General features: G+C 62.9%; 57 protein-coding genes, 2 tRNA genes and 1 pseudogene. 37 read left to right on the plus strand and 23 right to left on the minus strand.

Going from position 1 to position 54243, the window contains the following annotated elements:
* Positions 1-185: DUF4372 domain-containing protein (locus YUO_RS39360; protein WP_035725689.1), on the minus strand; the 185-nt coding region annotated here is incomplete at its 3' end.
* Positions 186-335: 150 nt separating this feature from the next.
* Here YUO_RS39360 and YUO_RS0100010 point away from each other — a divergent pair.
* The 4 genes from YUO_RS0100010 (at position 336) to YUO_RS0100025 (ending at position 4087) form a co-directional block, all read left to right on the plus strand.
* Positions 336-1214 carry an SDR family oxidoreductase gene (locus YUO_RS0100010; RefSeq protein ID WP_028345451.1) on the plus strand — a complete coding sequence of 293 codons (879 nt, stop codon included), beginning with the start codon at positions 336-338 and terminating at the stop codon, positions 1212-1214.
* A gap of 105 nt (positions 1215-1319) precedes the next feature.
* Positions 1320-2276 (plus strand): dihydrodipicolinate synthase family protein, encoded by a 957-nt coding sequence (locus tag YUO_RS0100015; RefSeq protein WP_028345452.1) that lies wholly within the window; start codon positions 1320-1322, stop codon positions 2274-2276.
* A 4-nt stretch (positions 2277-2280) separates the two neighbouring features.
* Positions 2281-3084: an NUDIX hydrolase gene (locus YUO_RS0100020; RefSeq protein WP_028345453.1), complete on the plus strand. Its 804-nt coding sequence runs from the start codon at positions 2281-2283 to the stop codon at positions 3082-3084.
* A gap of 85 nt (positions 3085-3169) precedes the next feature.
* Positions 3170-4087: a DMT family transporter gene (locus YUO_RS0100025; protein WP_028345454.1), complete on the plus strand. Its 918-nt coding sequence runs from the start codon at positions 3170-3172 to the stop codon at positions 4085-4087.
* A 7-nt stretch (positions 4088-4094) separates the two neighbouring features.
* Here YUO_RS0100025 and YUO_RS0100030 read toward each other — a convergent pair whose 3' ends face one another.
* Positions 4095-4517, minus strand: coding sequence for a nuclear transport factor 2 family protein (locus YUO_RS0100030; RefSeq protein WP_028345455.1), 423 nt, complete (start codon positions 4515-4517; stop codon positions 4095-4097).
* A gap of 76 nt (positions 4518-4593) precedes the next feature.
* Between YUO_RS0100030 and YUO_RS43540 the strand changes: the two genes are divergently transcribed.
* Together YUO_RS43540 and YUO_RS0100040 are read left to right on the plus strand one after the other, a co-directional pair.
* Positions 4594-5364 (plus strand): helix-turn-helix domain-containing protein, encoded by a 771-nt coding sequence (locus YUO_RS43540; RefSeq protein WP_028345456.1) that lies wholly within the window; start codon positions 4594-4596, stop codon positions 5362-5364.
* A 107-nt stretch (positions 5365-5471) separates the two neighbouring features.
* A complete protein-coding gene (locus YUO_RS0100040) occupies positions 5472-8150 on the plus strand; it encodes a PAS domain S-box protein (protein ID WP_028345457.1) in 2679 nt (892 codons plus the stop codon).
* Between the two features lie 15 nt (positions 8151-8165).
* On the opposite strand, the gene YUO_RS0100045 is transcribed toward YUO_RS0100040, so the two are convergent.
* Positions 8166-8516: a GrlR family regulatory protein gene (locus YUO_RS0100045; protein ID WP_028345458.1), complete on the minus strand. Its 351-nt coding sequence runs from the start codon at positions 8514-8516 to the stop codon at positions 8166-8168.
* 234 nt (positions 8517-8750) lie between these two features.
* On the opposite strand from YUO_RS0100045, the gene YUO_RS0100050 reads away from it, so the two are divergent.
* Complete coding sequence (locus YUO_RS0100050; RefSeq protein WP_083754493.1) at positions 8751-9200, plus strand: hypothetical protein; 450 nt, start codon at positions 8751-8753, stop codon at positions 9198-9200.
* A gap of 124 nt (positions 9201-9324) precedes the next feature.
* Here YUO_RS0100050 and YUO_RS0100055 read toward each other — a convergent pair whose 3' ends face one another.
* Positions 9325-9708: a VOC family protein gene (locus YUO_RS0100055; protein ID WP_028345460.1), complete on the minus strand. Its 384-nt coding sequence runs from the start codon at positions 9706-9708 to the stop codon at positions 9325-9327.
* Positions 9709-9853: 145 nt separating this feature from the next.
* On the opposite strand from YUO_RS0100055, the gene YUO_RS45845 reads away from it, so the two are divergent.
* The 3 genes from YUO_RS45845 (at position 9854) to YUO_RS0100070 (ending at position 11237) form a co-directional block, all read left to right on the plus strand.
* Entirely contained in the window at positions 9854-9991 is a 138-nt protein-coding gene (locus tag YUO_RS45845; RefSeq protein ID WP_156908426.1) for a hypothetical protein, read from the plus strand.
* A 9-nt stretch (positions 9992-10000) separates the two neighbouring features.
* Entirely contained in the window at positions 10001-10603 is a 603-nt protein-coding gene (locus YUO_RS46945; RefSeq protein ID WP_051379150.1) for a hypothetical protein, read from the plus strand.
* Between the two features lie 139 nt (positions 10604-10742).
* Positions 10743-11237, plus strand: coding sequence for a hypothetical protein (locus YUO_RS0100070; protein WP_028345461.1), 495 nt, complete (start codon positions 10743-10745; stop codon positions 11235-11237).
* 13 nt (positions 11238-11250) lie between these two features.
* Here YUO_RS0100070 and YUO_RS0100075 read toward each other — a convergent pair whose 3' ends face one another.
* Positions 11251-11625, minus strand: coding sequence for a hypothetical protein (locus YUO_RS0100075; protein WP_028345462.1), 375 nt, complete (start codon positions 11623-11625; stop codon positions 11251-11253).
* A 233-nt stretch (positions 11626-11858) separates the two neighbouring features.
* Between YUO_RS0100075 and YUO_RS45855 the strand changes: the two genes are divergently transcribed.
* From YUO_RS45855 to YUO_RS0100090, 3 genes are all read left to right on the plus strand, one after another.
* On the plus strand, positions 11859-12059 hold the full coding sequence (locus YUO_RS45855) for a hypothetical protein (protein ID WP_156908427.1): 201 nt from the start codon (positions 11859-11861) through the stop codon (positions 12057-12059).
* A gap of 531 nt (positions 12060-12590) precedes the next feature.
* Positions 12591-13547 (plus strand): alpha/beta hydrolase, encoded by a 957-nt coding sequence (locus YUO_RS0100085; protein ID WP_035725696.1) that lies wholly within the window; start codon positions 12591-12593, stop codon positions 13545-13547.
* Between the two features lie 306 nt (positions 13548-13853).
* A complete protein-coding gene (locus tag YUO_RS0100090) occupies positions 13854-14198 on the plus strand; it encodes a hypothetical protein (protein WP_028345464.1) in 345 nt (114 codons plus the stop codon).
* A gap of 834 nt (positions 14199-15032) precedes the next feature.
* On the opposite strand, the gene YUO_RS0100095 is transcribed toward YUO_RS0100090, so the two are convergent.
* The 4 genes from YUO_RS0100095 to YUO_RS39375 form a co-directional block, all read right to left on the minus strand.
* The gene (locus tag YUO_RS0100095; protein ID WP_028345465.1) at positions 15033-15536 is read right to left on the minus strand and encodes an SRPBCC family protein; all 504 of its coding nucleotides are present in this window, start codon (positions 15534-15536) and stop codon (positions 15033-15035) included.
* Positions 15520-15876 carry an ArsR/SmtB family transcription factor gene (locus tag YUO_RS0100100; RefSeq protein WP_028345466.1) on the minus strand — a complete coding sequence of 119 codons (357 nt, stop codon included), beginning with the start codon at positions 15874-15876 and terminating at the stop codon, positions 15520-15522. The genes YUO_RS0100095 and YUO_RS0100100 overlap by 17 nt, the downstream gene beginning before the upstream one ends.
* Positions 15877-16100: 224 nt before the next feature.
* A tRNA-Arg gene (locus YUO_RS0100105) sits at positions 16101-16177 on the minus strand.
* 47 nt (positions 16178-16224) lie between these two features.
* Positions 16225-16479, minus strand: coding sequence for a hypothetical protein (locus YUO_RS39375; protein WP_035725986.1), 255 nt, complete (start codon positions 16477-16479; stop codon positions 16225-16227).
* A gap of 331 nt (positions 16480-16810) precedes the next feature.
* Between YUO_RS39375 and YUO_RS0100115 the strand changes: the two genes are divergently transcribed.
* The 3 genes from YUO_RS0100115 to YUO_RS0100125 all read left to right on the plus strand — a co-directional run bounded on the left by YUO_RS0100115 (position 16811) and on the right by YUO_RS0100125 (position 20267).
* Positions 16811-17257: a hypothetical protein gene (locus tag YUO_RS0100115; protein ID WP_028345468.1), complete on the plus strand. Its 447-nt coding sequence runs from the start codon at positions 16811-16813 to the stop codon at positions 17255-17257.
* Positions 17258-17522: 265 nt separating this feature from the next.
* Positions 17523-18398, plus strand: a complete 876-nt coding sequence (locus YUO_RS0100120) for a DMT family transporter (protein WP_028345469.1) — start codon at positions 17523-17525, stop codon at positions 18396-18398.
* A gap of 132 nt (positions 18399-18530) precedes the next feature.
* Positions 18531-20267, plus strand: coding sequence for a methyl-accepting chemotaxis protein (locus YUO_RS0100125; RefSeq protein WP_028345470.1), 1737 nt, complete (start codon positions 18531-18533; stop codon positions 20265-20267).
* 294 nt (positions 20268-20561) lie between these two features.
* Here YUO_RS0100125 and YUO_RS0100130 read toward each other — a convergent pair whose 3' ends face one another.
* A complete protein-coding gene (locus YUO_RS0100130) occupies positions 20562-21221 on the minus strand; it encodes a peroxiredoxin (RefSeq protein WP_028345471.1) in 660 nt (219 codons plus the stop codon).
* Between the two features lie 460 nt (positions 21222-21681).
* Between YUO_RS0100130 and YUO_RS0100135 the strand changes: the two genes are divergently transcribed.
* Positions 21682-22242: a hypothetical protein gene (locus tag YUO_RS0100135; RefSeq protein WP_028345472.1), complete on the plus strand. Its 561-nt coding sequence runs from the start codon at positions 21682-21684 to the stop codon at positions 22240-22242.
* Between the two features lie 255 nt (positions 22243-22497).
* Positions 22498-22776: a hypothetical protein gene (locus YUO_RS39380; RefSeq protein ID WP_035725699.1), complete on the plus strand. Its 279-nt coding sequence runs from the start codon at positions 22498-22500 to the stop codon at positions 22774-22776.
* 67 nt (positions 22777-22843) lie between these two features.
* Here YUO_RS39380 and YUO_RS0100145 read toward each other — a convergent pair whose 3' ends face one another.
* Positions 22844-23203 (minus strand): hypothetical protein, encoded by a 360-nt coding sequence (locus tag YUO_RS0100145; RefSeq protein ID WP_028345473.1) that lies wholly within the window; start codon positions 23201-23203, stop codon positions 22844-22846.
* Positions 23204-23598: 395 nt separating this feature from the next.
* On the opposite strand from YUO_RS0100145, the gene YUO_RS0100150 reads away from it, so the two are divergent.
* From YUO_RS0100150 to YUO_RS0100175, 6 genes and pseudogenes are all read left to right on the plus strand, one after another.
* Positions 23599-24252 (plus strand): Crp/Fnr family transcriptional regulator, encoded by a 654-nt coding sequence (locus tag YUO_RS0100150; RefSeq protein ID WP_235782593.1) that lies wholly within the window; start codon positions 23599-23601, stop codon positions 24250-24252.
* A 174-nt stretch (positions 24253-24426) separates the two neighbouring features.
* Positions 24427-24525 (plus strand): annotated as a pseudogene (locus tag YUO_RS44400) (protease); the annotation flags it as partial.
* 29 nt (positions 24526-24554) lie between these two features.
* Positions 24555-25007, plus strand: a complete 453-nt coding sequence (locus YUO_RS0100160) for a PPC domain-containing DNA-binding protein (RefSeq protein WP_028345475.1) — start codon at positions 24555-24557, stop codon at positions 25005-25007.
* 74 nt (positions 25008-25081) lie between these two features.
* Positions 25082-25573, plus strand: a complete 492-nt coding sequence (locus YUO_RS0100165; RefSeq protein ID WP_028345476.1) for a YciE/YciF ferroxidase family protein — start codon at positions 25082-25084, stop codon at positions 25571-25573.
* A 325-nt stretch (positions 25574-25898) separates the two neighbouring features.
* A complete protein-coding gene (locus tag YUO_RS0100170) occupies positions 25899-26426 on the plus strand; it encodes a hypothetical protein (protein ID WP_028345477.1) in 528 nt (175 codons plus the stop codon).
* A gap of 152 nt (positions 26427-26578) precedes the next feature.
* Positions 26579-29239, plus strand: coding sequence for a bifunctional diguanylate cyclase/phosphodiesterase (locus YUO_RS0100175; protein WP_028345478.1), 2661 nt, complete (start codon positions 26579-26581; stop codon positions 29237-29239).
* 12 nt (positions 29240-29251) lie between these two features.
* Here the strand turns inward: YUO_RS0100175 and YUO_RS0100180 are convergent, their stop codons facing one another.
* Positions 29252-31705: a hybrid sensor histidine kinase/response regulator gene (locus YUO_RS0100180; RefSeq protein ID WP_028345479.1), complete on the minus strand. Its 2454-nt coding sequence runs from the start codon at positions 31703-31705 to the stop codon at positions 29252-29254.
* 56 nt (positions 31706-31761) lie between these two features.
* Positions 31762-32535, minus strand: coding sequence for a thermonuclease family protein (locus tag YUO_RS0100185; RefSeq protein WP_156908430.1), 774 nt, complete (start codon positions 32533-32535; stop codon positions 31762-31764).
* Positions 32536-32731: 196 nt separating this feature from the next.
* On the opposite strand from YUO_RS0100185, the gene YUO_RS0100190 reads away from it, so the two are divergent.
* From YUO_RS0100190 to YUO_RS0100205, 4 genes are all read left to right on the plus strand, one after another.
* Complete coding sequence (locus YUO_RS0100190; protein ID WP_028345481.1) at positions 32732-32941, plus strand: hypothetical protein; 210 nt, start codon at positions 32732-32734, stop codon at positions 32939-32941.
* Between the two features lie 138 nt (positions 32942-33079).
* On the plus strand, positions 33080-35095 hold the full coding sequence (locus tag YUO_RS0100195) for an acetyl-CoA carboxylase biotin carboxylase subunit (protein WP_028345482.1): 2016 nt from the start codon (positions 33080-33082) through the stop codon (positions 35093-35095).
* Between the two features lie 102 nt (positions 35096-35197).
* Complete coding sequence (locus YUO_RS0100200) at positions 35198-36067, plus strand: isocitrate lyase/PEP mutase family protein (RefSeq protein ID WP_028345483.1); 870 nt, start codon at positions 35198-35200, stop codon at positions 36065-36067.
* Entirely contained in the window at positions 36064-36363 is a 300-nt protein-coding gene (locus YUO_RS0100205) for an acylphosphatase (protein WP_028345484.1), read from the plus strand. Before YUO_RS0100200 ends, YUO_RS0100205 begins: the two co-directional genes overlap by 4 nt.
* A gap of 9 nt (positions 36364-36372) precedes the next feature.
* Here YUO_RS0100205 and YUO_RS0100210 read toward each other — a convergent pair whose 3' ends face one another.
* On the minus strand, positions 36373-38277 hold the full coding sequence (locus tag YUO_RS0100210; RefSeq protein WP_235782594.1) for a diguanylate cyclase domain-containing protein: 1905 nt from the start codon (positions 38275-38277) through the stop codon (positions 36373-36375).
* A gap of 271 nt (positions 38278-38548) precedes the next feature.
* On the opposite strand from YUO_RS0100210, the gene YUO_RS0100220 reads away from it, so the two are divergent.
* The 3 genes from YUO_RS0100220 to YUO_RS0100230 are packed head-to-tail and all read left to right on the plus strand — an operon-like array spanning position 38549 to position 41233.
* Complete coding sequence (locus YUO_RS0100220; protein WP_028345487.1) at positions 38549-39106, plus strand: GbsR/MarR family transcriptional regulator; 558 nt, start codon at positions 38549-38551, stop codon at positions 39104-39106.
* 28 nt (positions 39107-39134) lie between these two features.
* Positions 39135-39800, plus strand: a complete 666-nt coding sequence (locus YUO_RS0100225; RefSeq protein ID WP_028345488.1) for a DUF4166 domain-containing protein — start codon at positions 39135-39137, stop codon at positions 39798-39800.
* Positions 39797-41233 carry a TIGR01777 family oxidoreductase gene (locus tag YUO_RS0100230; protein ID WP_028345489.1) on the plus strand — a complete coding sequence of 479 codons (1437 nt, stop codon included), beginning with the start codon at positions 39797-39799 and terminating at the stop codon, positions 41231-41233. The genes YUO_RS0100225 and YUO_RS0100230 overlap by 4 nt, the downstream gene beginning before the upstream one ends.
* 27 nt (positions 41234-41260) lie before the next feature.
* Here the strand turns inward: YUO_RS0100230 and YUO_RS0100235 are convergent, their stop codons facing one another.
* Both YUO_RS0100235 and YUO_RS0100240 read right to left on the minus strand, forming a co-directional pair.
* Positions 41261-42778 carry a PAS domain-containing sensor histidine kinase gene (locus tag YUO_RS0100235; RefSeq protein WP_028345490.1) on the minus strand — a complete coding sequence of 506 codons (1518 nt, stop codon included), beginning with the start codon at positions 42776-42778 and terminating at the stop codon, positions 41261-41263.
* An 82-nt stretch (positions 42779-42860) separates the two neighbouring features.
* On the minus strand, positions 42861-43715 hold the full coding sequence (locus YUO_RS0100240) for a LysR family transcriptional regulator (protein ID WP_028345491.1): 855 nt from the start codon (positions 43713-43715) through the stop codon (positions 42861-42863).
* A gap of 115 nt (positions 43716-43830) precedes the next feature.
* Between YUO_RS0100240 and YUO_RS0100245 the strand changes: the two genes are divergently transcribed.
* Positions 43831-44259: a tautomerase family protein gene (locus tag YUO_RS0100245; protein ID WP_028345492.1), complete on the plus strand. Its 429-nt coding sequence runs from the start codon at positions 43831-43833 to the stop codon at positions 44257-44259.
* A 51-nt stretch (positions 44260-44310) separates the two neighbouring features.
* On the opposite strand, the gene YUO_RS39385 is transcribed toward YUO_RS0100245, so the two are convergent.
* The gene (locus YUO_RS39385) at positions 44311-44727 is read right to left on the minus strand and encodes a tautomerase family protein (protein ID WP_051379151.1); all 417 of its coding nucleotides are present in this window, start codon (positions 44725-44727) and stop codon (positions 44311-44313) included.
* 93 nt (positions 44728-44820) lie between these two features.
* On the opposite strand from YUO_RS39385, the gene YUO_RS0100255 reads away from it, so the two are divergent.
* Positions 44821-45714 carry a LysR family transcriptional regulator gene (locus tag YUO_RS0100255; RefSeq protein ID WP_083754417.1) on the plus strand — a complete coding sequence of 298 codons (894 nt, stop codon included), beginning with the start codon at positions 44821-44823 and terminating at the stop codon, positions 45712-45714.
* A gap of 85 nt (positions 45715-45799) precedes the next feature.
* Here YUO_RS0100255 and YUO_RS0100260 read toward each other — a convergent pair whose 3' ends face one another.
* Both YUO_RS0100260 and lipB read right to left on the minus strand, forming a co-directional pair.
* The gene (locus tag YUO_RS0100260) at positions 45800-46099 is read right to left on the minus strand and encodes a hypothetical protein (RefSeq protein ID WP_028345494.1); all 300 of its coding nucleotides are present in this window, start codon (positions 46097-46099) and stop codon (positions 45800-45802) included.
* Positions 46100-46205: 106 nt separating this feature from the next.
* Positions 46206-46934, minus strand: a complete 729-nt coding sequence (gene lipB, locus YUO_RS0100265; RefSeq protein ID WP_028345495.1) for a lipoyl(octanoyl) transferase LipB — start codon at positions 46932-46934, stop codon at positions 46206-46208.
* Positions 46935-46996: 62 nt separating this feature from the next.
* Here lipB and YUO_RS0100270 point away from each other — a divergent pair, with 62 nt between their 5' ends.
* Together YUO_RS0100270 and YUO_RS0100275 are read left to right on the plus strand one after the other, a co-directional pair.
* Positions 46997-47239, plus strand: coding sequence for a FliM/FliN family flagellar motor switch protein (locus YUO_RS0100270; protein ID WP_027583831.1), 243 nt, complete (start codon positions 46997-46999; stop codon positions 47237-47239).
* 97 nt (positions 47240-47336) lie between these two features.
* A tRNA-Leu gene (locus YUO_RS0100275) sits at positions 47337-47421 on the plus strand.
* A gap of 26 nt (positions 47422-47447) precedes the next feature.
* Here the strand turns inward: YUO_RS0100275 and YUO_RS0100280 are convergent.
* From YUO_RS0100280 to traA, 4 genes are all read right to left on the minus strand, one after another.
* Positions 47448-48956 carry a site-specific integrase gene (locus YUO_RS0100280; RefSeq protein ID WP_156908431.1) on the minus strand — a complete coding sequence of 503 codons (1509 nt, stop codon included), beginning with the start codon at positions 48954-48956 and terminating at the stop codon, positions 47448-47450.
* A gap of 72 nt (positions 48957-49028) precedes the next feature.
* Complete coding sequence (locus tag YUO_RS39390; protein ID WP_156908432.1) at positions 49029-49250, minus strand: hypothetical protein; 222 nt, start codon at positions 49248-49250, stop codon at positions 49029-49031.
* Positions 49251-49833: 583 nt separating this feature from the next.
* Positions 49834-50049 carry a helix-turn-helix transcriptional regulator gene (locus tag YUO_RS0100290; protein ID WP_028345497.1) on the minus strand — a complete coding sequence of 72 codons (216 nt, stop codon included), beginning with the start codon at positions 50047-50049 and terminating at the stop codon, positions 49834-49836.
* Between the two features lie 128 nt (positions 50050-50177).
* Entirely contained in the window at positions 50178-53129 is a 2952-nt protein-coding gene (traA, locus tag YUO_RS0100295; RefSeq protein WP_028345498.1) for a Ti-type conjugative transfer relaxase TraA, read from the minus strand.
* A gap of 171 nt (positions 53130-53300) precedes the next feature.
* Here traA and YUO_RS0100300 point away from each other — a divergent pair, with 171 nt between their 5' ends.
* Together YUO_RS0100300 and YUO_RS0100305 are read left to right on the plus strand one after the other, a co-directional pair.
* Positions 53301-53627: a conjugal transfer protein TraD gene (locus YUO_RS0100300; RefSeq protein WP_028345499.1), complete on the plus strand. Its 327-nt coding sequence runs from the start codon at positions 53301-53303 to the stop codon at positions 53625-53627.
* A 1-nt stretch (position 53628) separates the two neighbouring features.
* Positions 53629-53895 carry a conjugal transfer protein TraD gene (locus YUO_RS0100305; protein WP_028345500.1) on the plus strand — a complete coding sequence of 89 codons (267 nt, stop codon included), beginning with the start codon at positions 53629-53631 and terminating at the stop codon, positions 53893-53895.
* The last annotated feature ends 348 nt before the right edge of the window (positions 53896-54243 follow it).

Here is a 54243-nt window from a genome sequence, read left to right on the forward strand (position 1 = left end):
CCCGCCACCACCCCGCGCAGACTGTCGTTCCTGCTCAGCTGCGCGTAGATCAGCGCCACCAGATGATCCCAGCTCTTGAATGACTTGTCGTAGGCATCCCCGCCCAGACGATCCACAACTGTCTGAAACTGCCGCCGATTGATCGGTTCAAGGAGCCTTCCAAAAATGCTATCGCGAAATCGCATGCTCGGCCTTCTGTGTCTCGACAACCAGAAAAGGCCGATTTGCCTCGGTCTCGCCGAGCATGCACCGCGACATAGTGAATCATTCCCCGGACAGCCCTGCCGCAGGCGGGGCGAGGTAAGAAAAGAGCGGCGGTTAAGGGAGAACACACGATGGGATTGCTCGACGGCAAAGTTGCCATCATCACCGGTGCAGGCGGCGGGCTCGGTGAGGCCTACGCCAAACTGTTCGCGCGCGAGGGCGCAGCGGTCGTGGTCAACGACCTCGGTGGCCCTCGCGACGGCTCCGGCGCCGACGTCTCCATGGCGCAGAAGGTGGTCAACGCCATCAAGGAAGAGGGCGGCCGTGCCGTCGCCAATGGCGCCGACATCTCGACCATGGCCGGCGGGCAATCGGTGTTCGACGACGCCATCAAGAATTTCGGCCACGCCGATATCCTGGTCAACAATGCCGGCATCCTGCTCGACGAGACTTTTGCCAAGGCCAAGGAGGCCAACTGGGACAAGGTGATCAGGGTGCATCTCAAAGGCACGTTCTGTTGCACCCAGCCGGTGTTCAAATGGATGCGCGAGAACGGCGGCGGCGTCATCGTCAACACATCCTCGACGTCGGGCCTGATCGGCAATTTCGGCCAGACCAACTATGGCGCTGCCAAGGGCGGTATCTGGGGACTGTCGAACGTGCTGGCGATCGAAGGCCGCAAGTACAACATCCGGGTCTGGACCCTGGCCCCGGGGGCGCTGACCCGCATGACCGCAGACCTGCCGCGCTATAAGGAGAGCCCCGGCGCCGCGCTCGGCCCGGACGGCATCGCACCGGCCGTGCTATACATGGTCAGCGATTTGTCGGGCGACCAGACCGGCAAGGTGCTCGGCGTCTCCGGCCCGCGCGGCGTGCGGGAGATGCGGATGATGGAAATGGAAGGCTGGAAGCCCCCGTTCACGGGCTGGAAGGCCGAGGACATCGTGACCCATGCCAAGGAGATCTTCTTCTCCGAGGAGCAGATCAAGATGGGCGCACGAAGGTTCTAATGTTACCTGTCGTTCCGGGGCGCGCACGGCGCGAACCCGGAACCTCGAGAGTCCGGGTTCGATGCTGCGCATCGCCCCGGAATGACGAAAAGGATAGAGGCACGAATGACAAAGCTCACCGCCCAGGCCGCCGGCACCTTCGCAATCGCGCCGACTCCGTTCCACGACGACGGCCGGATCGACGAGAAATCGATCGATCGCCTGACCGACTTCTACGCCGAAGTCGGCTGCGACGGCGTCACCGTGCTCGGCATTTTGGGCGAGGCACCGAAACTCGATGCTGATGAGGCCGAGCAGGTGGCGATCCGCTTCGTCAAGCGCGCCAAGAACATGCAGATCATCGTCGGCGTCTCGGCGCCGGGTTTTGCCTCGATGCGCTCGCTGGCGAAAGCGTCGATGGATGCCGGCGCTGCCGGCGTGATGATCGCGCCGCCGCCGCATTTGCGCACCGACGATCAGATCACCGGCTATTTCAAGCAGGCGCAGGAAGCGATCGGCGACGAGATTCCCTGGGTGCTGCAGGACTATCCGCTGACGCTCAACGTCATCTTCACGCCCGCCGTGATCCGCAAAATCGTGATGGATTCGCCGTCCTGCGTGATGCTCAAGCACGAGGACTGGCCGGGCCTGGAGAAGATCTCCACGCTCCGAAACTTCCAAAAGGACGGCTCGCTGCGGCCGCTCTCGATTCTGGTCGGCAATGGCGGACTGTTCCTCGATTTCGAGATGGAGCGTGGCGCCGACGGCGCCATGACAGGCTACGCCTTCCCGGAACTCCTGATCGACGTCGTCAAGCTGTCGAAGGCCGGCAAGCGCGACGCCGCGCACGATCTGTTCGATGCGCACCTGCCGCTGATCCGCTACGAGCAGCAGCCCGGCGCGGGCCTGTCGGTGCGCAAATATGTGCTGCAGAAGCGCGGCATCATTTCTTCCAGCGCGCAGCGCAAGCCGGGTGCGGCGATTACGGCAACGGCAAAGGCCGAAGTCGATTATCTGTTGTCGCGGGTGGCGCGCGTCGACCGCCGCGCCGATCTGCAACCGCAGTCCAGCGCGGCGGGTTAGTCATATGGCCGAAGCCGTCGTCGCCCCGCGTCCTGCATCCACGATCCTGCTGCTGCGCGACAGTGCGGAGCGTAAGGAAATCGAGATCTTCATGATGGTTCGCCATTATGAGATCGATTTCAATTCCGGCGCGCTGGTGTTTCCGGGCGGCAGTGTCGACAAGGGCGACAAGGAGATCATCGCGCGGCCCGAGCTCTATTCGGGAGGCGAGGGGCTTGATGAAGCCACGCTGAGTTTCCGCATCGCCGCAATCCGCGAAACGTTTGAGGAAAGCGGCATCCTGCTGGCGCGGCCGAAGGGGGCGACGGCGCTGGTCGATGCCAAGCGTGCCAGCGAGATCGAGGCTATCAATCGCGCCGACCTCTGCGACAGCAAGATCACGTTCCTTAACGTGCTGGCCGACAACGGCATGGTGCTGGCCCTCGACGAGCTCGTGCCCTATGCCCACTGGATCACGCCGGAGGGCATGCCCAAGCGGTTCGACACCTGGTTCTTCCTCGCCGCCGCGCCACCGGAGCAGGTCGGCGCCCATGACGGCAGGGAATCCACCGACTCGATCTGGGTCTCGCCGCGCGAGGCGCTGGAGGGCGGCGAGAGCGGGCGCTTCAAGCTGCCGTTCCCGACCACCCGCAACCTGATCAAGCTCGGCAAGCAGGCCAGCGTGAAAGCTGCGCTCGACGACTCCAGAGGCAAATTGGTCGTCACCGTGACGCCGGTGATGACCAGGAACAATGGTGGCCGCCAGCTCCGCATTCCCCTCGAAGCCGGCTATGACGGCGACGTGTTCGAGGTCGGCTCGGTCGGCTAGCATAGTTCGACGGGTAACGAAGTATCTATGTATGTCCGCGCGGTAGACTCTGCTTCGAAGGCAATTGAGAACGGGCCGGCGAAGCATGGCAGAAGCACATCCGCGACTTGCGGGCACGGCGACCGAACTGGCACTGCTGCTGGCGTTGGCGACACTGTGGGGTGCCTCGTACACATTCATCAGGATCGGCGTGGCGACGATTCCGCCGATCACATTGATCGCGTGCCGCACGCTGATTGCCGGATTGTTGCTGCTGGCCATCATGCGCTGGCGCGGTGTGAGAATACCGGTTGATGCCGCGACCTGGCGACGCTTCCTGTTTCAGACCTGCCTCAACAGCGTCATCCCGTGGACGATGGTTGCCTGGGGAGCGCAGGCGTTGGACGCGGGGGTGGCAACCATCCTCAATTCCACCGCGCCGATATTCACGTTTTTCCTGACACTGGCCGTCACACGCCATGAGGCTGTGACGTCACGAAAGCTGCTCGGCGTCATCGCCGGGATGGCCGGCATTTGCCTGATCGTCGGCGTGCAGGCGCTCTCCGGCTTCGGCGAGGAGCTGGCCGCCCAGATCGTGATGGTACTTGCCGCCATCTGCTACGCTGGCGCGGCGATCCTCGGCCGGGGTTTTAAGGATCTCGATCCGATTGTGCCCGCGGCCGGATCGTTGCTGTGCGGCGCGGCGCTGCTGATTCCAGTGAGTCTGGTCGCGGAGCGGCCATGGACGCTGCAGCCGTCGACCAGCTCGATACTGGCGCTGGTCGCGCTCGCGGTGTTTTCCACGGCACTCGCCTTCGTGATCTATTTTCGCCTGATCCGAACCTTGGGCTCGGTCGGCACCACCGCGCAGGCCTATGTGCGGGTGCCGATCGGTGTCGCGGTGGGCGTGGTTTTTCTCGGCGAGCAGCCGAGTTCGACCGCCTGGATCGGCCTTGCCTGTGTCGTCGTCGGCGTCGCCGCGATGACGATCCCGGAGCGGAAGCGGTCCGCCGCGGCGGCGTGAATCGGCTTTACGCCAGGAAGGCGTCGACCAGCGCCTGGTCCTGGTCGTAGACCCAGCATTCGGAAAGCAGTCCGTCGCGCACGGTGTACACCAGCAAACGCTCGACCTCGGCCGTTCTGCTGTCGCGCTCAAAGCGCTCGCGGACTAGCAGCGCGCCGTGTTCGGGTCCGGCCATGACGTCGACAATGGCGAGCAGCTTACGACTGGTGCGCTTGGTGACCTCAGCCAGGACGGCGAGCGCGGCGACCTTGCCCCTGTGATCGCCGGAGAGCGGATTACGGCCGAAATAATGCAGCGTAAAGTCGCTATGATAACAGGCGGCAAGTGCTGCACGATCGCCGGCGAGCCACGCGCTCGCATAGCGGCCGAGGGCCTCTCGGTTGCGCTCAATCGCAGCTTTGGGCTCGATTTCAGAACGGCTATTTGCCATCGTTGTCCATCTCGTGGGTCGTTGTCATCCGCAATGATTGAACCGGCCGAACCTTTGGGGCTTTCAGGAACTGGCTATGGGCGAGACGGCGGCAGCGAAATTGATCGGATGGGGCGCCCGCGTGCTGTATCTGGGTCCGGCCTTCGGGCTGACGCCGCACCGGAACGCGACTGCCGTTCTTGCCGTCGGCCTCGACGGGCGGCTGGAAGTCGCTGACGATCCGAGCGATTGCACGACGCCGTATCGCGCAGCGCGCAGCGTGCTGATCATGCCCAACAGCCAGCACCATTTGCGCATCGAGCGGGGCCGGATGGCCTTCCTCTACGTCGATCCGTTCGGACGCGATCTCAGGGCGGTGATCACGCGGATGACGACAGTGACGCCGCGCGCAGCCTTCGATCTGCGGGAAGAGCCCGCTGTGATCGATATCCTGACGGGGTTGGCCGAAAACCGCATCGCGGCACCGGAGGGGCGCGCATCCCTTGGTGAGCTATTGGGTATCGGCGGGCAGGCTGAACCCAACGCGCGCATTGCCGGAGCACTGCGGCATATGCGGGACGAGCCGCACCGCGCACACCGGCTGACGAGCCTTGCTGCCCGCGCAGGCCTGTCGCCGTCACGCTTCCTGCATTTGTTCAAGGCAGAGACCGGGGTGCCGCTGCGGCGCTACCGCATCTGGAACCGGATGGGTGCCGCGGTCCGCGCCAGCGGCGAGGGTGCATCCCTGACGGAGGCCGCCCACGCGGCCGGCTTTGCGAGCTCGGCACATTTCTCCAGCGCATTTCGCGACATGTTCGGCATGATGCCCTCGGACCTGGCGAAGGCCCTGAAGCCGGGGGCGGGCTGATCCAGGTGATCCGGCCCATATACCGTCATTAACCACTCGGCGGCATGTTCCCTACGGCCCGAAATACATCGTATATTGCGCCCGATTGGAGCCCGGCCCCGACCCACATGACCGCTGAAACGCCGCCGAATTCGCCGCCGCGATCGTTCTCGCTTTCGATCGGCCAACTGACATTCGGCAGTTTCATGCTGGTGCTGGCGGTGATCATCATCACCTCGACCGCCAGCGTCGTCGCCATCCGCCACATCGATTCGACCTTTGCCGAGCTGCAGCGGCTGCAGAGCCTCGGCGATCTGGCCGAGGACATCGACCGCCGCATGAACGAGTTGCGGCTCGCTGCGCGGGATTTCGTCACCGACCCCGGCAACCAGTCGCTCCAGGTCGGCGAGGCGGCCACCGCGCTGAGCGAGGTCCTGAAGAAAACGCGGCTGGAACTCGCGCCCGAGCAGCAGGACATGATCGACGGCGTAGCCGAGCGGCTGTCGACCTACCGCGGCGGCATCGAACGGATTTCAACGCTGATCAACCGCCGCGCCGAAATGATCGTCGCCTTGCCGGCCCTGCGCGAGCAATTCGATACTGCGATCGCCGAGGCATCTGATCCGCATTTGGCAACGGCCCTGGCTCAGGCCCAGAGCCGCATCGCCTCGGCACTGCTGGCGCATAACCCCTCCGCTGCCGAACAGGCGGCGCAAAGCATGCGCTCGATGACGATCGCGGACCCGAAGCTGCGCGCGATCGTCGACGATTACGCGCTGGCGATCGCCAACATATCGACCCGCGAAGGGCAGATCTCCGACATCGACAAGGAGGTGTTGGGCGTGGAGGGGCGGCTCATCCAGCGCGTGACGGAATTGTTGCGTGACGTCAGCGATCGGCGGGGACGTGTTCTCTCTCGCGATTTTGCCAGGACGCTGGCCGAAGCAAAGTGGCAGAGCATCGTCCTCGGCACCGCCGGTGTCCTGATCGGGCTGTTTGCCTCGCTGCTGGTGGTTCGCCGCACTGTCCGTCCGCTTGCCGCGATCGCAACTTCGATCCGCGCGGTGGCCGGCGGCGAGAAGAACGCCTCGATCCCGGCGACCGACGTGGACAACGAGATCGGCGATATCGCCCGCGCCGCCGAAGTATTCCGGCAAACACTGGTCGATGCCGACACCGCGCGCGAGGCGGCGGTGCGTGCGCTCGCCGAACAGCGGCTTGCAGAAGAAAGTTACCGCAAGTTGTTCGAGTCCTCAGTCGACGGAATTTACGTCACGACGCCCGGCGGCGCGCTGCTGAACGCCAACCCGGCGCTGGCGCGGATGATGGGCTATGCCACGCCGCAGGATCTGATCAACGGCATCGGCGACATCGCGGATACCGTTTACGTTCAACCCGAAGCGCGGGCGGAATATGCGCGGCTGATGCAGCGCGACGGCATGATCCGCGAATACGAGTACCAGGTTCGCACCCGCACTGGCGCGGTGCTGTGGCTCTCCGACAGCGCCAGCGCGGTGCGCAACGAAGCGGGGGAGATCGTCCGCTACGAAGGAACGGTGCGCGACATCACCGACCAGAAACGGGCCGAGGATGCAATCGCCGAAGGCCGCCGCCTGCTGCAAATGGTGATCGACACCGTGCCCGCGGTCATCAACGTCAAGGACAAGCAGCTCCGCTACGTCCTGATGAACCGCTATATGGCCGGCATTTTCGGGGTCGAGCCGGGGTATGCGATCGGCCGCACCACCGCCGAGTTGATGTCGCGCTACGGCGCGGAAAAGACCGACGAGCCCGACAAGCGGGTGCTGGCGGTCGGCAAGGAACTCGGCTTCTACGAGGAAGAATACAAGGACGCGTCCGGCCATATGCGGCAGTGGCTGGTCAACAAGCTGCCGATCCTGGATGCGGCCGGCGAGATCGAGAACATCGTGACGGTTGCGCTCGACATCGGAGAGCGCAAGCGCGTCGAATCCGAGATGCGCAAGGCCAAGGATGCGGCGGAGGGAGCGCTACGGAACCTGCGTGAGACGCAGAATTCGCTGATCGAGGCGGAAAAGCTCGCCGCGTTGGGACGGCTGGTGGCCGGCGTGGCCCATGAGGTCAACAATCCCGTCGGCATCAGCCTGACGGTGGCGTCCGCGCTGGAGCGAAAGACGTCGAACTTTACAGCAGAGGTCGCCCGCGGCGAGTTGCGGCGCTCCAGCCTGAACGATTTTCTCGACACCAGCCGCACGGCGTCGTCGCAGCTCGTCGCCAATCTCAACCGCGCCGCCGAGCTGATCCAGTCGTTCAAGCAGGTGGCGGCCGATCGCAATTATTCGGACCAGCGTACCTTCGATCTCGGCGATCTCACCGAGCAGGTGGTGATGTCGTTGCGGCCCGGCCTGCGCAAGCACAATCTGACGCTCAACGTCGAGTGCCAGCCCAACCTGATGATGAACAGCTATCCGGGGCCGTACGGACAGGTGCTTACCAACCTGTTCCTCAATTCGGTGGCGCATGCCTTCCCGGACGGCAAGCCGGGGACGGTCGATATCCAGGTGCGGGAGTCCGGCAAGGACAACGTCGAGATCATCTTTTCAGACAACGGCATTGGCATGAGCCTCGATGTCCGCCGCCGCGCCTTCGATCCATTCTTCACCACGCGGCGCGATCAGGGCGGCACCGGGCTCGGCCTGCACATCGTCTACAGCATCGTGACGACCCGCCTCGGCGGCCGGCTCGACCTCGATTCCGAGCCGGGCGGCGGCACGCGCATTCAAATGATCCTGCCGCGCACGGCGCCGCTGGAGCAGGCGGCGGAATAGGGGCGCGCCCGGCCGCTAATCGATATCAGCCAATTTGTGCAATGTGGCGCCGAAGATCTGGCTCGCTTTGCCGACAAGCGCGGTTCCATTCATGCTGCCGCGGGTGTCGGTGAAGGTTCCGGATACGCCGATGCCGACCGGGGCGGGGCCGCCGAACAGCGGATTATCGTTGTCGCGCGGGGTGGTGTGACGCTGCACCAGGACCTCGCCCTTGAAGGTGTCGCCCTTCACGGTGTAGCTGCCGGTATAAAACAGATAGGCGTCGCCGCCGAGAATCTGGCCGTCCCGGAACAGAATAACGCCGCTGCCCTTGCCGACGCGCCCATCCAGCAGGGTGACGTGGATCGAATAGAGCCCGTTCTTCATGGCGTCCCAAATGCCGGCCGCCGCGCCCACGGAAGCCGGCAATTAATTATGCCAAAGCGTGGCCCACAGCGTCAACGCGTCAGGTTGTCTGCCAATTCCCGTACAGGAAGCAAACCCGCACCGTACCGCCCCGACGCGACGCGAGGGTGACGGGCGCTGAACCGAATCAAGTTGGCCCGTGAAATGCATAGTGCTCTTCGGCACCGGCCGGTGGGTGCAGGAGCAGAGAAACAGGTGACCAACTGGATCAATTCCGGCGGCCACGTTGCGCGCCGACACACAGAAAAAAACTTCCGTGAAACTACGGCCCGTCATCGCACGGGCCGCTGGAAGAAGCCACTGATGATCGGCAGCGTGCTACTGACGTTGCCGCTGGCCTCGTATCCCGGCCAAGCCCGTGATCCCGACGGCCGCTATGCCAATTCACCGCTGAAGCAATGGTTCGACAGCCTAAGGAGCGGCAAGGGACCGTGCTGTTCCGACGCAGACGGCAGCGCCGTCAGCGACGTGGATTGGGAATCGAAGAGCGGGCATTACCGCGTTCGTATCGACGGCGAATGGTACGACGTGCCTGAAGATGCCGTCATCACCGAGCCGAACCGGGTAGGGCGAACCATGGTCTGGCCGATCCGCGGCTATCAGGGATTGAGCATTCGCTGCTTCATGCCGGGATCGATGACGTGAGCGACTATCAATCCTCATCCTGAGGAGCCGCGCGAGCGGCGTCTCGAAGGATGTAGGCCCGCCTGTGGCCTCATAGTTCGAGACGTGCGTGCCGCGCCCCTCACCAATGAGGATCAAATGATGCTCATGTATATTTCTTGTCGCGTTCGAGCAGTTCGATCGAAATGCCCTGCGGCCCACGGATGAAGCAGATGCGAACGCCAGGACGTATGGTGGTCGGCTCCTTCGTGAACTCGACGCCCTTGGCCTTGATCTCGGCCGCGACCGCATCGATGTCTTTTACCGTCAGGCCGAAATGGTCGAGCCCCTGATAGGGCGTCACCGGCGGCGCGTTCACGCCGTCGCTGGCGGCAACGGGTGCGATGAACACGTTGGCGCCGCCGAGTTTGACGTCGAGCCGCCCAGGGGCACGGACGATCTCGCCGCCCAGAATGTCTTCCAGCCAGGCGGCAGTCGCTTCGGGATCGGGGCTGCGCAAGTGCACATGGTCCCAGGTAACGGTCGGCATCTCGATTGGTCTCCCATTATTGTTGTTGCGGCGCTGAAGGTCGGTTGCGTCGCGCGGCAATGGAGCCGCCAGCCAATCCACAACTTTATCCTGCAAGTCTTATCCTGCAAGCCTTGCACCGCCGCCGCAATATTGTCGAGGTGGCATGAAACCATTCCTGCCCTGGATGATTGTTGACGGCGGCGGGATCCGTATAGCGGCGGTCGTGACAGAAGCCGTACGAGAAAACGCCCGTATGGCTTTTTTCATGTGCGGCACGGCAATCGCCGACGCTGCCGGGTGAGGGCGAGGTATGAGAATCGCCGGGTGGTCGTTCGGAAAATTCGAAGCGCGGCTTGCCGTGCTGCCGGCGATCGCTATCGTTGGATGCGCCGTATGGTTGATGCTCCCGCAAGCGAGCGATGCCGAAAGCCATCTGGCGCCGACGCCGTCTGAAGTTGCCGGCGTCACGCAAGGCATTTTCCGCACGGATGATCCGGCCGCGACTCAGGCGACCCTGCCGAGCCCGGGGCTGGCAGCAGTTTCTACCGATCCCAACCAGGCGGTTGGCGCCGCGGCGCCTCTCGACATCGCGTCGCCAGAGACGGTTGCTCCTGCCACGTCGCCGCTCGACGGCCTGAAAATCATCTCGCAGTCATGGCGAAGGGGCGGGCTCGGCTCGAAAGCGCTGGTGACCTTCACGCTTCGCAATACCAATGACTACGCGGTGAGGGATATCGAGATCGCCTGCAATTTCATCCGCCGGGACGGCAGCCATCTGACCGCCCGCAGGCGGATCATTCCCGATACCGTGAACATGAAGAGCCGGAAGCGATACGCAGGCATGCTGGTCGGGTTCGTCAACGTTCACGCGAATAAGGCGAAATGTTCACTGGTGACGGCCAGCCGCGTTTAGCCCTGTGCGGCCGAACTCACCTTTCATCTCCAAAATGTGACCTGCGCCTTTGAACCTTGCAAGTTGAGCGGGAACTAAACGGTATATCGCCCGTTGGGCGTGTTGAACCGCGCGGCGTTCGCGCGGGGGAGTAAGACCAATGCCCGTGACGCGTTATTTCCTGTTTGTCGGCGGAGTGCTGCTCGCGCTGTTGTTGGCGATTGATGCGCTTGTCCCAGAGCAGGCGGTCGTGGCCAGCCAGGCCGTTTCTTCGGTCGACAAGACCGCTTCGTCGGTCGACAAGACCATAGTGCGCATTCGTTCCGACCAGAAGCTGCCGGAGCGGGTGGTCTTTGACACCAGCCTTCCGACCATTGTTCCGCCGCCGGCCATGACCGCCCAAGCCATTGCGCCGTCCGCGACCCCCGCCGCAGCCCCTGGCTCGGCCGACGCCGCTCAGGCCCGTGCGCGGGAGACGTTTGCCCAATACGTCCCGGCGGAGGCGAAGAAGCCGGAGCCGCCGGTCCAGCGCAAGCGCAAGGTAGCAAGAAGCCGTCCGGCGCCGTCGATGCAGTTCGCGCAACCGCCGCAAATGCGGGTCGCGCAGCAGTCACAGTTCGGCTTCTTCGGTGGCCCCAGCTGGAACACCTGGTAAGCGCCCCGCCTGACTAGCGTGGTAGCTTCGGAATCTTGTCCGCAAAGCCATTGTAGCAGGTCAACCGTTCGTCTTCCTCCTTGACGAAACGGCAGTCATTGACGCCCTTCGCCGCCGGCGCCTTTGGTTTGGGCTGTGGCGCATAAATGGCGTCGTAGCAATTCAGGCGTTCCTTGGTCGCATCGTCGATGTCCTGGCAGGCCTGCAATTTTTGGGCGACCGACAACGGTTTTTCTTTCTTGCCCGCCGTCGGATTCTTCGCCCCGACCACAACCAGGGGTTTGCCGCCAATGGTGGGAGGATTGGCCGGGCCGGCCGGGGTACTCGTTCCCTGAGCCAGCGCCGCCGCCGGATACAGGATTGCCAGCGTCAGGATGATCTTTCTCATATGAAATGTCCGAATAGCCGTAAGCTGAACCAGCGCCGCTGGGAGAACCACAACTCCCGACCTTCGGAATCGAAAATCCCGCTGGGCGCCTGCGTTCTCTAGCATCATCCCCGAGCGTCTGTCTAACTCGTTGATTTAATAGCCATTCAATTGAGCCTGCGACGGTTTGGTGGGCGCAGCCGGGCCCTTACGCCCATTGTCGGCGCGCTGCGGACGCTACATTGGCGTCGTCCATGGCGAGGCGGCCGCTACCGAACCGAGCGATTGCAGAAGGGCGACGCGACGTCGGCTACGGTAGCCATTCGATCGATAATGTCGGCAGCGGGCCTGCGCGCATCCTCGCCACGAATTTCGGGCAGCCGGCGGAACTGTTCGGAAAATTCGCCGACCGCGACGTGATCATCGTCCCAGAGGATGGGGCCCATTGGGGATAGCGCGCTTTGGGTGCCTGAAAACCCCGCCTGATTTCGCGAGCAATCGCATCAGTGGGGTTCAGACGCAGGTCTAGCGTAGGCGATAGGCGTCAAATGCGTGGGCCAGGAATATGCCGATGCTGACGAAGGCGAGGAGTGCCGTCACGACGTCAGTCATAGCCTTCCTCCCTGTATTGCCATGCCGGGAAGGGCACGCTTGAGAAACTCGCGGTAGATGAGGTTGAGGACCGATACCAACATGATCTAACCCCTTGTTTGATGGTGCAACCCTAGCGGCTCTTTGTTTCCGGAGCGCTTCGCGGCGGAGCAGAATGGTTTCGTCGCGCCGGCTCGCGATCACAGAATTGCGACGGAACCGGAACCATCCAAAACAAACCGTGTCAGCGATCGACCCGCCCTTTTCTCGCCATCCTAATTCAGGAAACGTGCGGGGCGGTGCTAGGGCAATGTTCCCAAAGGTCCTACGTGATCATCCGACATTTGCAGCAAAACGAGACTATTAGGTCGCGCCGCGCATTCCTGCGCGGAATTGTGTCTTCGGCCAGCGCGCTTGCGCTCGGCGGATGCGCCAGCCTTGGCGCGACGGGCGCGCGTTACGACGCTTCGTCGCTCTCGGTGGAGCCGACATTGCTGGTCGCAACCACGCGCAAGCCGGTGAGCGGCGGGCGAGCGAAACCGTGGTTCGGGCCGGAGCGGGCTTCGAAGATGATCGTGGCGCGGGCGAAGCTGGTGCCGCCCGACGAGAAGCGTTTCTCCCTCGCCGCAGCCGGACTTGGCGATTGGCGTCTCGATACGGTCGAGCCGGTATCGGGAGAGGTCGGTGATCTTCTCGGGCAAACCAGCGGCGGCTCGGACGTGCTGATCTACGTGCACGGTTTCAAGCAGACGTTCGAGACGGCGGCGCTCGATGCCGCGCACCTCGCCGACGGCGTCAGATTCCGCGGCCAGACGATGGTGTTCTCCTGGCCGTCCAAGGCGGGACTGTTCGATTACGCCTATGACCGCGATAGCGCGATGTACTCCCGCGATGCCTTCGAGCGCGTGCTGCATTCCCTCGCCACTGCCCCGAGCGTCGGCCGCGTTCACATCGTCGCGCACAGCATGGGCACCATGCTGACACTCGAAGGGCTGCGTCAGCTCTATGCACGATATGGCGACAGCGTTGCCGGCAAGATCGGGGCCGTGGTGTTCGCCTCACCGGACATCGATATGGATGTGTTCTCGTCGGCGACCCAGAATATCGGACCGCTCACCCGCAAGATCACCGTCGTCGCCTCGACGAATGATCGCGCGCTTGCGTTGTCGGGACGATTGGCCGGCGGGATGACGCGGGTCGGCGCCGCCGAGAAGGCCACGATCGAGCAGCTCGGCGTGCGCGTCATCGATGCCTCCGATTCAGGCTGGGGCATCATCAACCACGATCTGTTTCTATCCAATGCCGAGGTACGGAAGGTGATACGCCGCTCGATCGATACTTCGGCCGCGTGAGCTCGCCTTCGGCGCAACGGCATCGCACGACAACAGATGGCGCCCGTCCGTCGCCGGCAAGCGGTCACCACAACGTCACGGTGTCGTCACCCATAATCTCGCCAAATTGACGGAACAATTATTCGTGGCCGGCACGGTGGTGCTCGGTCTCGCCTCGAACTGCTCAACGCTTGAATTGCTCAACGTCCGCAACGCCGACCGGTTGTCGGCGCGCGATGCTTTGCGAGTCGATCGGAGAGATATGGGCGACAGCGGACCTTGTCGGCGATCCAGATTGTTCAGTTGTTACAGAGGAATATAAAAATCATGCGTCAAGCAACATCCAAGGCCGCGGCAGGTTCGCGCGCGAACCATCGACAGGTGCTATCACTCGCGGCGGGCGTCGCCTTGCTCGCGGGCGTCACTACGGCTCATGCGCAGAGCACGGGCATCGCCTCCTGCGACGACTTCCTGACCAAGTACGACGCCTGCGTCGTCTCCAAGGTCCCCGAGGCACAGCGCGCGATGTACAAGACGCAGATCGACCAGACGCGCAAGGCGTGGGTCGACATGGCCAAGAACCCGTCGACCAAGGCGACCATGGAAGCGACCTGCAAGCAGACTTTGGATGCGACGAAGGCATCGCTCACGGCCTATGGCTGCTCGTTCTGATCGGCGCCTGCGCCGCTGAAGGGAGTGGCGTCGAATGGGCGCCACTCCCTGACGGCGTGCGGGACCAGACGGGGAGCGGCCAGCGATGCCGGCGAGGCGCTCTTTCGGAATTTCAGAACGACGCGGGCAGTGCCGGCACACGATCAAAGCGGCGCGTCTTCAAGGCGCGGTCTGCAAATTCCTCCTTGTCTCGATTAACCACTTGTTAACCATAACGCCCCACCATTGCCGCTCTCACAGAGAGTCGCCTAGGACCGTAATCCGAAGGCGCGATTGACCGTTCATCTTGGGGGTGAGCAGAGGCTCGCGGGGCTCCAAGGAGCAACGTCATGTCATCATCTGGCGTACGCCTGCTGTCCGATTTCGTCCCGGCGATTTTCGGCGCACTTGGTTTGGGTATCCCGATTGCGGTCGCGATCATCTGGATTTGTTCCTGATCGCGGAATGTCGCTTGGCTTCGAGGTTCGGCTGTGCGGGGCTCGGCGCACCCCGTCTGTCGATTGCCACGGTATTTGACCTTGGCTGCCGGCTAAGCAGCTGAAAATCAATAAGTCGGATTTTCGAGGTGACGGCAAACCGGCCTATTTTGCCATGGTAAGTCGCCCAGACGTTAGATAGATGCAGTTAGAGCAATTTGCGCGGGTGCGCCTGGGTGAACTGGAACGTCGCGGTTGGGTGGGAAGCGGAATGCCAGCTTTTGGTTGACCGGCTGATGGAAGCAGACGCTCATCCAAGGTAACCGCCTTCAGCTTTGCGCCCAGCTCCGGCCGGAGAGGCCGGTGGAGTCACTTCCCAAGAGCAGACGTTCCCCCGAGGCGAGTTTCCCGACCCGCGCTACCTGCCTATGCTGGAAAGCAATTCGTCGAGCTGCTCCAACTGCTCCGGCAATCCGGCCGCCGAGCCCTGTAGTGCTTCCTCAAGCGCCTCCTTGGACGGATAGACTTCGTGGAAATTCAGTAGCGTCCTCCCGCCTTGGTCCTCGAAGGTCACGGTCGTGATGGCGCCCTCTTCGCCCTCGTCGTTGGTCCAGACGATGCGCTCGTTCGGCACCACCTCGAGATACTTGCCATAGAAGGCCATGGTGTCCGAACCGCCGGCGCCGAATTCCAGCCGATACTTGCCGCCGGTACGGACGTCCATATCGCACGATACGAGCGAAACGCCGGTTACCGATTTTGGCACCCACCAGCGCTGGAACAGCTCGGGCTGGCTCCACGCCCTGTAAACTGTGTTCGGCGGCGCGTTGAATGTCCGCGTTACGACGAGTTCGCGATCCCCTCTGCGCTCGACTGACGTGCGGTTCTGCGCACCACCTGCACTGTTAACTTGCTGATTCATCGCTCCCCTCCTGTTTCATTTCGCTGATGATTTCGTCCAATGCTTCGAAGCGGGCCTCGAAGAGCTTGCGATGCGCCTCGATCCACTCGGCCTCCGCCTTGAGGCCGCGTTTCCCAAGCTTGCAGGTTCTCACCCGTCCGACCTTCTGCGTGACGACAAGCCCCGCCCGCTCGAGAACCTGGACGTGCTTCTTCATGCCGGTCAGCGTCATCTGGAACTTATCCGCGAGACTGGTGATCGACGCGTCCCCTCGCCCAAGCTGATCGATGATCCCGCGGCGGGTCGCATCGGACAGCGCCGCAAACGAGAGATCGAGGGGAGGACTTACATACTGAACCATATAGTTCAGTATGTAACCTGCTCGCGCAGGAAGCGCAAGCGTCCCGAACTTTCCATGCCGTAGACCGGTCATTCGAGGTCATGCACCGCGGCGGCGGCAGCAAAAATCGTCTGCTGCGGGTCGATAGCCGACGGCCCAGCCTGAACTCCAACATCCGTTCAGCCGTCAGGGTCAGTTAGTGACGAAAAGGTCATTTATCGTGGCAATTGACACCGTCAGGGAAATGGCGCGCTCGGAAGGATTCGAACCTCCGACCCTCGGAATCGAAATCCGATGCTCTATCCAGCTGAGCTACGAGCGCCTGCGGTGGCTGGTATCAGACTTGGCCTGATAGAGCCAGTAGCGAGCTTAGTTGCAAGGATGTCGCCGGCGGTCCTGGCCGATATAGGCGGCTGCGCCCTGGCGGCAGAGGATGGTCGAGGGGCCGTCGTAATAGGCGAAGGTGCCGGGCTGCGGGCCGGGCCCGTAATTGTGCAGGAAGCTGATGGGGTAAGGCAGGCCCCAATTGTGCGGGTGCCGATTATGGCGGGCGTCCGCCAGGTTTGGGGCGAGGGCCGCAGCGGAGAGGAGGGCGGCGGCAACAAGAAACTTCGCTTTGGTCATTTCGATTCTCCGGAAGTCCCACTGAAACTGCAGTGATTCGATCTGAACGAGTAGAAATTCGTGCGAAGAAAGCGCGTTAAAACAAGAAGATAGAAGCCTAAGCTGTGATTCGATCGAAGCCCGTAACCCCCTGCCATTTTGGCTGATCCAACGTCCCATTCTAGGAGAATCGGGCAGAAATGCTGCGAAAAGCCATCCTAGCGCGCCCATTTTTGGCCTCAAGCGATGCTTAACGAATTCCCAACACAGTCCGGCCAGAGTTCTGTCCGGTCTGACTTCAAGGGCCGACCTATCCGCGTCTAACAAAGGCTATCCGGTTCCCGATCGACCCATGCGCATCACGTCTCTTGCCTTGCTGTCCCTCTCGGTCCTGGTCGCGAGCCCGGCGCGCGCCGACCTGCATATCACACGCGACCACGGCGGTTATGTCGAGGAGTACAAGGCCAAGTACAAGCGCATCCGCGACCGCAAGGAGCGCGTCATCATCGATGGCATCTGCAACTCGGCCTGCACGCTGGTGTTCGGCATCGTGCCGATGAACAAGATCTGCGTCACGCCGAAGGCAAGCGTCGGTTTCCACCTGGCCTATTACGACAAGGCCTTCACTTTTGGCATCAAGGTGACGAGTGCGGAGGGGACGTCGGACCTGATGTCCTATTACCCGGAAACGGTGAAGGACTGGATCCGCCGCAATGGCGGGCTCACCACCGAGATGAAGAAGATCAAGAACGGCCGTGAGCTCTGGAAGATCGTCGATCCCTGTCCGGAAGAGTGGTGATCCGGTAACTTCCCCTGCCGACGAGAGCCGTGTCCCGGACGCGGTGCAGCGTGTAACGCTGCTCCGCAGGGCCGGGACCCACGGACGCAATAGGCCCCGGCATAGCAGCGCATCACGACGCTAGGTGCGTCGCGCTGCGCAGCATCCGGGGCACGAGACCGCATCCCCTGGATCTTACCCTGCATGTACAAGATATTGGCACGTCGGCGCGCCCCCGCGATCGGTGATTGCCGCACAGCATGCGATCGGGCAACAGGGGCGGCAAATGACTGGTGACTTCGAAAAAATTGCCGCGCGCGCGGCGCCCGCGATCTTCGTCGTGCTCTGGAGCACGGGCTTCATCGGCACCAAATATGTGCTGAACAGCGCCGAGCCTCTGACCTATCTCGCGATCCGCATGGCGTTCGTGGTGGGACTGATGGCGATTATCGTCGCAGTCGCGCGGCCGCGTTGGCCGGATCGCATCGGCATAGCGCACAGCGCCGTCGCCGGCATTCTCGTGCACGGCTTCTATCTCGGCGGCACGGCGATCGCGATCGCACATTCGATTCCGGCGGGACTCTCGGCTTTGATTCCGGGCTTGCAGCCGATCCTCACTTCGACGCTTGCGAGCCGCTGGCTCGGCGAGCGCGTCACGCCGCTGCAATGGAGCGGATTACTGCTCGGGCTCGTCGGTGTCGTGCTGATCCTGCACGACAGGCCGATGAGCGGAGAGGCGGGTTGGGGGTGGCTCGCCTCGGCCGTCTCGCTAATCAGCATCACGCTCGGCACCCTGTACCAACGCCGCTACTGCAGCACAATCGACTGGCGGTCCGGCAATCTCGTGCAATACGTGGCGGTGACGATCTTCTTCGGTCTCGGCGCATGGCTGTTTGAGACCAACGAGGTGCATTGGACTACCGAGTTCATCCTGGCGCTGGCCTGGCTTGCGGTCGTCCTGTCGATCGGATCGATCGGGCTGCTCTATTGGTTGATCCGGCGCTCGGCCGCGACGTCGGTAGCGAGCCTGTTCTATCTGGTGCCCGCGGTGACATCGCTGATGGCCTATGTGCTGTTCGGCGAGCGGCTGGACGCGGTCTCGATCGCCGGCATGGCCGCCTGCGCGGCCGCCGTGCTGGTGGTCAACCGCCGCTCAGTTTGAAGTAGAGCGTTGAGCTCGCCTGCACGTATAAATTTCATGAAGCATATCAGTATTTTCTCCGGGTTGTGCCCATTAAGGCGATCGTAAGCAAAACGGGTCAGATTGGGTGCGATTTTGGGGGGATTTCTCGTCATGACCACGCAATCCGTTGGAAAGTTCCTGCCGGCGCTCAAGCTGCGCCTCGGTACCAAGGCTGTCATCTGTGCGATCCTCCTGATCGCGGTGAATACCGCGCTGGTGGTTGGGGCGGCCCATTGGTCGCTGACCTCCGAATTCGGCGACCGGGCGCTGCGGGACATCGAGGTCAACCTGCGCACGCTAGGTCTGGCATTTGCCGAGACCTACAGCGACGCCAAGATCACTATCAAGGACGGGGCGGTCGCTCGGGCCGAAATTCCGAAGATGCCCGAGTTCAAGGACCACGCGATCGTCGATCGCGCGGTGGGCTATGCCGGCGGCAACGCGACACTTTTTGTCTATGACGACGCCAGCAACCAGTTCCTCCGCCGCACCACCAATGTGAAGAAGGAGAACGGCGATCGCGCCGTCGGCACTCAGCTCGCGGCAGACCATCCCGGGCAGGCGGTCGTGCGCCGCGGCGAGGCCTACCGCGGCCCGGCGACGCTGTTCGGCAAGACGTTCATGACGGCCTACTATCCGATCGTGAATCCGGCCGGCAAGGTGATCGGGCTGCTGTATGTCGGCATTCCCATGGCTCACTACGAGAGCATGCTGTCGCATGCCATTCAGAACATGGCGATCGCAGCCGGCGTCGCGGCGCTCCTGGTGATGCTCCTGACCTTGCTGCTCGTGCGCCGGGTGACCAAGCCGCTGACCTCGGTCACGGCTTCGCTCACCGCCATTGCCAACGGCAATGCCGACGTCGAAATCGACTGCGACGACCGGATGGACGAGATCGGCGAGATTGCGCGGACCCTCGCGGTCTTCAAGAACAATTCGGTCGAACGTCGGCGCTTGCGCGACGAGCAGATCGCGGCTGCCGCGGCCGCTGCCGAGCAGCGCAAGTCGGAATTGCGCGGCTTCGTCGACGAGTTCCAGGCCAGCGTTGGCGGCATCCTCGACAAGGTGCTGAGCTCGTCCAACGAATTCGAGCGCGTGGCCCGCCAGCTCACCGACACTGCGCGGACCACCGCAAGCCTGTCCGGCAAGTCGGCCGGCGCTTCTGAGACCGCCTCCGAGCATGTCCGTACCGCGGCGACAGCTTCGGACGAACTCTCCAGCTCGATCGCCGAAATCACCCGCCGGGTCCAGGAATCGAACGGCATCGCAGCCGACGCCGTCAAGCAGGCCGCCGCCACCGACCAGCGCATCAACGAATTGTCGGAAGCCGGCGCCCGGATTGGCGACGTGGTGAAGCTGATCACCTCGATCGCCGAGCAGACCAACCTCCTGGCGCTCAACGCCACTATCGAGGCGGCGCGGGCAGGCGATGCCGGCCGCGGCTTTGCCGTGGTGGCGCAGGAGGTCAAGAGCCTCGCCGGTCAGACCGCGAAAGCGACGGAAGAGATCTCCAGCCAGATCGGCAGCATGCAGCTTGCGACCGAAGAGTCGGTCAGCGCGATCAAGGCGATCGGCCAGACCATCGAGCGCATCAGCGACATCGCCACCTCGATCTCGGCGGCGGTCGAGCAGCAGCGTGGCGCGACCCAGAACATCGCGCAGAGCGTGCGCGCGGCGGCGAGCGGCACGGCCGATGTTGCGGCCAACATCCGCAACGCTGCGCAGGGCGCCGACGAGACCGGCGAGACCTCGAGCCGGATGTTCGCCTCTGCGCAGAATCTGTCGAGCGAAAGCCTGCACCTAAAGGCCGAGGTTGAAAAATTCCTCGATCGCGTCCGCGCCGCCTGACGGAAGCGTGGCGTCGGAGCCGGACTGCACGTGCCGGATTGGATGGTGCGGGTAGGGTGGGCAAAGGCGCACTTGCGCCGTGCCCACCATCAAGAGCGATGCAAGTATTGATGGGCACGCGGAGCCTGTCATCGGGCGCGCATTCGCAGGACCCGTTGGCTTTGCCCAGCCTGTGAACTTAACTCGTCATTCCGGGATGGTGCGTTAGCACCAGACCCGGAATCTCGAGATCCCGGATATGGTCCTTCGGACCATTCCGGGATGACGGTTTCGATTGCGCAGCAATCGCAACCGTCACTTCGGCTGGGGCACAATCCGGATATAGGGCTTCGGTGCCTTCCAGCCGGCCGGATAGATCGTCTTCGCCTCGTCGTCAGACACCGAGCCCGCGATGATGACGTCTTCGCCCTGTTTCCAGTCGGCCGGCGTGGCAACGCGATGCTTTGCGGTCAGCTGCAGCGAGTCGATCGCGCGCAGGATCTCCTGGAAGTTGCGGCCGGTGGTCATCGGATAGACGATCGTCAGCTTGATCTTCTTGTCGGGGCCGATCACGATCGCATTGCGGACGGTCTGGTTGTCCGCAGGCGTGCGGGTGAGGGGATCGCCCGAGGTCGAAGCCGGCAGCATCTCGTAAAGCTTGGAGACGTTGTAGTCGGTATCGCCGATCATCGGATAGTTCGGAGCAGCACCCTGCGTCTCCTTGATGTCCTCCGACCATTTGGAATGGCGGTCGACAGGATCGACGCTCAAGCCCATCAGCTTGACGCCGCGCTTGTCGAATTCCGGTTTCAGCTTGGCGAGCAAGCCGAGCTCGGTGGTGCAGACCGGGGTGAAATCCTTGGGGTGCGAGAACAGCATCGCCCAGCTATTTCCGATCCAGTCGTGGAATTTAATTTTGCCCTCAGTGGTTTCGGCTTCGAAATCGGGGGCGACAGCGCCTATCGGAAGTGCCATGGTTTTACCTCATGTTGTTCAAGTTGCAGGGAAATTTGCCTTAAGGATTATAGGAGTCTGAAGCGGTTAAGTGAACCGGTTAGCGCAAAAGGTGAGATCCTTCTCCGCGAGCCCGGAACTACTAGCATCTTCTTTTGATCCGCACCCCTGCGACGAAAAGGCCGTTGGCTCCTGTATTCGATGGAGGAAGGCAGGTTGACGAGCCATCCTCTTGTTCGATCGCGATCTTTTCATAGCCGTTCCACTTTCTTGCCGTCGGTGCCCTGATATTGCCCTTATCGCCCGCGTCACGCCGGGCCGCTTTGCACCCGGGAATGCATTGATCTGAACCGTGACCGACCTCACAGCGACCAATTGGCAACCATGTAAAAATCAGGGAATGCGGGTTTCGAATTGTTAACCGCTCGTTCATGGCCCGTATGGAAATGCTGAACTGGAATTGAAATTGAGAAGTGCAATTATGTCTGCCCCGACCGCTGAAATATCTCTCCAACCATCCTGCCGCAAGACCGCCGCTCATGCGCTCACCATCGTGCGCGACGGCGTGATCACCGGCGAGGGCCCGACGACCAAGGGCCGTATCCATTTCTCCCGCGCACTCGATGCCGATGATGCCGCCTGGTGCGCACGCATCCTCACCGTGAGCGCCGTTGAGCATGAGCCGGTGAGCCGCGCCGAAATCGAAGCGTTGTTCGAAATCAGCGATGCGGCGGCGGAACGTACCGACGACGGTCGTTTCGACGATTTGCTGGCCAAGGCGGTCGCCCACCATGCCGCTTCCGAGTCCGGCCTGCCGGTGCCGCCGCGCACCGTGGCGCTGTCGCCGGATACGGCGATCGAGAGCTGGGCGCCGGTGAAGGCCGCCAACATCGACACCAAGGTGCTGGAATGGATCGCCAGCCAGATGCGCGGCAAGCGCCACAGCAACCGTCGCCTTGCAGCGCTGGTCGCTACCCTGGTCGGTGCCGCCGCGCTGCCGCTCGCGCAACTGCCGGGCATGCTGGATATGGGAATGCTGTAGGTTCATATCTCGATGCGGTTCTTTTGAAGCGGCGGGGTCATTCCCCGCCGTTGTCGTTTGTAGGATGGGTGGAGCGAAGCGATACCCATCAGGGCCAATGGCCATGGGTTTCGCTTCCGCTCTAACCGTCCTACAATATTAGTGCGGAACCGGCCTCAAGGGTCGGGGAGCATTGGCCGGGGCGGCCAAATCCTGCTTGGAAACACATGGAAACATTGCAGCCTGACATCGTTCTTCGGTGGAAGGAGGCCCGCCATGAGCAAGTTTCATGAGAAGGTCGAGGCTCAGACCAAACAGATCATCGGGCAGATGCTCGGCGACGACCTGCTGGTCCGGGAAGGCAGGGAGCAACACCGGCAAGCGACAGAGCCCGAACCGACTAATCCCGTATCGTCCGATGGCAGCGATGATCAGGGCATTGTCCGTGATCAACGGGGACAGGAGCAACCCAAGGACAAGGAGCGTGCCCAGCACGTGAGCCGGGTCGACCGCGGCGGCGATCCGCCTGGAAAGAAGATTTCAGGCAATCGCTAAATGAAGCAATCGCTAAACAAGAGAAGAGGCGGTGTTGGACCGACTCTTCTCTCATGCCCGTTGTTAGCTACTGACAGATATGGCGCCGACCGTCTCCACCGATGAATGTCGTTCCGGGTTGACAGACGAAGCCGCTATTGTAGTAGCGCGGCCCGTAGCCATAATTGTAGGCGTAGACGTCGTTATTGTAGGCGTAGACGTCGTTTCGGAACGGCGCAGTCGCAATCGCGCCGGCCGTGCCAATCGCGCCGCCAACCACGCCGGCGGCTATCTCACCCGGCCAGAATCCGCCGTGGCGATGATAGACCCGGTCCTGGGTTTGCGGCTTACGGATGGCATCCGACCGTCCGTGAGCATCCTGTGCCAGTGCCGGTACTGTGACCGCAGTCGAAAGAACTGCCGCTGCGGCTAGGAGCTTCAAGTTCATGAGTTGTCTCCGTTGCACTTTTAGCGCCAACCGGAGGCGCCTACGACCGTTCCGATATCGTGATCGGTTCGCTTCAAACGGATGTGAGGTTTCAGTTCCAGTTTCTGTTTTGCAGGCGCCCGCGTCGGAGGCCCTTCCAGCGTGCAATGACCGGGATTGGCTCCTTGCGGTTCAGCAGGGAGCGACTTGCAATGTCGGGTGACGGACAGACGCCGATCCCGCGAAAAGGATAGCGTTCGATATCAACGGTAACCCTCCGGCAGCCGCGTGACTGAGAGACGCAAGTGCTCCCGCCATTCCGGGAGTTCTCATGCAGTCTTTTTTAAGCAATTTGCTGCTGTCGTCTTTCGCCCCCGCCGGACCTCGAGCAATTGCGGCCTCACCTCAGACCGGTCGTGCTGGAGTCCGCCAAGATTCTGCATGAAGCCGGGGAGAACATTAGCGGGGTCTATTTTGCATTCGATGCGGTGGTTTCGCTCGTGGTGCTGCTCGAGAGCGGAGAAACCGTTGAAGCCGCCATGGTTGGCCGCGACGGTGTCGTCGGCGCTTCGGCGGCCTTGGACGGCAAGCTGGCCCTGAATCGCGCGATCGTTCAGATCGGCGGACATGGAGTGGTGTGTGAGCCCGACGCATTCAAGCGCGTGGTGCTCGACCGCCCCGGCATGCTTTCGATGATCATCAGTCACGAGCAGACGGTTTATGCCCAGGCGCAGCAATCTGCCGCCTGCAACATTCTCCACGATTCGACGGCACGGCTGTGCCGCTGGCTGCTGCGTGCGCGCGACCTGTCGGGAAGCGATACGCTCCCTTTCACGCAGGAGTTTCTCGCGGAGATGCTGGGTGTCCGGCGAACCACCGTTTCCCCGGTGGCGCATACGCTGCAAGCGGCGGGAATGATCCGATACCGGCGAGGCAAGATCGAGATCACCGACGTCGAAGCGCTGCGGGAAAGCGCCTACGAGTGCTATGAGACGGTTCGTAACAATTACGATCGATTGCTGGGGCACAACCGCAATAGCGGCCCTGATCACGCACCTCCGAAGAGTTGAATTACAATCCGTTCTGGCTTGATTGGGATCCAGCGCCAGTCGAGCGAACTTTTCGGGGAATAGCGAGTTCCCGCGCCGGTTCGCCTCTCGGGCCAGAGGCGCGGATTCGGATCGACGGGAACGATGCACTGTAGTGCCGATTGACCGGGACAGCTCGCTCTCAGGGAGCACCCGATGGATCTCGACGGAAAGAAAATCGCAATTCTGGCAACGCACGGCTTTGAACAGTCGGAACTCGAAATGCCGCGTGATCGGCTGAAAAAAGCCGGCAGCGCAGCCTGACCGCCATTTGCGAGGTCGTCATGAAGAGCAAACGTATCGGCGCCGACGACAAGGCGCAGGTTCACGTCGTCATTCTGGACACCGGCGAGGAGGCGTTTGCCGCGCTCACCCGGTTCGCAGCCGAATCCGGGGTCTTCGCGGCCTCGCTGACCGCGATCGGCGCCTTCGAACGGGCGACGATCGGCTGGTTCGACGTCGCCGCGAAGAGCTACCGGAAGATCGAGGTCGACGAGCAGTGCGAAGTCCTCAGCGCGATCGGCGACGTTGCTGCCGGCGACGACGGCAAGCCCAGCCTGCACGTTCACGTCGTGCTTGGCCTTGCCGATGGCTCGACGCGCGGCGGTCATCTGCTGGCAGCAACCGTGAGGCCGACGCTCGAAGTGATCTTGACCGAAGCGCCGGCAGCGCTTCGACGCAAGAAGAGGCCCGACCTCGGAATCGCCCTCATCGATCTTGCGGCGGGGGGCGGGTAGCGCATCCGACGAGCGCTGTAGGAACCATTTCGTTCGGTCTCATGTTGTCAGCGCACCCATCAACGGAGGAAGCCATGCCTGACAGAGACCTGAATGAATTGTTCCTGGATACGCTGAAGGACATATACTACGCCGAGAAGCAGATCCTGAAGGCGCTGCCGAAAATGGCGAAGGCTGCCACCTCGGACAATCTGCGGGCCGCCTTCGAAAAGCACCACGAAGAGACCGAGGCGCATGTCGAAAGGCTGGAAGAGATATTCGAACTTCTCGGCAAGCCAGCGCGCGGCAAGAAGTGCGAAGCGATCGAGGGCATCATCGATGAAGGCAAGGACATCATGGAGCAGTATGCCCATACGTCCGCGCTCGATGCCGGCCTGTTGGCCGCCGCCCAGTCGGTCGAGCATTACGAGATTTCTCGTTACGGCACCCTGAAAGCCTGGGCCGCCAAGCTCAACAATCCGCAAGCCGTCAAGCTGATCGACCAGACGCTCGCCGAAGAGAAAAAGACCGACGAAACCCTGACCAAGATCGCGGAGACCGAGGTCAATTACGAGGCCGCGGCATAGGACCCGCTAGTTCTACCGCGTCATAGCTGCTCAAACCCTCATCCTGGGGCCCCGCAGAGCGGGCGTCTCGAAGGATTAGGCTGCAGATGGGGTCGTCGGCGTCCAGGAGAGCATCTTGGCAATCTGTTTCGACTTCCGGACCAGAGCCTCATGGCTCCCGCCGGAGTTCGAGACCATAGGGGAACACGGCGGCAAAACGATCGCCGAGGGAGTAGTTTCGCGGGTCGCACAAATTATTTGCGCGCCGGGGGCCAGCGTAAGCAAACGTTTAGCCGCTGCCCGTAAAATGCCGGCATCAACTTCTGCATTAACCTCTGGTTAGTCCATGCGCCTTCTGCCGATGAAAGAGCCGGACAGGTCCTGGCGGTCGATCAAGGGCCAGTGGAAGAAGGACGCCGAAAGCGTCGGCGAGGACTTTTCGACCTTTTCGACGGGAAGCTATACAGCCTATGACGGGTTGACCAGGGAAGGCGATCACCCCAGCCTGTACTGCCTATCCGACGGCGAGCGCATCCACGCGGCCTGCCAGGTCAGCCGCCTGATGATGAGCAAATTTCCGGATCCCATCCTCCGCGCGCGCTTTATCGTGGTGTCGCCGGTTTACGAACTCGGCATCGCCGATGCCGGCCAGTACGCCCAGACGATGGTGGCGCTGTTCTCAGGCATCGTGTGGCTGTCGAGGGATACGATGTCGGCGAGCCACATCCGGTTTTTCCTGCGCAGTCCTGGAGACTCGCAGTTCTTCGCGGCGCTGCAGGCGTCGACGCCGGGCTCGCTGTTTTCGAAGTTCACGATCGACGGGGCGCTGATCGAGTGCAGTCTCAAGGAAGACGAGATGGCGGAATCCGCGTGATTCCGCGGCCGCTTTAACCTCCCGATAACTCATTTTGCTAACGCCCTCTTGGCTTGTGGTCCCTACAACACGCGCCTGTGGGGGCAGCGAAAATGCTGAATAATCCATCGGACGACGTCATCGCGGAGAGCCAGCCGCTGTTCGGTCGCGGCATGCCGTGGCCGATCAGGCTGGGCGCGATCCAGTGGCTGATCCTGAGTTCGGCAGCGCTCGTGCTCGCGATCATGCTCGGCACCGGCTATTTCGCCATGCAATACCGCGAGCGGGCGCTGGAAGTCGCCGAGCGCGAACTCAACAACAGCGCGCTCTTGCTGTCGCGGCATTTCGACCAGCAACTGAACGATCTCCAGCATGTGCATGAGGATGTCGTATCCGGCATGCGGGCCGACGGGGTCGATACGTCGGATGAGTTCGAGCAGAGAATGTCGACCTTAAGCGCGCATGAGATGCTGCGCAGCAAGCTTTCGGCGCTGCCCCATGTCGGCGCGCTGAACCTGTGGAACGTCAAGGGATGGTTGATCAATTCCTCCGAGATGTGGCCGGTCCCCGATCTCAGCATTGCGGACCGTCAGTACTTCAAGGAGTTCACGTCGGGAAAACCGACCCCCGATGTGATCGTCGAGCCGGTCGTCAGCAAGGTGACGAGGAACTGGACCACGCTATTTGCGCGCAAGATCGTCGGCCGTAATGGCGAGATCATCGGATTTGCCAGCCGCGGCGTCGAACCTTCGCATTTCGAGGCCTTTGTCGGATCGCTGGAGCTCAATAGCGATACCGCGATCTCGATGATTCACCGCAACGGCACCATCATTGCGCGCTATCCGAAGGACGACAGCCTGATCGGCTTCAATGTCGCCGGAAGCGAAGCGTTTCAGCGCGCGCTGGCGGTCGATGGCAACGCATCCGGGCGCTTCACCAGCGCGAGGCTGGCGGAAGACAAGGTCGGCGCGGTCAAGTCGCTCATGCACTTCCCGATCCTGATCGTGGCGACCACCCGAACGGAGGCTGCGTTGGCCGACTGGCGGGCGCAGACCAGGCTGCAATTTTTCGCGGCGGCGCTGGCGATCATCGTCGTGATCGGCATGGTCTTCCTGATCGTGCGTCAGCTCCGCCGCCAGCATGCCGCCGCGCAGCGCAAGCTTTCGGAGAAGAGCCAGCATCTCGACACAGCCATCAACAACATGACGCAGGGCCTGCTCCTGTTCGATTCCTCGGGCCGTCTCGTGATCTGCAACAGGCGTTATATCGATATGTTCGGGCTCTCGCCGGAGGTCGTCAAACCCGGCTGTCATCTGCGCGACCTGATCCGGCACCGTCAGGAACGCGGCTCCTTTCTCGGCGACGTCGACGCCTATTGCGACCGCTTCCTCGATCCCAACGGCAGTCTCGTTCAGGACACCGTGACCTCGACACCAGACGGGCGCACGATCCGGCTGATCTTCAAGCGCTCGGCGGACGGCGGCTGGGCCGCGACGTTGGAAGACGTCACCGAAGGGCGGCGCGATCAGGCCAGGATCGAACATCTCGCCCATTACGACGCGCTGACCAATCTGCCGAACCGCACCCTGTTCCAGCGCCATGCGGAGGGACTGCTGCTGGAAACCGAGGGACGCGAGTTTGCGATCCTCTATATCGACATCGACGAGTTCAAACGCATCAATGACACGCTGGGACATCTGATCGGCGACGAGTTCCTGAAGGGTGTGGCGGAGCGGTTGCGCCAGTCGGTGGGTGCTGAGGATTTCATCGCCCGCCTCGGCGGGGACGAATTCGCTATCCTTCAGCACGGCATCGAGAGCGCCGAGGATGTTCACGCGCTGGTCGCGCGGATCTATCAAGCGCTGCGTACGCCGTTCGACTGCCATGGCCATCAGCTTTCCAGCGATGCCAGCATCGGCGTCGCGATTGCCCCGCGCGACGGCTCGGACCTGCTCGATCTCCTGAAGAACGCTGACCTCGCAATGTATGCGGCTAAGGCCGCCGGCCGCAGGACCTATCGCTTCTTCGATCCGGAGATGGAGCAGCAGGCCAATCACCGCCGTGAACTGGAGGCAGACTTGCGCGAGGCGCTGGTGCAGGGCGGGTTCGAACTGCACTATCAGCCGCAGGTCGATCTGCGAAGCGACTGCGTCACCGGCTGCGAGGCGTTATTGCGCTGGCGGCATCCGGTACGCGGCATGGTCTCGCCCGCCGACTTCGTGCCGGTCGCCGAGGAGACCGGCCTGATCGAGGAGATCGGGCAATGGGTGTTGCGCACCGCCTGTGCCGAAGCCGCAGCCTGGCCGGCTCATGTCCGAATCGCCGTCAACGTTTCGCCGATCCAGTTCCGGTCGGAAATGCTGTCGGTGAAAGTCGCCGCTGTCCTTGCCGAGACCGGGCTCGACCCGCGCCGCCTGGAGCTGGAGATCACGGAGGCCGTTCTGATCGCGGACGATGACGCTGCGCTTGCGACGCTGAACCAGCTCCGCGCGCTCGGCATTCACATCGCGCTCGACGATTTCGGCACCGGCTATTCTTCGCTGCAATATCTGCAGCGCTTCCCCTTCGACAAGATCAAGATCGACCGCTCCTTCGTCAAGGAAGTGACGCGCAATGCCTCGTCGGCCTCGATCATCCGCGCGGTGGTCAGCATCGCCGCCGACCGCAACATGATCACGACTGCCGAAGGCGTCGAGACGTTGCAGCAGCGCGAGACCGTGCAGAGTCTCGGATGCACGCAGATGCAGGGCTATCTGTTCAGCGCCGCGCGCCCCGCGCAGGAAATCCGCGCGCTATTGGCATCGGGGGAGGCCGGCGTCGACGCCGCGGCGTGAGGCGTTTATGCCCTAGCGGCGCGCCTCGGAAATGGCCTTCCTGAGAATCCGCGACAGCAGTTCCACCGAATAGGGTTTCTGGATCAGCTCGAAGCCGCGGTGGGCGCTCTCCGCCAGCACGTTGCTGTAGCCGCTGGTCAGGACCACGGGCAGGCCGGGATAGCGTTCGCGCACGATGCCGGCGAGCTCGACGCCGTTCATCCCGGGCATGATGACGTCGGAAAATACCAGGTCGGCGGAAAACTCGTCCTCGGCCAGGATTGCGAGCGCGGCGTCAGCGCTCGCTACGCGGCGCACGGTGTAGCCGAGATCTTCCAACAGTTCGGTGGAGAACTGGCCGACGTCGTCATTGTCCTCGACCACGAGGACGCGGTAGCCGCGGCCGCGGGCAGCGGGCTCGCTGGCGGTCGCGGCGGCTTCGCTCGTATCGGCCGGCACCGCGGCCTGCGGCAGGTAGATCGTAAACGTCGCGCCCCGGCCGGGCTCACTTGCAACTGCGATATCGCCGTCGGATTGCTTGGCAAAACCGAATGCCTGGCTCAGCCCGAGGCCGGTGCCCTTGCCGACTTCCTTGGTGGTGAAGAACGGCTCGAAGATCGTCTCGAGCAGGGCAGGGGCAATGCCGCAGCCGGTGTCGGTCACGGTGATGGCGACGAAATCGCCGCTGCGGGCGGGCTGGGCACGCAGCGGCGGAATCGCATCCACCTTGCGGACCTGAATGGTCAGCTGGCCCTCGCTGTCCATGGCATCGCGGCTGTTGACGGCAAGATTCATCAGCGCGGTTTCGAATTGCGCGACGTCGGCGATTGCGAAGCAATTGAGATCGGCGATGTCGACGTCGATCCTGATCCGGGCGCCGACGAGGGGACGGATCAATTGCGCGACGGACTCGACCTGGGTGCCGACGTTGAACACCTGCGGCTTGAGCGGCTGCCTGCGGGCGAACGCCAGCAATTGTCCGGTCAGCTTGGAGGCGCGCTCCACGGTCTCGGCGATCGCGTCGATGTAGCGCCGGCGCCGCTCTTCCGGCAACTCGCGGCGGCGCAGGAAATCGGTCGCGGAGCGGATGATGGTCAGCAGATTGTTGAAATCGTGCGCCACGCCGCCGGTCAACTGTCCGACCGCTTCCATTTTCTGCGACTGGCGCAGCGCTTCTTCGCCCTGGCGGCGCTCGGTGACGTCGATGGCCTCCGGCACCGCGCCGATGACGGTGCCGTGCCGGTCGTGCAGCGGGCGCATCGCGAAATCGAAATAGCGGTCGCCGATCGGCAGCTGCAGCAGCATTTCAATCTTGACCTCTTCGCCCTGCATGACCGTGATGAAGGCGTCGCGGACGGCGTCGCGCATGCCGGAGGTCGCGGCAAACCATGGCGTTTCCCAGAACGGCTGGCCGACCACCGCGCCGGCGTCGGCGCGGATGCCGGCCAACGCCGTGCTGTTGGCATAGAGAACCTCGCCGTGTTGGTTGAGCAACGCCTGATATTGATGGCTGGTCTCGAAGATCGCCCGCATCTGGGCTTCACTGGATTCGAGCTGCGCCGTCCGCTCGGCGATCCGCATTTCGAGAATTTCGTTCAGCCGGCGCAGATCGTGCTCGGCCTGCTTGGCCGAGGTGACGTCGTGGGCAACGCCGATGAAGCCGATGTGCTTGCCGGTTGGATCCCAGCGCGGCTGGGATTCCGAGCGCAGCCACCGCCATTCGCCGTCGGCGCGCTGGTAGCGGGCCTCCAGCACGAACGGCTTGAGCGATGCTTCGCCTGCGACGGATTCCTGGACAACGCGGGCCGCGTCGTCCGGATGCAGCCTTTTGCGCCAGTCGAACACGATAGCTTCCTCGAACGGCAGTCCAAGGAAATCGACATAGGCCTGGTTGGCGAAGGAACGCGTGCGGTCGAGCTTGGTAACCCAGATCGGCACCGGCGCGCTGTCGGCGATCAGGCGAAAGCGCTCCTCGCTTTCACGCAAGGTTTCTTGCGCCAGCATTTGAGCGGTGACGTCGCAATCCGCGCCGACCAGGCGCAGCGCGCGGCCGTCGGCCTCACGCTCGATCTTGGCGACGACGCGGATCCAGCGGACCGCGCCGTCGTTCGGCCGCACGATGCGGTATTCGGCCGAATAGTCCTCGCTCTGGCTTTTCAATACGCCGAACAAATGTTGGACCGTTCGCTCGCGATCCTCGGGATGGATTCGACTGACCCATTCCTCGTAGGTCTCGTTGGCCGCCTCGGGCGGCAACCCGTGAACGAGAAGATATTCGGGGGAGCGGCGGTTCTTGACGCCGTCACGGAAATCGATTTCGAGACCGCCGACGCCGGCGATGCGCTGGATCCGCGCCAACTCCGCTTCGCGCTCCTGCAAAGCACGATGAGCTCTGTCGCGCTCATCAGCGATTTCCTGCAGATCTTGTCGCAAGCGTTCGGCGGCGGCGACTTCAGGCAGGAGGTTCGTCGTGTCGGAAGGTGTCATGCGTGCCGGCAACCTCTGGCGGCACTTTCACACAAGAGCCGGCGCGTTAGCCAGCCTCATTTGCTCTTGGTGGTTGACCGGCAGTTATAGGCCCTGCGGAACCCGGCGGCCTGCGCATCTTCTTCGGAACAGAACCAGCGATCCGGCCTGGTCAGTCCCGGGTAGGAGCGGCATGCCTGCAGATGGTAGATGCCAAGGTTCCCGGTGACGCGCGCGCGTACCGCGTACTTGCCTTTGATGTTGCAATTCGCCGGCATCACGAGATCCTCGGGGAACAGCGCCTCGCGGATTTCGCGATCGCGATCGGCGCGGCACGCGGCGCCGAGCAGGGGGGCGTCTTTCTTCCCGGCGCGGAACTCGCGCGGTGCGACGAAGCAGCCTTTCCAGAGTCCCTGGCGGTCGTCCTTGGCGCGGGCTTCGTCCACCGTGAAGCGCCCGCTGGCGGAGGCCTCGACATTCAGGGCAAATCCCTTGCGGACCAGCAACTGGCTGAGACTGGTGGTGTCGCCCTCGATCTTGCACACGCCAATGCGTCGCTTCTTGTAGACGGGATCGGGACCCAGATCGTCGCAGCGGACTTGTTTGCCGCCGATCAACTTGGTCAGTTGATCGCGCGCTTCGATCCCGCAGGTCCAGCTATCGGCGTGTTCGTCGATGCAGAGCTGATCGGCAGCCGGGACATCGATGCCGTCGAGGCGGTAGGTGACATTACCGAACTGAAGGGTGCTGCCATCCCGCACGATGGCAGTGGCAGCCAAACTCTGGCTGGCTGGAACGACAATCGACAGCAACGCCGCAACCAGAAGAATTCGTGACCGCATCTGATTCATTTCAAGTCAATTCCACACCCGCCGCAGCCTTCTAGCATAAGCTGACGTGATTGAACCAAGATGCCGGCGCTAATGGCGCAAGCGAAACATGTTGGGGAAAGCCGTGAGCGCGGTTGCGACCAGACGACAACGGCCCATTGACTTCATAGGAACAAAATAAGAACATGGACCGTCTCGCTCAACACGGATTAAGCTCATGTCGTCCTCTTCACAGCCGAAGTCCGAAGAGAACGACGAGCTGGAAGCCGCTGTAGATCAGGCGATTTCTGCCTGTGGTGGGGACATGAGGGCGACGATCCGCGCGTTGATCGTGGCCAACGACTACCTGGAATCCGAGGTCGGCGAGCTGATGAAAGCGGTATCCCGCGCCTATGCGCGGGGCCGCTTCAACTCCTATTCCGGCTGAATTACCGCCGGGCGGCACCGCGAAGCCGGTACGAGACCGTTGCCTCCATCGATTTTTGCTGTACGACGGGTGTGTTACCCGCGTCCCGCATGTCTCATTGCGGGGGAGGATCCCGCCCAAAGCTCAAGCAAGAAGAACATGTTCAAGAGAATTCTGATCGCAAATCGCGGCGAGATCGCCTGCCGGGTCATCAAGACTGCGCGCCGAATGGGGATCGAGACGGTCGCGGTGTATTCCGAAGCGGACCGCGATGCGCTCCACGTCGAAATGGCGGATAAGGCCGTGCTGATCGGCCCGCCAGCGGCGGCCGAGAGCTATCTGTTGATCGACCGGATTATCGATGCTTGCCGCAAGACCGGGGCAGAGGCCGTGCATCCCGGTTATGGCTTTCTTTCCGAGCGCGAGGCGTTTCCGCGCGAGCTCGCCAAGGCCGGCATCGTCTTCATCGGCCCCAATCCCGGCGCCATTGCCGCGATGGGCGACAAGATCGAATCCAAGAAGGCCGCCGCGAAGGCCAAAGTCTCGACCGTGCCGGGACATCTCGGTGTGATCGATGACGAAAAGCACGCCGTGAAGATCGCTGACGAGATCGGCTATCCCGTGATGATCAAGGCCTCTGCCGGCGGCGGCGGCAAGGGCATGCGGATCGCGCATTCGAAGAAGGAAGTCGCCGAGGGATTCAACCTCGCCAAGGCGGAAGCGAAATCCTCGTTCGGCGACGACCGCGTCTTCATCGAAAAGTTCATCGTCGATCCCCGCCACATCGAGATACAGGTGCTCGGCGACAAGCATGGCAATGTGATCCATCTCGGCGAGCGCGAATGCTCGATCCAGCGCCGTAACCAGAAGGTCATCGAGGAAGCGCCGTCGCCGCTGCTCGATGAAACCACCCGCCGCAAGATGGGTGAGCAGGCGGTGGCACTGGCGAAGGCGGTGCATTACGATTCGGCCGGCACCGTCGAATTCGTCGCCGGCCAGGATAAGAGCTTTTACTTCCTGGAGATGAACACCCGTCTGCAGGTCGAGCATCCCGTCACCGAACTGGTCACGGGCATCGACCTGGTCGAGCAGATGATCAGGGTCGCGGCCGGCGAGAAGCTTTCCATCGCTCAGAAGGACGTCACGCTGACCGGCTGGGCCGTGGAATCGCGCGTCTATGCCGAGGATCCGTTCCGCAACTTCCTGCCGTCGATCGGCCGGCTGGTGAAATATCGGCCGCCGGCGGAAGCGAGCCAGGACGGCGTCACCATCCGCAACGACACCGGCGTGCAGGAGGGCGGCGAGATCTCGATCCATTACGATCCGATGATTGCCAAGCTCGTGACGCATGCGCCGTCACGAGCCGCCGCGATCGAGGCACAGGCCACGGCGCTCGACGCGTTCTACGTCGACGGCATCCGGCACAACATTCCGTTTCTGTCGGCGCTGATGAACCGTCCGCGCTGGCGCGAAGGCAAGCTTTCCACCGGCTTCATATCAGAGGAATTTCCAAAGGGGTTTTCGGCGCATCCGCCGGAAGGCGAGATCGCGCGCCGGCTGGCCGCCGTGGGCGCCGCGATCGATCATGTGCTCGGCGAGCGCAAGCGCCAGATTTCCGGTCAGTTGACCGGCCGCCTGGTGCAGCGTGAACGCCGCCGCGCGGTGTGGCTCGGCCGCGACGAAATCGCGCTGGATGTAGCACGGGAGGCCGACGGCATTGCGGTGCGTTTCATCGGCGCCGATGGCCTGCCGGGCAATCCGCACAACCTGATTTCGAGCTGGACGCCGGGCGAGCCGGTCTGGCACGGCACCATCGACGGCCACTTGGTCGCAATGCAGGTGCGCGCAATTCCGAACGGCTTCCGCCTCGCGCACCAGGGCTTTGAAGTTGCAGTCAACGTCTTCACCGAAAGCGAGGCTGCCGCCGCGCGGCTGATGCCGGTGAACTCGGCGGCCGACGCCGGCAAGAAGCTGCTGTGTCCGATGCCGGGGCTCGTGGTGTCGATTGCGGTCGCCGAAGGCCAGGAGGTCAAGTCGGGCGAGACATTGGCCGTGGTCGAGGCGATGAAGATGCAGAACGTGCTGCGCGCCGAACGCGACGGCACCGTGAAGAAGATCCATGCCGCGGCCGGCGCGACGCTAGCGGTGGACGCGCTGATTTTGGAGTTTGCGTAGACGCAACCCCGTCATTGCGAGCGCAGCGAAGCAATCCGTCATGCGGCAAAAGGAATTGCTTCGTCGCTGCGCTCCTCGCAATGACGAATGAGGAGCCTCCTGATGTCTTTCCGCAAACGCCGCGAAGCCCTCCGTTCGATCCTCGCCGGCCCCGCTTGCGTCCGGCCAGGATCGGTCTATGACGCGACCTCGATCCGCATTGCCGAAGACCTCGGCTTTGAGCTCGGCATGTTCGGCGGCTCGGTGGCCTCGCTCGCGGTTCTCGGCGATCCCGATATCGCGCTGATCACGCTGACGGAGCTGGCCGAGCAGATGCGGCGGATGTCGCGCGCTTCGACACTGCCGGTATTGGTCGATGCCGACCACGGCTACGGCAATGCGCTCAATGTTCGCCGTACCGTGCATGAACTCGAGGCTGCCGGCGCCGCTGGCTTGACGATCGAGGATACGCTGTTGCCGCAGGCGTTCGGGCAGGCCGGAACACAATTGATTCCGCTGGAGGAGGGCGTCGGCAAGATGAAGGCCGCGCTTGATGGCCGCAGCGATTCCTCGCTGGTTATCATGGGCCGCACCGGCGCCGTGTCCGTCACCGGCCTTGACGACGCCATTGAACGTGCAAGGGCGTATGAGGCCACTGGCGTCGATGCGCTGTTCTTCACGGGCATCAAGAGCCGGGGCGAGCTGGAAGCGATTTCCGCCGCGACGAGATTGCCGATCGTGCTCGGTGGTGCGCCCGAGGACGTGACGGCGCTGGATTATCTCGCCGGTCAGCGCGTGCGGATCGCGCTGCAGGGCCACGCACCATTCGCCGCCGCGACGCAGGCCGTCTATCAGACGCTGAAGGCGTTGCGTGAGGGAACCTCGCCGAAAAATTTGAACGGCCTTGCGTCTGCCGAGTTGACCAGCCGGGCCATGCGCGATGCCGAGGTAAAGGCGCGCGCCGGCGCATTTCTCGGGTTAAAGAATAAATGAGCGATGCAATTCGTCATGTCACGATAAGCGGCCGGGTGCAGGGCGTCGGCTATCGCGCCTGGGTCGACGACACGGCACGGGCGCGCGATCTCGAAGGCTGGGTGCGCAACCGCAGGGACGGCCGTGTCGAGGCGGTATTCGCAGGTCCCGAGGAGCCGGTGACCGCAATGATCTCGGCTTGCCGGCGAGGGCCGTCATCGTCCCTGGTCGAGGCGGTACAGGACGACGCCGGCAATCCCGAAATGCTGAAGCTGCGGCGGGCAGGCGAGCGGTTCTCGGTGCTGCCGACGATATAGTTCTGCTAGCTAATGCGTCCGTTCGCCCGGCGCGAACTCGCCATCGTGCTGGATGGAGGCGCTGTCGACATATTGCAAGTCGACTGAGGAATACACGATGCTGCGATTGCGGCCGAGGCGCTTTGCCTCGTAGAGGGCGGTGTCGGCTTCCCCCACCAGCGCAGCCTCGTCGATTGTCGAACGGGTTTTTGCGGCTACCCCTGCGCTGATGGTGATGTAGCCTCGGCTCGAGGCTGTGTTCGGAATGCCGAGCGCCCGAACCGTCAGGCGGATAGCTTCAGCAACCTTCAATGCATGGTCCTCCGAGCTGTTCGGCAGCACGACGGCGAATTCCTCGCCGCCATAGCGCGCGGACAGGCCTGACGTGTTGTCGGTCGCATTGCCGATGGCCTTTGCAACCGCCCGCAGGCAACGGTCGCCGGCCTGATGCCCGTAGGTGTCGTTGTAGCCCTTGAAATTGTCGATATCGAACAGCAGCACCGAAATCTCTTCGCAGGCTTCGTATTCGCGCCGCAGGAAGCCATCGAAGGTGCGGCGGTTGGTGAGCCCGGTCAGCCCGTCGGTCGCGGCAAGCTGGGTGAGGCGGCGGTTGAGTTGGGTCAGCTCATCCTCCATCCGCTTGCGTTCGGTGACATCGCGGATGACGCAGAGGAATTCCGTCCGCGCCGGGTCGCTGGTTGCGGAGGCCATCTTGAACTTGCTTTCCACCCACGCCAGCGTCCCGTCGCCTCGATAGTGGCGAAACACGACCGTGCTGACGCTATCGGCGCCGTCGATCCGGGTGGTTGCCGCTTTGACGCTCTCCCTGTCGTCGGGATGGACCAGGTCGAAGCATGACTTGCCGAGCAGGTCTTTTGGACGCAATCCCAGCACCGGCTCGGCCGATCGGGAAACGTAGCGGAGCAGGCTGTTGGCATCGATGAGGATGATGATATCGGCGATGTTGTTGGCCAGCAGGCGATAATGCGCCTCGCGTTCGCGCAGCGCACGCTCCGTCTTGCTGCGGAAGCGGAACTGCAGGGCAACCAACGCCGCCAGCATCAGGATCATGCAGAGCAGCACGCCGGCGACGATGGCGTCAGTCCGCAAGCCCTTCCACCATTCGGAAAGCAGCCAGTCTTCCGATATGGCCACCGTGACCACCATCGGGTAGTGCGGCGTCACCTCATAGCCGAGGTGCTTCACGAGACCATCGAACGGCGAGATGATCTTGTAGTATCCGACAGAGCTTTGCTTGAGATGCTTCCTGAACAGGTCGGTCTTGGAGAGATCCGTGCTCTTGTCCGACTGCGGCCAGCGCAACAGGAGCGCACCATCGCTCCGTATCAGGCTGATGCCGCCGTCGGGGCCGAGCTGGAATGTCCGGTAAAAGTTATTGAAGTAATCCTTGTCGATCGCTGCGGCGACGACCCCGCCAAAGCTGCCGTCGAGTTTGGTGATGCGTTTCGAAAGAACGATCATGGAGGATCGCTCGTCCACACGGGACTGCATCAGTTCGCTGATCCGAAGCGCGTTGTCTGGTTTGTCACGATGGTAGGCGAAATAGCTGCGATCCGAGATGGTATGGCGCGGTGTCTCCGCCAATGAGGAATAGGTCCAGTTGCCCGTGGCATCTGCGACGCCGATGTTCCGCAATTGGGGCAGCGTTTTCGCCGTTTCAGCGAGGTATCTGTTGAACCGGTCCGGATCGGGATCCCTGTATTTCAGCAAGTCGACCATCCCGCCCATCGCGATATCGACCGCCTGGATGGTGTGCGAGGCATGCTCGGAAAGCGAATGCGCGAGGTTCTGGATCTCGGACCTGCCGCTCGCCAGCGCCGCCTTCTTGGCGTCGAGTGCCTTCCAGGCCATGACGCCGAGGATGCAGGCGGTCATGACCAGCGCAAAGGCGATGACCAGGGACGTCGATGTCACCCGCCGCAGTGGCCCGCCGGGGTCTGGGGGATTTCGATGGGGCATTCCGAGCCTTGATGCCGCGCCAGACCTCGTTGCTGGCAGCTTGCGAGCGGAGCCTAAGACGCGACTGGTACTGGGCGGTTAACGGGCTGACCGGGAAAACACGGAAATACGAACCCGAGTTCCATATCGGGAACCAGGACCGACTCTTGGGAAGCTCGGTGCGGATCAGGTCGTCCAAACCGCAAGAGGCCTTGACAGTCGCACAGTAACGTCAGATATTTCTGTTATGACAGAAAAGACCGACAAAAGGAAACTCCCCGCCGTGGTCGAGCGGTTCATCCTGCACTGGGGTGATATGGGGGACGAGTGGGGCGTCAACCGCTCGGTCAGCCAGATCCACGGTCTGCTCTATCTCGCCGAGGCGCCGATGACCGCGGAGGATATCGCCGAGACGCTCGGCATGGCGCGGTCCAACGTGTCCAATTCCATCAAGGAACTGCTGGCCTGGAATTTGATCCGGCGGGTGCCGATCCTCGGCGACCGGCGCGATCATTTCGAGGCGGAAACCGACATCTGGGAAGTGGCGGCGCGGATCGCCGCCCGCCGCAAGGAGCGCGAGATCGATCCGGCCATCGATGCGCTGCGCGCCTGCGTTTCCGACGCCGCTGACGATCCGACCATCAGCCCGGTCGCGGCCAAGCGGCTGAAGGAAATGCTGGCTTTCACCGAGCTGGTCGACCGCTGGTACACGCAGATGCTGAACGTACCGCGGCCGAGGCTGGTCGCGCTGATCAAGCTTGGCGAGAAGATCGTCAGCTTCTTGCCGGCGGGGAAGTCCAAATAGGGGCAGAGGGGCAGAGCAGGAGCGTGTGATGGTGTCCACAAGAGTACCCAGGTTTCCCGCAACGCCTGCCTCGAACACCATCCTGCTCGACGACCACCGCTTCCACGATCTGTTGCCCGACGAGGAGTGGGGCCGACTGCCGTTGGCGATCTGGCGGCGATTTTCAAAGCGTTTTGCCGACGGCGAAACCGCTGTCTATGTCGGCACGGTGGAGGAGGCGAGTTTCAGCCGCGCCGGCTGGTGGCTGGCGCAGCTCGCGCGCGTGATCGGCGGGCCGTTTCCGCTATGCACTGAGACCGGCGTCTCGATGGCCGTGATGGTGACCGAAGATGCGGCGAGCGGCGGCCAGATCTGGACCCGCATCTGCGCGCGCAGCAACGGCTTTCCGCAGGTCATTCACTCGGCGAAACGGTTCGCCGGGCCGACCGGGCTGGAAGAATATGTCGGCTACGGCGTCAGCATGGCGTTGCGCATTGCCGTCGAGCACGAAGCCCTGGTGTTTCGCAGCGTCGGCTATTCCATGCAGATCGGGCCGTTGCGGTTGCCACTGCCGCCCTGGCTCACGCCCGGCGATCTCACCGTGACCCATTCCGACCTCGGCGGCGGCACGTTCCGTTTCACACTCGAGGTCGTCCATCCCCGCCTTGGCAGGCTCATTCGTCAGTCCGCCGTGTTCATGGAGGCCGCATCATGACGTCGTTGCTTTGGATTCTGATCGCCATTCAGGTCGTGATGGGCGTGTTCGACACGTTCTACCACCATGAGCTGACCGAGCGGCTCGCATGGCGACCATCGCAGCGCTATGAGCTGCAGCTTCATGCGTTGCGCAACATGCTCTACGCGCTTTTGTTCCTGGTGCTGGGCTGGTTGGAAGTGCACGGCGTCTTCGCCATGCTGATCATCGTGGTGCTGGTTGCGGAAATCGTCATCACGCTGATGGATTTCGTCGAGGAGGACATGAGCCGGAAATTGCCGGCCAGCGAACGCATCAATCACACGCTGCTCGCGATCAATTACGGCGCCATTCTGGTGCTGCTGCTGCTGGTCCTGATCGGTTGGGTGGCGCAGCCGACCGGCGTCAAATCGGCTTACACAGGATGGCTCAGCCTGATCGCGGCCGCTGCGGCCTTCGGCGCCGCCCTGTGCGGGCTGCGCGACTTCACCGCGTCAAAGCGCCTTTCGCGAATGACGAGTGCGCCGGCGGCAAGCCTGGTCGAAAAACTGCCCGACCGGCAGACGGTGCTGGTCACCGGCGCTACCGGCTTCATCGGTAGCCGCCTGGTGGCAGGCCTGAGCGGCGCGGGGCATCAGGTGATCGCGCTGGTGCGCAGCCCCGCCAAGATCGAGATGCTGCCGCCGCCGATCACGCTGATCACGAGCCTCGGCCAGCTTCCGGCCGACACCCGTATCGATGCGATCGTCAATCTCGCGGGCGAGCCGATCGGCAACGGTCTGTGGACCGAAGCCAAGCGCCGCAAAATCCTGGATTCCCGCATCAACATGACCGGCGATGTCATTCGCCTGATCGCGCGGCTCGAACGCAAGCCGGCGGTGCTGGTCTCGGGTTCGGCGATCGGCTGGTACGGGCTCTGGCAGGATCAGGTGCTGACGGAATCGGCCAAGTCGCATGCCTGTTTCAGCCATGAACTCTGCGACGCCTGGGAGAAGGCGGCGCGTCCAGCGGAAGAACACGGCGTGCGGGTGGTCTACTTGCGGATCGGCCTCGTGATCGGCACCGACGGCGGCTTCATCACGCGGATGCTGACGCCATTCGAGTTCGGTCTCGGCGGGCCGCTCGGTTCGGGCCGGCAGTGGATGTCGTGGATCGAGCGCGACGACCTGATCCGCCTGATCGCCCATGTCATCGCGCGTCCAGAAATCTCAGGACCGGTCAACGCGACGGCGCCGATCCCGGTCACCAACCTGAAATTCACCGAAGAGCTCGGCCGAAGGCTGCGCCGGCCTGCGGTGTTCCGCATCCCCGGCGGGCTGTTGCGGCGTGTCGGTGGCGATTTCGCCAATGAATTGCTGCTGGGCGGCCAGCGCGTGTTGCCGAACAAGGCGCTCAGCAACGGTTTTGTGTTCCGGCACGAAACGCTGCGCAGCGCCTTCGAGGCGATCTTGTGAGGAGGGCAGTGGCCCACCAGCCGGCCATCACCGCGGCAGTTTCGCGATCGCCTGGCTGAGCTCGTGAATTTCGTAGGGCTTGCGCAGAATCGGAAAGTCGCCGCGCACATTCCGCGCGGAATCGCTATAGCCGCTGGTCAGGAGGATCGGCAGCCCGGGTCTGACGGCTTTCAAATGGCGCGCCAGACCGAGGCCGTCCATTTTGCCGGGCATCACGATGTCGGAGAAGACGAGGTCTATCCCGTCGAGTTCGATTTCGCGCAACGCGGCTTCGGCGCTCGCTACCCTGCGCACGGTATAGCCGAGCTGTTCGAGCAGGCCGGTGCTGACGGCTGCGACATCAGGATTGTCCTCCACCAGCAGCACGGTGCCGCTTCCGCCGGTTTCGACCGCGTCGACATCCCCGGCAGCGTCAGCGGCCTGCTTTCGCGGCAGCAGGATCGTGAATTTCGTGCCCTTGCCGAGCTCGCTCGCCACCCTGACCGTTCCCCCGGCCTGATGGGCGAAGCCGTGAACCTGCGATAGTCCGAGACCCGTGCCCTTGCCGATCGGCTTGGTGGTGAAGAAGGGATCAAAGATCTTGCCGAGCACATCGGGCGCGATGCCGGTGCCCGTATCTTCCACCGAGATCGCGACATATTCGGTATCGGCCCCGCCGGCGGTCTCGTTGCGCGCCGATATCGTGATGACGCCGCCGCCGGTCATGGCGTCGCGCGCGTTGATGACGAGGTTGAGCAGTGCCGTCTCGAACTCGGTGACGTCGACCATCACCGGCCAGACGCCCGGGTCGACGTCGAGCTGCAAGGTCACTGCGCTGCCGACGCCGCTGTCGAGCACCTCGCGCATCGCATCGATCTGCCCGGCGACGTCGACGGCCTGCGGATTGACGCTCTGCCGCCGCGCGAATGTCAGCAACTGGCTGGTGAGGGAAGCGCCGCGTTTGGTCGCTCGTTCGATCGCCGATAGCGCCCGCAGGCACCTGGGATCGTTGCCCACCGCTTTCTCCAACGTGTGAAGGCTGCCGCTGACGATCATGAGAAGATTGTTGAAATCGTGCGCAACGCCGCCGGTCAGTTGGCCGAGTGCATCGAGCTTCTGCGATTCCGCGAGCTGCTGGTGCATCCGTTCGAGCTTGAGCTGAGCTTCGCGGCGCTCGGTAATGTCGCGAGTGATCTTGGCGAAGCCGACGAGCTTGCCGTCCTCGTAAATCGGGTCGATGACGACGCTGGCCCAGAAGAACGTGCCGTCCTTGCGAACGCGCCAGCCATCCTCCTCGTAGCGGCCATGTTCCCGCGCAATGCGCAAGGCGCGAAGCGGCTTGCCATTCGCGCGGTCGACGTCGGTATAAAAGCAGGAAAAATGCTGTCCGATGATTTCGGCGGGGGCGTAGCCCTTGATCCGCTGGCCGCCGATGTTCCAGCTCGTGATGATTCCGGCCGGATCCAGCATGTAAAGCGCGTAGTCGGAAACGCCTTCAACCAAGAGTCGGAAATTGCGTTCGCTTTCGAATAGATCCCTTTGCTGTCGCTGATCTTTTGTCGACATCCGACCTGCCCATTTAACTGGCGCAAACGCTTGTCCTGCCGATTGGTTCCACGGTGGGTGGGCTTTTTAACGAAATGGTGGGTTACCGCGCTGCGGCCACGCTTCTGAACGTCGCCGCCAATATCCGCAGCGCTGCGAGCTTGGCTGGGTCGCTAACCTTCGAGTGCAGCATCACCTTCGAGCAAGCGAGCCGCGGCAGCCCTTCGGCCGGCCCGATATCGACCAGGCCCGGTGGCGCGATCCGGCGGGCCAGTGGCGCTACCGCGAGGCCGGCCAATGCCGCGGCGGCCACGGCGGTGACGCCGCCGCCGACAAAGCTCTCGCTCCAGGCAATGCCGGCCTTGTCGAGGGCACGGACCGCGAGCGCGCGTACGCCGCAGGGCGGTGCCAGCATCGCCAGCGGCAGCGTCTCGCCGCGGCGCCAGGCGAGACTTTTGGCGGCAAACCAGCCGAAGCCATCTTCAGTCAGCTTCTCGCCACCGCGGCGGCTGCCTTCCTGGCGAACCACCACGGCATCGAATTCGCTGGCATCGTAGGCGTCGAGCATCTGGCGCGAGAAGCCGATAGTGACGGAGAGCGCCAGTTGCGACGACACCGCGTGCAGCCGTTCGAGCAGCGGCACCAGTTCGGGCCCTGCGGCGTGATCGGAGATCCCCAGCGACAGTTGCGGACGCGCGGGCTTGTCGCCCGACAACGCACGGTCATGCGCCTCGATCAAAGCGCGTGCGTGCGGCAGGAACGCAGCGCCCGCGGTGGTCAGCGCGACCGCCCGCGGCGAGCGCTCGACCAGCCGCCGGCCGACCACGCTTTCCAGCCGCTGCAGCTTCATGCTGATGGCAGCCTGCGTCGTACCAACCGCTTCGGCAACGCGCGTGAAACTTTGCAGTTCGGCGACCAGGAGGAAGGCCTGCACCGTATCGATATCCAGCGTGCTCATGGCATCATCAACATCTCTTATCATTGTTATGAATAAAGATAAGATATCAAAATGATAGCCGCGGGTCTAGCTAAGGGAAGCGCAATGCCAGCGCGCCCGCTCAAGGAGAACGACCATGCCGCTCATCACCGTCACCTATTCCAGCGTCCGCGAGGCCCCGTCGCTGAAGGCCGAGATTGCGTCCGCTGTCAGCGATCTCACCGCGCGAATCCTGCGCAAGGATCCGAAGGTTACTGCCGTCATCGTGAAGTCGGTCGATGCCGCCGACTGGTTCGCCGGCGGCAAATCGCTCGCCGAGCACAGCCTCGCCAGTTTCTGGCTCGACGTTCACGTCAGCGAGGGCACCAATACCAAGGACGAGAAGGCAGCCTATCTCGCCGCGCTATTCCAGCGCATGGGCGAACTGCTCGGGCCGCCGCATGAAGAGAGCTACGCCCATGTCGACGAAGTGAAGGGCGATGCTTACGGCTTCGGCGGACTCACCCAGGAGCGCCGCTACATCGCCGGCCAGCTCGAAGTCGCGCCGCGGAAAGCTGCCGCGTGAAGATCGCCCGACGAGCGGACGGCGCGCGCGGCGCCGTCCGCTCGGTTGCTGCTAGCGGACGGACGCAGGGCTGGTTGCCAGCGGCGCGTGATGGTCGCCGAATGCAAGTCCGCGTCCGAGCGACCAGTCGACCGGCGCATTTTCAGTCAGCGCGACCATGATGTCGTCTGCGGAAAATCCGGCGCCGACGGCCCGATCCACAATCCGCCGAAACAGATTTTTCTTCTGATCGACCGTGCGCCCTGCGAGAAACAAAATCTCGATGATCGACGCATCCGGTGTGCGCGCGACATCCGGGAACGTCGGGTCAATGAACATCATTTCGCGTGCGTAGGTCGAAACGAGCTGAAACCGCTCCTCGGGCGGCACGCCGCAGGTCTCGACGAGACCCTCGTGCACGGCGTCGGCAAGGGCGCGAATTCTGGCCGATGCAAGATGGGCCGGAACGGCGATGCGGGCGAGGGGCATGGGAAAATCTCCAAATTGTTGGGAGCTCCGTCCTATTCATGCTAGGAAAAGAGATAAACTCTCGATTTTGCGAAACACTGATACTGAAAAATCATGAATATGCTGATGCATCCGATGTCAGACCTCGCGGTTTTCGTCCGAACGGTCGATCTGGGGAGTTTCGCGGCCGTGGGCGCTGAGATCGAGCTGACCGCTTCCGGCGTCTCACGCATCGTGACGAGACTGGAGCGCCGCATCGGCGTCAAACTGCTGCATCGGACGACGCGGCGGCTGGTGCTGACGCAGGAAGGCGAGACGTTCCTCGCCCATGCAAGAAGCATCCTGGCTGCGGTCGAGGCCGCCGAAGCCGATGTCGCCTCGGTTCATGGACGTCCGCGCGGCCCGCTGCGGATCAACAGCGGCACCGCGTTTGCAAGACACCGGCTTGCGCGACTGCTGCCGCAGTTCATGGACCAGTTTCCGGAAATCGCGGTCGAGCTTTCGGTGAGCGATCACCGCATCGATCCAATCGCCGACCAGGTCGACGTCACGATTCGGGTCGGCCCGCTTGGCGACAGCGAGCTGATCGCGGTTCGCCTAGGTGAAGTCAGGCGCGTCATCGCCGGCAGCCCGCGATATCTGAAGCGCTATGGCATTCCCAAACAAGCCGCCGATCTCGCCCGACACAATTGCCTGCAGCTCAGCGGCTTCTCGCGGCTCGCGCAATGGCCGATGTTCGAGCAAGGCAAGCGGATCATGGTGCCGGTGAAAGGATCGATCCGCTCTGACAGCGCCGATTTCCTTCTCGACCTCGCGCTGGCCGGCGCCGGTCTGGTGCGGTTTGGCGACTTTCTGGGGGAGGCGGCCGTGAAGGATGGCCGGCTGGTGCCGGTGCTGTCGCACTGCCACGATCCCGATCCGCAACCGATCACGGCCCTGATCCTGCCGGGGCGGCAAACCATCCCGCGGGTTCAGGCCTTTGTTGATTTCCTCAAGGCGAGCGTTTGACGGCGGTCAGACAGCCGCTTCCCGCGCGCACTCGCGCTCGTGGCGCGACGCCGGTGTCGCGGCGCCCGCCGAACGGCTCTCCGCTTCACACGATCAGCACATCCAGCACGGCCGCGGTTGCTGCGACAAGTGCGAGCGCAATCACGGTGGCTCGCCAAAGTAGTTGTTGCCGCGCCGCGCCGCGATCGTGGAATGCCAGCCAGTCGCGAACGAATCCGGCGGGAATGTTCATCGTGACGCTAAGCCTGGTCGGATGATGCAGTTCGTGATCTGCGAACATGGCGCGCACGTTTGCCACGCCCAGTCGGTCAAGTGCGCAATTCCATTCCCAGGCGTGCGTGCTGTTGGTCCACCGGTTCTCGAAGGGAAGCCTGTGCGACATCATCGCGACCTCCGCTGTTCACCGCCTGCCTCTGATATGTGGCCGCACTCGCCGTGGCGGAAGACCTCAAGGGAGAGCGGCGATAGAAACGGGCATCCGATCGACAGTTTCAGGCCGTTGCCGCGGGCAGGTCTGCCATGGTCGTTCCGAACACTTCCTGGAACGCCCGCCGGAGCGCGATGTCGACGTCTTCCATCGCCACGGGCAGGCCGAGGTCCACGAGTGAGGTGACCCCGTAACGCGGGTCGGCGACGCCGCAGGGGACGATGGCGGAAAAATGCGAAAGCTCCGGCTCGACATTGATGGCGATGCCGTGAAACGACACCCAGCGCCGCAAGCGCACGCCGATCGCAGCGATCTTGTCTTCGTGACCGACACCCTTGTCCGGCCGCCTGACCCAGACGCCGACACGATCCTCGCGGCGCTCGCCGCGCACGTTGAAGGCATCGAGCGTGCGGATGATCCATTCTTCGAGGCCGGCAACATAGGCGCGCACGTCCGGCCGACGCCGCTTGAGGTCGAGCATCACATAGGCCACCCGCTGGCCGGGACCGTGATAGGTGAGCTGTCCGCCGCGGCCGGTGGTGAACAGCGGGAAGCGCGGCTCGAGCAGGTCGTCCTGCCTGCCGCTGGTGCCGGACGTATAGAGCGGGGGGTGCTCCAGGAGCCAGACCAGTTCGGTCGCCTTCCGCTCGGCGATCTCGGCCGCGCGGGCCTCCATGGCGGCCACGGCTTCGGGATAGGGCACCGGTTCCGCCGAAATCCGCCATTCGACCCCGCCGCCGCCTTGGGCTTGCGCGAAGGTCGTCAAATCGAGGCTTTGGCGGTCATTAACCATTGGCTAACCATAACGTGTTCAGGTGGGAACCACACCAATTTAGTCCCTTTGGCGGTTCAGAAGTGGCCACCCTTGATAAAGTCAGCGTCGATCTCATGGTGGTGCTCGGCACCACGACCATGCCCATCCACCAGGTGATGCGGCTTTCCCGGGGCGCCATCATCGAACTGGACGCCACCGAAGCGGACGAGGTCAAGATCCTCGCCAATAACTTGCCCATTGCCTCCGGCGTGGTGCTGGTCGATCGCAACCGCATCGCGGTCGAAGTCAAGCAAATGCTGCCGAAATCCCCTGATGTCAGGTAGTTATCGGAGCGCAAAACTTCCTTGTCCCCCCATCCCTGATTTGTTACATCGCAGCCGTTGATCCGGCGGGCTGCAATCCTTCCAGCCGGTATCCCAAGCGCTCGTGGCGGAATTGGTAGACGCGCTGCCTTGAGGTGGCAGTGAGTAACATCGTGGGGGTTCGAGTCCCTCCGAGCGCACCATAAACCCACGTTTAGCCTTGAAATCGTTAAGCTTTTTTTCTGATGTTACCCGGGAATGTTACCACTCCGTTCCCGTCCGGCGTTCGCTTGCTGTTCGCCTCCGGCACCTGCAAGAAGTCATCGAGCGACTGGCTCTGATCGAACGCGACGATCTTCTCCATGCCACTGATTCCAAGCTTCTCTCGGTTTGCCTGGGCGATGTAGTGCGCGGGCATCTTTGGGTCAGTCCAACCAAACATGGCCATCATCTGGCTTTCGGTGCAGTCGGCATAAGCGGCGACCTCCGCACGGGCTTTGCGCACCCCGTGGCAGCTCTTCTTTGGTTCGTTGACGCCGGCGAGGACTGCGTATTTCTTCAACTTCGCGGCCCACGCCTTCTTGTTCATCGGCAAGACTCGGCCGCGCACAACCTTGCCTGTGAATACCTCGGCGCCAATGATCCCCGAGGCACGGGCGGCACGCAAACTTTCTGCAAACTCGGGGTGAACAGGCACCGTAACGGTGGTGTTGCCCCGGCTTTTCTCCGTTGCAATCTGCACCGCCATCTTCCGCACGATCTGTCGCAGGTGAGGGGGACCGAAACGGTGCGCGTCCCCAAGCCGCAGGAACGTGTAGTGCAGGATGTCGAACATCAGGCGGGCCTCGGTGCCAAGCGGCCACTTCGCCCGGTACATGGTCATGTCTTCGTCGGTCCACGGCACAAACCCGCCGCTTTCGCGTGAGGCCTTCGCCTTACCGGAGCGCACGCCGATCGTCGGATCATCGTCCTCGTCGAGGTGACCCTCATCGATCATCCAGCGGATCATCCCACGCAGCGCCGACAGCAGATTGCCCGCCTGAGAGGGCGTGCGCGCCTTCATCTCTGCCTTGATGACCTTGCGCGTCAGCACCGCGAACGGCTTCTCTCCATTCTCCGGTAACAAACTCTCGATCAGTCCGGTGCGTTGGAGTCGGGTCGACTCGGCCAATCCCTCGTGGCCAACACTGAGATCTCCGAGCCAGTGGTCGCTCTGCTTGTATCCGTTCCAGTACCAGCGCAGCGTGCCGGGCTGCGCCGGTGTCGTTGGCAGAGCAGGGCGCGCCTCGTTGCGCTGCTTTTGTGCGTTGATGTAGTCGCCCTCGTTGCCGAACAGCGCGATCTGAGCGGCGATCGCGATGTCAACCTCGGCCTCGAATTCGGGCGTGCCGAACTCTGCCCTAATCCGAATCTTTGGCAGCTTGTTGCGCACTTGCACGTAGTAGCGCAGTTGACCGCGTTGGCTAAGATCGGCGTAAAGATAGCGGCGCTCCGGCTGATCCGGCTTCACCGTTGCTTTGATGCGCCGCATGCGCATTACTCCTCCCAGCGCTGCAACGGCTGCTTGGTAGGCGGCGTCGAACGCTGACGTTCCGTATTCCTCGCTGATGCCGACCCGGCGCCCCTTGCGGCTCACCTTCACGTACCAACGCAGTGAGCCGGACTCGGAATAGTTAAAGTAGAGATACATTCGCCGATCCCCAGGCGCGCGGGGATCGCGTTCTTCTGTTTCAAGCATTGGCTGTCTCCGGAGACCAATGCTTGGAGTCTAACGATGCGCCGACTCCGCATCAATTGCATAAGGTGCGTTTCACCCGCTTTCGGTGCCTTTCAGGTATCGCTGCAACGCCTCTGAAGGCGTCCATATTTCGTCGCGACCATTTATGCCTCTGACTGGCGCGGCGTTCGACGTCAGCGCAATTCGAATGACGCCCTCTGCGTCGATCGTGATCGCGCTCGCGCCAGCTTCCTTAGCGGCGCGGATCGCGCGGGCAATATCTGCTTGTGTGACCTTGGCCGGGCGCCGCGGCATTACGCTCTTCCTATGGTCCATGAAATCAGCCGCTGCGAGCCCGGAGATTCCCATACGCGTCGATGTTTCGGACACATCGGGCTGATAGTGACCATAGCCGGCTCTACTAGAGCTGAATCAACGTATGCAAGACCACGAACGGCTGCGGTGAAAAGGGTGAAGACGTCTCCGTCGGGCATTCGGCTAGATTAGAGCGGAAATCGGAGGGGTAACTCGAAGAGGAGGGGATGCTCGGCTTTGCTCTTGGACCTGCTGACTACGAATCTGAGGGTTGGATGTTCGAATGGTGTCGGGCGCGCCATCTATCTTCTTCACATGTCATCGATTTTCAGAACGGTCTAAGACGCCACCAGACTAAAAATTGCGTTTAGTTTGGGATAATTTTCGCCGGCAGCTCCACTGCCTTCCATTCCGGATTGGAAGCGTGCCCGCTCCCAATCCGCCGTTGCCTGCTCGGAGAGCCCAACCGGAGCGGCGTCAGGCCGTCAAGGTCGAAGCCGCGAAGCGGGGGCGCGATAGCGCCAGCCTTTACGGCCTGACGCCGGTCCGGTTCACTGTCGTCGGTAGCAAGCGACCGCCTGCCTTATCGAACCGCATCGAACTCGCGCTTCGGTCGCCATGCGACGGGATCAGCAATCCAACGGTTGATGTCGGACTCATGCCAGCCGCTCCCGTTGACGCTGATCCTGATCTGCGGCGGGAACGTGCCCTCGGCGATCTTGCGGTAGATGGTGGACCGGGACAGCCCAGTCCGGGAAAGAACGGTTCTGAGGCGGATGATACGTTCCGGTTCGCGCATTGCCGCGCTGCCTCCTGCTGGCTATTTCTGACGGCTTCTGAGCCCAGACAGAACAAGCAGGTGCGGGCGGGCAAGAGGGTTGTTCGAATCGTGGTAGCGTGGCGTAGAGACGGCGCCAGTTGAATGGATCAAATTCCGATGCCCCGGCCTCTGCCGATGTCGAGGCCGTGGGTGAACGCCAATTCCTGGCCGAGCCGGCGGCCTGATTCGAACGCGATACCGAGATCTTTCTTGCGGTTGGCGAGGATGGATTCCAGTTGCGGATCGCGTTCGAGGCTTTTCGCCATCTCACCCATCGCCGAGCGCGTCGCCTTGTAGCCGGACACGTCGCCGGCCTGATACTGGCGTTGGCTGGTGTGGTCGAGCTGCTGCCAGCGTTCCACGAAACGGTCAGCGCGGCGGCTCGGATTGGTACGCAGTTCGGTTTCGAGCTGGAGAGCGCGGATGGCGCGGCCGGAGTTGCCCGAAGCGGCTTCACGGGCGAGTTCCGGGTTCTTCTTGTAGGCAGCTTCTGCGTCGTGCGAGCCAAAGGGCCGTACGTCCTCAAAGACCTTGCGGGCCTCCTGCAATTCCTTCACTTGCTCTGGGCTGGCCTTGCCGCCCCACTCCTGCATATCGAAGATCGCATTCACGGCTCGGGCATGACGGATGAGCGCCTTCGTGCGCGTCTTGCGCAGCGCCGCTTCCGGGTCCTCCACCACCTTGTTTTCCAGCGCTTCCCGCTCCAGCCTCCGCGCGACGTCCGGGCCACGCACAGCTTCGGCAGACAGGCGCAGGCCATCGAACATGTTGCGCACCTTCTCGGGCACGACCCTGCGCACGATTTCGGCCACGCGCTCACGGAAGGTGATGCCACGCCGCTCCGCATAACTCTGCGCCGGATCGGCACGTTCGTAGTCCGAGGCCATGTCCTTGGTCCGGTCGCGCGACAGAGTTCGGGTGAGCCGGTCCTGACCGGCAAAATCGTCGCGGCCATAATGCAGGTCCACGCGATCGCGGTGCCGCGACAGGGCAACATAGCTGCTATGGGCGTCCATGCCCGGCGTTGCCAACACATGGGCGCGGTCCACCGTCATGCCCTGGGCCTTGTGGATGGTCGCGGCATAGCCATGGTCGATTCGGCTATAGTCCTTGAGGTCGAAGCGGACGGATCGGCCATTATCGGTCTGCACAGTCATGGATTGCGCGCTGACCTGCTCGATGGTCCCGAGCGTGCCGTTCTTCACGCCAAGGCCGCGCTCGTTTTGCAGGAACATGACGCGGTCTCCGCTGGCGAAGCTGCGCCTGCCGCGCTCGACCGTCAGGCGCACGTCATCCCCCAGACCACCCGCGGCCCGCATCCGCTCGCGCGCCGCCTCGTTGAGTGCGCGGACTTCGTCGTTGGTGTGGGTGAGGATGATCCGGCTGCGCTCCGGCGCTGCCTGCCGCTCACGGTCCCAGCGGTCGATCAGATCACCGCGCGCCTGCTCGCGGGTCTGGGCCTCATGCACCATGCCGTGGGAACGGTAAGCTCCAAGCGCATTGCCGGTCCTGCCGAGCGCCAGATCGCGCGTGGCCTCGCGCTGCCAGTCCTTTCGCTGACGGCGCACTTCGCCAATTTCCGCCCCGCCGTGACGCTCGAGAATCGAGCGGAACGCCGCGCCCGCCTCGATGGATTGCAGCTGCTTGATATCGCCGACCAGCACCACCTTGGCACCGGCGTCGGCCGCATGGGACAGCACCCGCTCCAACTGGCGCGTGCCAACCATGCCCGCCTCGTCGATGACTAGGACATCGCGCGCCGTGAGCTGGTCGCGGCCCTGGTGCCAGCCATGCTCCATGCTGGCGATGGTGCGCGACGCAATGCCCGATCCGCTTTCGAGGTTTTCCGCCGCGATGCCGGAAAGTGCCGCGCCCCGGACCTCATGGCCTGCCGCTTCCCAGGCCTCGCGCGCCACGCCCAGCATCACGCTCTTGCCGGTCCCGGCATGGCCGACCACGATCCCAAGATCGCGCCCATCCGTGATATGCGCGAGCGCGTCGGCCTGCTCGCCCGAAAGGGCAAGGCCTCGCGCTTCTGCACGGGCAAGCGCGGCCTCTCTGTCTCGGTCGCGAACCTCATGGCGTTGCCGCTCGGCCATGAGTTCGACGGCACGATGAAGGCGCTGTTCCGCCTCGATCATCTCGCGGGTGGTGAACCGATCCTCGCCGCGAGCGTCCTTGCCGAGTTCGATCAGATCAAGCGCTCCGCGCATCGCGCCCATCACCTCGTTGAACTGATCGATCCCGTCGCTGTGCCGGTGCGCGAAGACAGCCATGTCGCGGCGCGTGAAGGTCGATTGCTGATGCGTGATCGCGTCCAATGCAAGCGACGGATCTCCGATGATCCGCGCGCCATTGCCGCGGGCGATCTCGCGGTGTATCTCGGCGCGGTCGGCGGCCTCGATCCCTTCGCCTTCGATACGCTGCGCCGGCGCGCCGATCTGGCTTTGCGGCTCAAGCGCGATGCCCTGCGCTTCGAGGCTCCGATGGTCGATGCGCGCATCGATGTCGAGTTCGGCCAGACGCTCATTGGCAACCTCGGCCCAACGTTCGCGCCAGCGCTCGACCATCTCCGTGCGGTTCCACTCCCGCACCTTCCGGCCAAAACCGTTCTCGTCCACCGCGCGCATGGTCAGCATGACATGGGCATGGGGTTTGGGCATGCCGTCCTCGGCCATGTCCCAATGCACATTGAGATCGGCTATCATGCCCCGACCCACGAATTCGCCCCGAACGAAGTCGCGGGCGAGTTCGATCCCCTGAGCCTGCGTGATCTCGCACGGGATGGCGAATTCGACCTCGCGGGCAAGCTGCGCGTCCTTCCTGATCTCGAAGGCTTCGACATCGTTCCAGAGCCGTTCGCGGTCGCTCCACGCCCCCGGCGCGTTCTGCGGCAGCAGTACCTCGGAATGAACGACGCCGCGCTTGGACGAAAAATCGTGGCTGCGTTCAAGCCGCTCGTCGCGCAGCCGCGTGGCCGAGCGGTAGGCGGCCGACGCTACCGCGCTGCTCCCGGCCTTGCGGCCAATGACCTTGACGTGAAGATGATAGATCGCCATCGCGATCAGATCAGTGGCACAGCGAAGCGCACGTCGGAACGACGTATAAGCGCGCCCTCCCTCGAAAAAATCTCGGGAGGGACTACCCTGTCCCAGGCCGTCCCGGCGATCTTACAGCATTACGCTCAGGTCTCGACTATTATTGCTCCATCGACATTGCTGGAGGCGACGATGCGCAAGCCGCGGGACTTTGATGCCGAACTCAAGGCACTTGGGGATAAGGCGCGTGACCTCAAGAGCCGTAAGGTGCAGCAGCTTGGCGAACTCGTCATCGCCACGGGGGCTGACACACTCACCGCCGACGAACTGGCAGGTGCGCTCATCGTGCTGGCTGAGACGAAGGATACTGGAAAGAGGGAGGCATGGGCGAAGCGCGGGGCTGGGTTCTTTCAGGGACGGTCGCGGCGAACTGCGCCAGCAGCTGACCGCAACGCTGGCGGCGCTTTGGCGCAACCGGGCAGCGCGCAACCGGCATCAGGCCGCAAGGGCGCGACATGACATGCGCACATGGCAGGTCGAGCGCCGCAAGCGCACGCGGCACCTAATCGAACTCGGTGGTCTTGTCGTCAAGGCCGGGATCGTCGATCTGACCGGCGATGACCGCACCACGATCCTCGGCGCGCTATTCTGGATCGCCGAGAAACTCAAGGGCGATCAGCGCGAACAGGCCCGCGCGCTCTGGGCCGCAAGGGGAAAGCAGGCGTTCGAGGCGGACCCGGCGGCACACAAGGGGACAGATCGAACTGTTCCAGCAGTTCGTCGTTGATGCACACATAGTCGCCCTAGACGGGCATCTTCGTGCCGTCCGCTGGGTATCTGACGCTGACCTTGTCGGTTCCTATCCTGAGGTCAACATGGGCGAACCTACCACGTTGAGGGAGCCTGGTCCGGTTTCACGGCCACCCGCCGCAGCAAGGTCTTGCGGAAGAGCTCCTGTCGATCTCCGTTCCGATTGGCTATACTGTCGAGGCCCAGCGGTGACCTCGAACGCACGATGACGATCTATCGCCTAAGGGCCGTCCTGGTGGTTTGGAAATCGACACGTGGCGGATTGCGAGCGGAGGGTTCATGCGACCGGTTAGCCTCCTCCTGACATTGAGCATTCTTCCAGGGA

The organism is Bradyrhizobium murdochi, assembly GCF_000472965.1.
In the GTDB taxonomy this organism is placed as follows: Bacteria; Pseudomonadota; Alphaproteobacteria; order Rhizobiales; family Xanthobacteraceae; genus Bradyrhizobium; species Bradyrhizobium murdochi.

Excerpts from the sequence above, each read along its gene's own strand:
- YUO_RS0100135 (WP_028345472.1), top strand. The coding sequence starts at position 21,682 with ATGTCTGCCCCGACCGCTGAAATATCTCTCCAACCATCCTGCCGCAAG.
- YUO_RS0100220 (WP_028345487.1), top strand. The coding sequence starts at position 38,549 with ATGACAGAAAAGACCGACAAAAGGAAACTCCCCGCCGTGGTCGAGCGG.
- YUO_RS0100290 (WP_028345497.1), bottom strand. The coding sequence starts at position 50,049 with ATGCGCGAACCGGAACGTATCATCCGCCTCAGAACCGTTCTTTCCCGG.
- YUO_RS0100020 (WP_028345453.1), top strand. The coding sequence starts at position 2,281 with ATGGCCGAAGCCGTCGTCGCCCCGCGTCCTGCATCCACGATCCTGCTG.
- YUO_RS0100185 (WP_156908430.1), bottom strand. The coding sequence starts at position 32,535 with ATGAATCAGATGCGGTCACGAATTCTTCTGGTTGCGGCGTTGCTGTCG.
- YUO_RS0100260 (WP_028345494.1), bottom strand. The coding sequence starts at position 46,099 with ATGATGTCGCACAGGCTTCCCTTCGAGAACCGGTGGACCAACAGCACG.
- YUO_RS0100205 (WP_028345484.1), top strand. The coding sequence starts at position 36,064 with ATGAGCGATGCAATTCGTCATGTCACGATAAGCGGCCGGGTGCAGGGC.
- YUO_RS0100235 (WP_028345490.1), bottom strand. The coding sequence starts at position 42,778 with ATGTCGACAAAAGATCAGCGACAGCAAAGGGATCTATTCGAAAGCGAA.
- YUO_RS0100240 (WP_028345491.1), bottom strand. The coding sequence starts at position 43,715 with ATGAGCACGCTGGATATCGATACGGTGCAGGCCTTCCTCCTGGTCGCC.
- YUO_RS0100070 (WP_028345461.1), top strand. The coding sequence starts at position 10,743 with ATGCCCGTGACGCGTTATTTCCTGTTTGTCGGCGGAGTGCTGCTCGCG.
- YUO_RS45845 (WP_156908426.1), top strand. The coding sequence starts at position 9,854 with ATGAAACCATTCCTGCCCTGGATGATTGTTGACGGCGGCGGGATCCGT.
- YUO_RS0100145 (WP_028345473.1), bottom strand. The coding sequence starts at position 23,203 with ATGAACTTGAAGCTCCTAGCCGCAGCGGCAGTTCTTTCGACTGCGGTC.
- YUO_RS0100075 (WP_028345462.1), bottom strand. The coding sequence starts at position 11,625 with ATGAGAAAGATCATCCTGACGCTGGCAATCCTGTATCCGGCGGCGGCG.
- YUO_RS39380 (WP_035725699.1), top strand. The coding sequence starts at position 22,498 with ATGAGCAAGTTTCATGAGAAGGTCGAGGCTCAGACCAAACAGATCATC.
- YUO_RS0100115 (WP_028345468.1), top strand. The coding sequence starts at position 16,811 with ATGCGCATCACGTCTCTTGCCTTGCTGTCCCTCTCGGTCCTGGTCGCG.
- YUO_RS0100030 (WP_028345455.1), bottom strand. The coding sequence starts at position 4,517 with ATGGCAAATAGCCGTTCTGAAATCGAGCCCAAAGCTGCGATTGAGCGC.
- YUO_RS0100045 (WP_028345458.1), bottom strand. The coding sequence starts at position 8,516 with ATGAAGAACGGGCTCTATTCGATCCACGTCACCCTGCTGGATGGGCGC.
- YUO_RS0100120 (WP_028345469.1), top strand. The coding sequence starts at position 17,523 with ATGACTGGTGACTTCGAAAAAATTGCCGCGCGCGCGGCGCCCGCGATC.
- YUO_RS46945 (WP_051379150.1), top strand. The coding sequence starts at position 10,001 with ATGAGAATCGCCGGGTGGTCGTTCGGAAAATTCGAAGCGCGGCTTGCC.
- YUO_RS43540 (WP_028345456.1), top strand. The coding sequence starts at position 4,594 with ATGGGCGAGACGGCGGCAGCGAAATTGATCGGATGGGGCGCCCGCGTG.
- YUO_RS0100305 (WP_028345500.1), top strand. The coding sequence starts at position 53,629 with ATGCGCACATGGCAGGTCGAGCGCCGCAAGCGCACGCGGCACCTAATC.
- YUO_RS39390 (WP_156908432.1), bottom strand. The coding sequence starts at position 49,250 with ATGCCGCGGCGCCCGGCCAAGGTCACACAAGCAGATATTGCCCGCGCG.
- lipB (WP_028345495.1), bottom strand. The coding sequence starts at position 46,934 with ATGGTTAATGACCGCCAAAGCCTCGATTTGACGACCTTCGCGCAAGCC.
- YUO_RS0100010 (WP_028345451.1), top strand. The coding sequence starts at position 336 with ATGGGATTGCTCGACGGCAAAGTTGCCATCATCACCGGTGCAGGCGGC.
- YUO_RS0100125 (WP_028345470.1), top strand. The coding sequence starts at position 18,531 with ATGACCACGCAATCCGTTGGAAAGTTCCTGCCGGCGCTCAAGCTGCGC.
- YUO_RS0100090 (WP_028345464.1), top strand. The coding sequence starts at position 13,854 with ATGCGTCAAGCAACATCCAAGGCCGCGGCAGGTTCGCGCGCGAACCAT.
- YUO_RS0100280 (WP_156908431.1), bottom strand. The coding sequence starts at position 48,956 with ATGCTTGAAACAGAAGAACGCGATCCCCGCGCGCCTGGGGATCGGCGA.
- YUO_RS0100180 (WP_028345479.1), bottom strand. The coding sequence starts at position 31,705 with ATGACACCTTCCGACACGACGAACCTCCTGCCTGAAGTCGCCGCCGCC.
- YUO_RS0100195 (WP_028345482.1), top strand. The coding sequence starts at position 33,080 with ATGTTCAAGAGAATTCTGATCGCAAATCGCGGCGAGATCGCCTGCCGG.
- YUO_RS0100130 (WP_028345471.1), bottom strand. The coding sequence starts at position 21,221 with ATGGCACTTCCGATAGGCGCTGTCGCCCCCGATTTCGAAGCCGAAACC.
- YUO_RS0100175 (WP_028345478.1), top strand. The coding sequence starts at position 26,579 with ATGCCGTGGCCGATCAGGCTGGGCGCGATCCAGTGGCTGATCCTGAGT.
- YUO_RS0100225 (WP_028345488.1), top strand. The coding sequence starts at position 39,135 with ATGGTGTCCACAAGAGTACCCAGGTTTCCCGCAACGCCTGCCTCGAAC.
- YUO_RS0100100 (WP_028345466.1), bottom strand. The coding sequence starts at position 15,876 with ATGGTTCAGTATGTAAGTCCTCCCCTCGATCTCTCGTTTGCGGCGCTG.
- YUO_RS0100190 (WP_028345481.1), top strand. The coding sequence starts at position 32,732 with ATGTCGTCCTCTTCACAGCCGAAGTCCGAAGAGAACGACGAGCTGGAA.
- YUO_RS0100255 (WP_083754417.1), top strand. The coding sequence starts at position 44,821 with ATGAATATGCTGATGCATCCGATGTCAGACCTCGCGGTTTTCGTCCGA.
- YUO_RS0100040 (WP_028345457.1), top strand. The coding sequence starts at position 5,472 with ATGACCGCTGAAACGCCGCCGAATTCGCCGCCGCGATCGTTCTCGCTT.
- YUO_RS0100245 (WP_028345492.1), top strand. The coding sequence starts at position 43,831 with ATGCCGCTCATCACCGTCACCTATTCCAGCGTCCGCGAGGCCCCGTCG.
- YUO_RS0100055 (WP_028345460.1), bottom strand. The coding sequence starts at position 9,708 with ATGCCGACCGTTACCTGGGACCATGTGCACTTGCGCAGCCCCGATCCC.
- YUO_RS0100025 (WP_028345454.1), top strand. The coding sequence starts at position 3,170 with ATGGCAGAAGCACATCCGCGACTTGCGGGCACGGCGACCGAACTGGCA.
- YUO_RS0100015 (WP_028345452.1), top strand. The coding sequence starts at position 1,320 with ATGACAAAGCTCACCGCCCAGGCCGCCGGCACCTTCGCAATCGCGCCG.
- YUO_RS39375 (WP_035725986.1), bottom strand. The coding sequence starts at position 16,479 with ATGACCAAAGCGAAGTTTCTTGTTGCCGCCGCCCTCCTCTCCGCTGCG.
- YUO_RS0100095 (WP_028345465.1), bottom strand. The coding sequence starts at position 15,536 with ATGAATCAGCAAGTTAACAGTGCAGGTGGTGCGCAGAACCGCACGTCA.
- YUO_RS45855 (WP_156908427.1), top strand. The coding sequence starts at position 11,859 with ATGGCGAGGCGGCCGCTACCGAACCGAGCGATTGCAGAAGGGCGACGC.
- YUO_RS0100160 (WP_028345475.1), top strand. The coding sequence starts at position 24,555 with ATGAAGAGCAAACGTATCGGCGCCGACGACAAGGCGCAGGTTCACGTC.
- YUO_RS0100230 (WP_028345489.1), top strand. The coding sequence starts at position 39,797 with ATGACGTCGTTGCTTTGGATTCTGATCGCCATTCAGGTCGTGATGGGC.
- YUO_RS0100200 (WP_028345483.1), top strand. The coding sequence starts at position 35,198 with ATGTCTTTCCGCAAACGCCGCGAAGCCCTCCGTTCGATCCTCGCCGGC.
- traA (WP_028345498.1), bottom strand. The coding sequence starts at position 53,129 with ATGGCGATCTATCATCTTCACGTCAAGGTCATTGGCCGCAAGGCCGGG.
- YUO_RS0100165 (WP_028345476.1), top strand. The coding sequence starts at position 25,082 with ATGCCTGACAGAGACCTGAATGAATTGTTCCTGGATACGCTGAAGGAC.
- YUO_RS39385 (WP_051379151.1), bottom strand. The coding sequence starts at position 44,727 with ATGCCCCTCGCCCGCATCGCCGTTCCGGCCCATCTTGCATCGGCCAGA.
- YUO_RS0100170 (WP_028345477.1), top strand. The coding sequence starts at position 25,899 with ATGCGCCTTCTGCCGATGAAAGAGCCGGACAGGTCCTGGCGGTCGATC.
- YUO_RS0100300 (WP_028345499.1), top strand. The coding sequence starts at position 53,301 with ATGCGCAAGCCGCGGGACTTTGATGCCGAACTCAAGGCACTTGGGGAT.